At 65.2% G+C, this 57,671-nt stretch carries 39 protein-coding genes and 1 pseudogene (2 of these 40 running past the window's edge); 12 read left to right on the top strand and 28 right to left on the bottom strand.

The features are described from left to right. The 13 genes and pseudogenes from B5X73_RS12240 to B5X73_RS12180 form a co-directional block, all read right to left on the bottom strand. Window positions 1–2,098 (bottom strand): annotated as a pseudogene (locus B5X73_RS12240) (TonB-dependent receptor); it reaches 703 nt to the left of the window's first position. A gap of 259 nt (window positions 2,099–2,357) precedes the next feature. Beyond that, window positions 2,358–4,295 (bottom strand): glycoside hydrolase family 127 protein, encoded by a 1,938-nt coding sequence (locus tag B5X73_RS12235; protein ID WP_079521914.1) that lies wholly within the window; start codon window positions 4,293–4,295, stop codon window positions 2,358–2,360. Window positions 4,296–4,412: 117 nt separating this feature from the next. Beyond that, window positions 4,413–6,863 (bottom strand): Tat pathway signal protein, encoded by a 2,451-nt coding sequence (locus tag B5X73_RS12230; RefSeq protein ID WP_139382769.1) that lies wholly within the window; start codon window positions 6,861–6,863, stop codon window positions 4,413–4,415. Then, complete coding sequence (locus tag B5X73_RS12225) at window positions 6,856–8,439, bottom strand: APC family permease (RefSeq protein WP_079521913.1); 1,584 nt, start codon at window positions 8,437–8,439, stop codon at window positions 6,856–6,858. Before B5X73_RS12225 ends, B5X73_RS12230 begins: the two co-directional genes overlap by 8 nt. Window position 8,440: 1 nt before the next feature. Then, entirely contained in the window at window positions 8,441–10,198 is a 1,758-nt protein-coding gene (locus B5X73_RS12220) for a DUF885 domain-containing protein (protein ID WP_079521912.1), read from the bottom strand. A gap of 12 nt (window positions 10,199–10,210) precedes the next feature. Next, window positions 10,211–11,992 carry a DUF885 domain-containing protein gene (locus tag B5X73_RS12215; RefSeq protein WP_079521911.1) on the bottom strand — a complete coding sequence of 594 codons (1,782 nt, stop codon included), beginning with the start codon at window positions 11,990–11,992 and terminating at the stop codon, window positions 10,211–10,213. 95 nt (window positions 11,993–12,087) lie between these two features. After that, window positions 12,088–13,290, bottom strand: coding sequence for a M24 family metallopeptidase (locus tag B5X73_RS12210; RefSeq protein WP_079521910.1), 1,203 nt, complete (start codon window positions 13,288–13,290; stop codon window positions 12,088–12,090). Further along, window positions 13,287–14,882: an aldehyde dehydrogenase family protein gene (locus B5X73_RS12205; protein WP_079521909.1), complete on the bottom strand. Its 1,596-nt coding sequence runs from the start codon at window positions 14,880–14,882 to the stop codon at window positions 13,287–13,289. The genes B5X73_RS12210 and B5X73_RS12205 overlap by 4 nt, the downstream gene beginning before the upstream one ends. 3 nt (window positions 14,883–14,885) lie before the next feature. Continuing rightward, window positions 14,886–15,791 carry a dihydrodipicolinate synthase family protein gene (locus B5X73_RS12200; protein WP_036113440.1) on the bottom strand — a complete coding sequence of 302 codons (906 nt, stop codon included), beginning with the start codon at window positions 15,789–15,791 and terminating at the stop codon, window positions 14,886–14,888. After that, a complete protein-coding gene (locus tag B5X73_RS12195; protein WP_079521908.1) occupies window positions 15,788–17,086 on the bottom strand; it encodes an NAD(P)/FAD-dependent oxidoreductase in 1,299 nt (432 codons plus the stop codon). Before B5X73_RS12195 ends, B5X73_RS12200 begins: the two co-directional genes overlap by 4 nt. Then, entirely contained in the window at window positions 17,083–17,328 is a 246-nt protein-coding gene (locus B5X73_RS12190; protein ID WP_079521907.1) for a (2Fe-2S)-binding protein, read from the bottom strand. Before B5X73_RS12190 ends, B5X73_RS12195 begins: the two co-directional genes overlap by 4 nt. After that, window positions 17,325–18,422, bottom strand: a complete 1,098-nt coding sequence (locus B5X73_RS12185) for an NAD(P)/FAD-dependent oxidoreductase (RefSeq protein WP_079521906.1) — start codon at window positions 18,420–18,422, stop codon at window positions 17,325–17,327. Before B5X73_RS12185 ends, B5X73_RS12190 begins: the two co-directional genes overlap by 4 nt. Beyond that, window positions 18,419–19,360 (bottom strand): 4-hydroxyproline epimerase, encoded by a 942-nt coding sequence (locus B5X73_RS12180; protein ID WP_079521905.1) that lies wholly within the window; start codon window positions 19,358–19,360, stop codon window positions 18,419–18,421. The genes B5X73_RS12185 and B5X73_RS12180 overlap by 4 nt, the downstream gene beginning before the upstream one ends. A 214-nt stretch (window positions 19,361–19,574) precedes the next feature. Here B5X73_RS12180 and B5X73_RS12175 point away from each other — a divergent pair, with 214 nt between their 5' ends. Further along, the gene (locus tag B5X73_RS12175) at window positions 19,575–20,297 is read left to right on the top strand and encodes an AraC family transcriptional regulator (protein ID WP_036113425.1); all 723 of its coding nucleotides are present in this window, start codon (window positions 19,575–19,577) and stop codon (window positions 20,295–20,297) included. 36 nt (window positions 20,298–20,333) lie between these two features. Here the strand turns inward: B5X73_RS12175 and B5X73_RS12170 are convergent, their stop codons facing one another. Together B5X73_RS12170 and B5X73_RS12165 are read right to left on the bottom strand one after the other, a co-directional pair. Then, the gene (locus B5X73_RS12170) at window positions 20,334–20,681 is read right to left on the bottom strand and encodes a hypothetical protein (protein ID WP_051943685.1); all 348 of its coding nucleotides are present in this window, start codon (window positions 20,679–20,681) and stop codon (window positions 20,334–20,336) included. Further along, entirely contained in the window at window positions 20,678–21,310 is a 633-nt protein-coding gene (locus B5X73_RS12165; RefSeq protein WP_079521904.1) for a phosphatase PAP2 family protein, read from the bottom strand. Before B5X73_RS12165 ends, B5X73_RS12170 begins: the two co-directional genes overlap by 4 nt. Window positions 21,311–21,390: 80 nt before the next feature. Between B5X73_RS12165 and B5X73_RS12160 the strand changes: the two genes are divergently transcribed. The 4 genes from B5X73_RS12160 (at window position 21,391) to B5X73_RS12145 (ending at window position 25,737) form a co-directional block, all read left to right on the top strand. Next, on the top strand, window positions 21,391–21,828 hold the full coding sequence (locus B5X73_RS12160; protein WP_036113418.1) for a low molecular weight protein-tyrosine-phosphatase: 438 nt from the start codon (window positions 21,391–21,393) through the stop codon (window positions 21,826–21,828). 146 nt (window positions 21,829–21,974) lie between these two features. Further along, a complete protein-coding gene (locus B5X73_RS12155; RefSeq protein ID WP_176167829.1) occupies window positions 21,975–22,661 on the top strand; it encodes a YjbF family lipoprotein in 687 nt (228 codons plus the stop codon). Then, a complete protein-coding gene (locus B5X73_RS12150; RefSeq protein WP_139382768.1) occupies window positions 22,658–23,440 on the top strand; it encodes a capsule biosynthesis GfcC family protein in 783 nt (260 codons plus the stop codon). The genes B5X73_RS12155 and B5X73_RS12150 overlap by 4 nt, the downstream gene beginning before the upstream one ends. Window positions 23,441–23,535: 95 nt before the next feature. After that, window positions 23,536–25,737 carry a YjbH domain-containing protein gene (locus B5X73_RS12145; RefSeq protein WP_343124643.1) on the top strand — a complete coding sequence of 734 codons (2,202 nt, stop codon included), beginning with the start codon at window positions 23,536–23,538 and terminating at the stop codon, window positions 25,735–25,737. Between the two features lie 81 nt (window positions 25,738–25,818). On the opposite strand, the gene B5X73_RS12140 is transcribed toward B5X73_RS12145, so the two are convergent. The 3 genes from B5X73_RS12140 to B5X73_RS21035 form a co-directional block, all read right to left on the bottom strand. Continuing rightward, a complete protein-coding gene (locus B5X73_RS12140; RefSeq protein ID WP_079521901.1) occupies window positions 25,819–27,159 on the bottom strand; it encodes a UDP-glucose dehydrogenase family protein in 1,341 nt (446 codons plus the stop codon). Between the two features lie 47 nt (window positions 27,160–27,206). Continuing rightward, the gene (locus tag B5X73_RS12135; RefSeq protein ID WP_036113405.1) at window positions 27,207–28,319 is read right to left on the bottom strand and encodes a polysaccharide biosynthesis/export family protein; all 1,113 of its coding nucleotides are present in this window, start codon (window positions 28,317–28,319) and stop codon (window positions 27,207–27,209) included. Window positions 28,320–28,448: 129 nt separating this feature from the next. Next, entirely contained in the window at window positions 28,449–28,781 is a 333-nt protein-coding gene (locus B5X73_RS21035) for a hypothetical protein (RefSeq protein WP_176167828.1), read from the bottom strand. A 395-nt stretch (window positions 28,782–29,176) separates the two neighbouring features. Between B5X73_RS21035 and B5X73_RS12125 the strand changes: the two genes are divergently transcribed. Genes B5X73_RS12125 through B5X73_RS12115 form a run of 3 tightly spaced genes read left to right on the top strand, consistent with a single transcriptional unit; the run spans window position 29,177 to window position 32,819 of the window. Continuing rightward, a complete protein-coding gene (locus tag B5X73_RS12125) occupies window positions 29,177–30,622 on the top strand; it encodes an undecaprenyl-phosphate glucose phosphotransferase (RefSeq protein WP_079521899.1) in 1,446 nt (481 codons plus the stop codon). A 35-nt stretch (window positions 30,623–30,657) separates the two neighbouring features. Continuing rightward, complete coding sequence (gene galE / locus B5X73_RS12120; RefSeq protein ID WP_079521898.1) at window positions 30,658–31,638, top strand: UDP-glucose 4-epimerase GalE; 981 nt, start codon at window positions 30,658–30,660, stop codon at window positions 31,636–31,638. After that, a complete protein-coding gene (locus tag B5X73_RS12115; protein ID WP_079521897.1) occupies window positions 31,638–32,819 on the top strand; it encodes an acyltransferase family protein in 1,182 nt (393 codons plus the stop codon). Before galE ends, B5X73_RS12115 begins: the two co-directional genes overlap by 1 nt. Before the next feature lie 2 nt (window positions 32,820–32,821). Here the strand turns inward: B5X73_RS12115 and B5X73_RS12110 are convergent, their stop codons facing one another. The 9 genes from B5X73_RS12110 to B5X73_RS12070 are packed head-to-tail and all read right to left on the bottom strand — an operon-like array spanning window position 32,822 to window position 43,922. Next, window positions 32,822–34,327 carry a right-handed parallel beta-helix repeat-containing protein gene (locus tag B5X73_RS12110; RefSeq protein ID WP_079521896.1) on the bottom strand — a complete coding sequence of 502 codons (1,506 nt, stop codon included), beginning with the start codon at window positions 34,325–34,327 and terminating at the stop codon, window positions 32,822–32,824. Window positions 34,328–34,343: 16 nt separating this feature from the next. Then, the gene (locus tag B5X73_RS12105) at window positions 34,344–35,165 is read right to left on the bottom strand and encodes a glycosyltransferase family 2 protein (RefSeq protein ID WP_043693903.1); all 822 of its coding nucleotides are present in this window, start codon (window positions 35,163–35,165) and stop codon (window positions 34,344–34,346) included. Further along, on the bottom strand, window positions 35,162–35,644 hold the full coding sequence (locus B5X73_RS12100) for a serine O-acetyltransferase (RefSeq protein WP_079521895.1): 483 nt from the start codon (window positions 35,642–35,644) through the stop codon (window positions 35,162–35,164). The genes B5X73_RS12105 and B5X73_RS12100 overlap by 4 nt, the downstream gene beginning before the upstream one ends. After that, window positions 35,637–36,869 (bottom strand): O-antigen ligase family protein, encoded by a 1,233-nt coding sequence (locus tag B5X73_RS12095; protein ID WP_079521894.1) that lies wholly within the window; start codon window positions 36,867–36,869, stop codon window positions 35,637–35,639. The genes B5X73_RS12100 and B5X73_RS12095 overlap by 8 nt, the downstream gene beginning before the upstream one ends. A gap of 5 nt (window positions 36,870–36,874) precedes the next feature. Next, the gene (locus tag B5X73_RS12090) at window positions 36,875–37,792 is read right to left on the bottom strand and encodes a glycosyltransferase family 2 protein (protein ID WP_051943676.1); all 918 of its coding nucleotides are present in this window, start codon (window positions 37,790–37,792) and stop codon (window positions 36,875–36,877) included. Beyond that, window positions 37,789–39,213 carry a lipopolysaccharide biosynthesis protein gene (locus B5X73_RS12085; protein ID WP_079521893.1) on the bottom strand — a complete coding sequence of 475 codons (1,425 nt, stop codon included), beginning with the start codon at window positions 39,211–39,213 and terminating at the stop codon, window positions 37,789–37,791. Before B5X73_RS12085 ends, B5X73_RS12090 begins: the two co-directional genes overlap by 4 nt. 2 nt (window positions 39,214–39,215) lie before the next feature. After that, window positions 39,216–40,457: a glycosyltransferase gene (locus B5X73_RS12080; protein WP_079521892.1), complete on the bottom strand. Its 1,242-nt coding sequence runs from the start codon at window positions 40,455–40,457 to the stop codon at window positions 39,216–39,218. Window positions 40,458–40,459: 2 nt separating this feature from the next. Continuing rightward, window positions 40,460–41,692: a colanic acid biosynthesis pyruvyl transferase WcaK gene (gene wcaK / locus B5X73_RS12075; RefSeq protein WP_043693909.1), complete on the bottom strand. Its 1,233-nt coding sequence runs from the start codon at window positions 41,690–41,692 to the stop codon at window positions 40,460–40,462. A 40-nt stretch (window positions 41,693–41,732) separates the two neighbouring features. After that, window positions 41,733–43,922 carry a polysaccharide biosynthesis tyrosine autokinase gene (locus B5X73_RS12070; RefSeq protein WP_079521891.1) on the bottom strand — a complete coding sequence of 730 codons (2,190 nt, stop codon included), beginning with the start codon at window positions 43,920–43,922 and terminating at the stop codon, window positions 41,733–41,735. A gap of 906 nt (window positions 43,923–44,828) precedes the next feature. Here B5X73_RS12070 and B5X73_RS12065 point away from each other — a divergent pair. Then, window positions 44,829–53,132, top strand: a complete 8,304-nt coding sequence (locus B5X73_RS12065; RefSeq protein ID WP_254857283.1) for a glycoside hydrolase family 94 protein — start codon at window positions 44,829–44,831, stop codon at window positions 53,130–53,132. Between the two features lie 209 nt (window positions 53,133–53,341). Here the strand turns inward: B5X73_RS12065 and B5X73_RS12060 are convergent, their stop codons facing one another. After that, window positions 53,342–54,127 carry a TMEM175 family protein gene (locus B5X73_RS12060; protein WP_176167827.1) on the bottom strand — a complete coding sequence of 262 codons (786 nt, stop codon included), beginning with the start codon at window positions 54,125–54,127 and terminating at the stop codon, window positions 53,342–53,344. Between B5X73_RS12060 and B5X73_RS12055 the strand changes: the two genes are divergently transcribed. The 3 genes from B5X73_RS12055 to B5X73_RS12045 all read left to right on the top strand — a co-directional run. Beyond that, window positions 54,122–54,565 carry a DUF2231 domain-containing protein gene (locus B5X73_RS12055; RefSeq protein ID WP_079521888.1) on the top strand — a complete coding sequence of 148 codons (444 nt, stop codon included), beginning with the start codon at window positions 54,122–54,124 and terminating at the stop codon, window positions 54,563–54,565. The two genes, B5X73_RS12060 and B5X73_RS12055, sit on opposite strands and share 6 nt — an antisense overlap. Then, window positions 54,558–55,871: a PQQ-dependent sugar dehydrogenase gene (locus B5X73_RS12050; protein ID WP_079521887.1), complete on the top strand. Its 1,314-nt coding sequence runs from the start codon at window positions 54,558–54,560 to the stop codon at window positions 55,869–55,871. Before B5X73_RS12055 ends, B5X73_RS12050 begins: the two co-directional genes overlap by 8 nt. 169 nt (window positions 55,872–56,040) lie before the next feature. Next, window positions 56,041–57,671: the 5' portion of a phosphocholine-specific phospholipase C gene (locus tag B5X73_RS12045; RefSeq protein ID WP_079521886.1), read on the top strand. 976 nt of this gene lie beyond the right edge of the window; the window shows 1,631 of its 2,607 coding nt (coding positions 1–1,631); it begins with the start codon at window positions 56,041–56,043; its stop codon lies beyond the right edge, outside the window.

Below are 57,671 nucleotides of genomic sequence, written 5' to 3'. Positions count from 1 at the left end.
TCCACGCTGAAGGACAGGCCGTCGAGCCAGTGCGGATCGTAGACGAAGCCGACGTCGTACGAGCGACCGGTCTCCGGCTTGAGCTGATAGCCGGCGAGCACCGAGCCCGACGCCTTGCCTGAAACCTGGCCATCGGCCTGGCGGTACGAGCCGTCGGTCGGCACGTTGGCGCAGGCCGCCTCATGGCCGCCGGTATAGCCGTTGCAGGGGTCGTTGGCGGTTGCCGCGTCGCCGGCCACCCCCGCGTAGAGTTCACTGGTGTTGGGCGCACGGAACACCTGCGAGACCGTGCCGCGCAGCAGCAGGTCGTCGACCGGACGCCATTCGAGCGAGACCTTGCTGTTGGTCTTGCTGCCGACGGTGCTGTAATCGGACCAGCGCGAGCCCACGGTCAGATTCAGAGAGCGGATGCCGGGCAGGTCCGAAAGCAGAGGTACGAGGGCTTCGGCATAGGCTTCCTTGACGTTGAAACTGCCTGCCAGCGTGGACGCGCAGTACTCGATGACGCCGCAAAGCCCGTTTTCGTCGCCGGTCCAGAGGGAGTCGGCCGAGGTGGACGTGCTCTCCTTGCGGTACGAGAGGCCCGTCGCGAGGCTCACCGTACCGGCGGGCAGGTCGAAGAGATCGCCGTTCGCGTTGGCCTCGAACTGCTTCACGGTGTACACGCTGTTGACCGTCGGGTTGACGATCATCGACTGCAGCGTGGCGAGGCTGGACGCCGAATTGAGGTTGAAGATGTCCAGCGGCGTGCAGCCGGCGATGGCATTGCCCGCGGTACCGCAGCGCACGGTGCCGTCGCTATCGAGAAACGACGGGCCGACCGCCTGATTGAATGCGTCGTAATCGAGGAAGCCGTTGTTGCGCGAGATCTGACGCACGCGGCCATAGTTGATATCCGCGTCCCACTGCCAGCTGCTGTTGCCGAACGAGCCGCGCAGGCCGGGATTGAGCTGCAGGTTGTACGTGTTGTACTGGTAACTCCGGTTGCCGAGGACCGTGGCCCGCGAGTTGAGGTCGTTGTACGAGGTGCCGGTGGTACGGTCGGTACCGAAGTTCACGCCGAACGGGTTGTAGTAGCTGTCGGCCGAGACGAGAAAGTTGTCCCCGTTGGCGAAGATCGGAATCGGCGCGATCACCGACGAGGACCTGGTCTTGCTGAAATAACCGTTGACGTATGCCTGCACCGAGGGCGTGATCTGGTATTTGCCCAGTACGAAAGCATTCGTGCGTTTCTGCGGAGTCTGCAGCAAGTTATAGGGTCGTAGTTGTACGAATCGCTGCCGCCATAGCAGTGGAAGTCGCCCCGGCCGGTCGCGCCGGTCACACCCGGGTTGAGGGTGACGCGTGAGCAACCGGACGACGCGGCCAGGGCATCGGAAGCGGCGGAGCCGTCGTTGAAGTTGATCGAGCCGCCCGGCGTGGCCGACGAGCCTTGCTTCACCGACGCGCCGTCGATCAGGTAGAGCGCGTCCTTCGAATAGTCGCGCGCCGCGGCCGAGACCGCGTCGATGTCGCTGTAGGAGAGGCCGGCGATGATGCTGTAGTTGCTGCCGGTGTGGCCGGCGGTCAGCGAGAAGTTGCGCCGGTTGCCGTCGCTCTGCCGGCTGGTTCCGAAGTCGCTGGAGATCTGCACCCCATCGTAATGATCGCGCAGGATGAAGTTGACCACGCCGCCGATGGCATCCGAGCCGTAAACGGCCGAGGCGCCATCGCTGAGCACCTCCACGCGCTCGATCATGCTGGCGGGAATGGCGTTGACGTCGTTATAAGCGAGACGTACGCCGTTGACGAGGATCAGCGTGCGCTTGTCGCCGAGGCCGCGTAGCGAAACGGTGGACGCGCCCGTACCGCCGCCGTTGTTCGTGTTCGGGTTGGTCGCGTTGCCGGCGATCGAAGGGAGTTCCTGCACGAGATCGCCGAGGGTCGGCTTGCCGGTGGCTTCGATCGCCGCACGGTCCAGCGTGACCACGGGGTTGGCGGTTTCGGTATCGACGCGGCGGATCCGCGAACCGGTGACGGTCACGGCATCCAGTGTTTTGGCGTCGGAGCTCGTGGCGCCGGTGGTGTCCTGGGCAAACGTGGCGCCGCTGCTTCCCAGCAGGGCGAGACAAAGCGCGGCATGAAGCTTCGTGCCGGCGAAGCGCCTGGAGGAGGTCGGACAACACGAGCGGTCGTACCTGGTGCGATGACGTGAATACATGGCTTCCCTCGTTGGCGGTGGCGATAGGGTGCAAAACTCCGTCGGCCGGTCGGCAGACCGGTCGCTGGGCAGGTGGAGCGTTTCCCTGCGCGCGCTAGCGCGTCGCACCGGGCCCGGTGCGTTTCCTCGTCGAACGGCGTGTGGCCGTTCCCCCGGTTCAGCCAGCGTCGGTGGCGGACCCTTCGGTCTGCCAGTACACGGCGTAGCGTTCACCCTGGATCGTGTTGAGCGGTGCGACATCGACCACGCCATGGCGTGTGGTGGCGCGGTAGGTCAGCGGCTTGTCCTCGGGGACAAGCCATGCAAGCGGGTCCGCCTCGTCCGGCGCGATCTGCGGGGCGGGTTGCGGCTTCGGCTCGGGTGAGGGGCCCGCGTCGTAGCGGCCGTATTGCTGGTCGTGCGTGAGGCCTTTCGCGCCGAGGCGCGCGGCGAGCACGATCGGCCCGTATGTGATTGCCTGCAGATGGTCGTCACCCGGCAGCGGCACACTGCGCAGGGTCATGGGCAGCGTCAGCGACACACGATCGCCGGACTGCCAGGTACGCTTGATGGTGAGGTAGCTGCCGGGCGAGGCGAAGGTGTCGAGGGCTTCGCCGTTCACTTCGACGCGCGCCCCGGGCGCGATCCACGAAGGGATGCGAAGGTTCAGCGCGATCTCGCGGGGCTGCGTCAGCGTGAAGCGGAGGCGCGTGGCGGCTTCTCGCGGAAAATCGGTCTCCTGGCGGAGCGTGAGACCCATCTCCGGCCACTCGAGTTCGGACGCGATGAACAGGTTGACGTGCAGCGCATCGTCGTCGCGGAAGTAGATCGCGTCGTTGAAGCGCGCGAACTCCTCGGCACCGCTTCCCGTACAACACCAGAACGAGTCGGTGGGGGAGTTGTAGAACTTGGCGCCGCCGGGGCGCAGCGAGTAGTAGTAGAGCTTCATGCCCTGCGCGTCCTGCGTGCCCAGGCGCGCGTTGTACAGGTTGCGCTCGTAGTAGTCGAAGGCGCGCGGGTCGCCGTTCCAGGCGTAGACGTGGCGCGTCAGCTTGAGCAGGTTGTACGCGACACAGCACTCGGCGGCATACAGTCCCAGCTGGCCCCTGAGGTCACCCGGACCGGTGTTCCAGAACTCGTCGTTGCTGGATCCGCCTGTCGCGTAGGTGCGGTTCTGCGTGACGGTCTCCCAGAAGAACTCGGCGATACGACGGTAGCGTGGTTCACCGGTCAGTTCGTAACGACGCGCCGCTCCGATGATCTTGGGGATCTGCGTGTTGCTGTGCAGTCCCTTGAGCTCGTCGCGATGCGAGGCGAGCGGTTCGAACAGAGAGGCCTGGTCGAAGCGGTGCGCGGCATCGAGATAGCGGCTGTTTCCGGTGATGGCGTAGAGATCCACCATCGACTCGTTCATGCCGCCGTATTCGGTTTTCAGAATGTGCGCCATGTCGGCGTCGGAAAAACCGTTGAGCCAGCGCACGGTCCAGTTGCCGATGCCGGTGGCCACGGCGAGCGCCTGCTTGTTGCCGGCCAGCCGGTACATGTCGAGCATGCCGGCCTGGATCTTATGGAGGGTGTAGAACGGCGCCCATACCTTTTCGCCGGCGCTGAGGCGATCGAAGAACGATTCGGGGAAGGCGCTGAGGTACCCGTTCGGGCGCTGGCAGCTGGCCAGGATGGCGACCAGTTCGTCGCCGCGCGCCTTCATCGTGGCGTCGCCCTGCGCGGCCCAGGCCAGCGCCGCGGCGGAGAGGTAGTGGCCACCGGTAAAGTGGCCGCGCAGTTCGCAGTCGGGTTTTTCCCAGCCGCCGAACGGTCTGGCCGAGGATGGCTGGCCCGCCTGCACACGGAAACTGTGCGCGAGCCGGTCGACCGGCAGACTATGCAGATACTCGAGGTTGATCGCCGCGGCACGGCTGAAGTCGCTTTCGAGTAAACGGACCTGATTCAGGGCGAAGGGTTGCATCCGGCATACCGGCTTTTCGCGTGCCGCGCTGGCGGCGACGCTGGCCGGGTCGGCGGTGTCGAAGGCGCGCACGCGGGGTACGGCGAGGGCGCTTGCGAAGGCCAGTGCCCCCGTCTTCAGAAACCGCCTGCGTTTGTCGGAACCCTGCATGCCACCCCCGATGCTTATGGAACGCACCCCCCGATGCGCTGTTTCATCGTGCCGTCACATGGACGGACCGTCTTGTGTCATTTGCGGTGCGTCGATGCGGAATCCCGCACACCGATGTCATGAGAACTGAAGTGTGACCACGAGACGCTGCCCGGCACGCCCTCGCAGGCGAATCTCGTCGCCACGACGATCGGCGGCCGCCACCGCTTTGCCGTCGACGTGCGCGTTGCCGGCGGTGCGTCCTTCGGGTGCGCGCAGCGTGAGCCAGATCTCGCGCGGCGTGCCGCTGGCGGGGAGCGTGACCGACGCCGTCAGGCCATGCTTTTCTCGCCGGATCGCCAGGCCGCAACGTCCCCAGCGCGTCGGCGCATCGGCGATCGACAGCGGCTTCTCCTCCACCAGCCACGCCGAGGGAAGCGCACGACCGAGCAACAGGACGTCGCCCGCGCTGTCGTCGAACACGAAGGCCCAGCGCAGCAGCAACGGAATCGTCATCTGGGCGGGTATGCAGAACAGCGGCATGCCTCCGGTGATATCGGTGACCTCACCGGCGGTCCAGCTGCCCGGCGTGTGCGCGTGATAACGATGCGCGTAGAGGAACAGCAGATATTCGTCCACCCGGCCAAGGCGCAGCAGCTGTTGCGCGTAGCCATAGGAAATGAAGCCGAGGATGTCGCGACTTTTCGGATCGACCGGGCCGATGTTCGCGACCACGCCGAGACTGGTCGCACCATGGCCTCGCATCGCGTCGATCACGAGATGGGCGAGATCGTCGGGCAGGACATCCGCCTGCAGCAGTTCCGCATAAGCGCGATGCGGCCATTGCTGTTCGCTGGGGTGCTCTTCGGCCAGCGCTTCGCGGAACGTCCGGGTGACGCCCGGCAGCGGCCCGACGTAGGGAGGCTTGAGGTCGTGGCGTACGCTGACGCGGACGCTTTCGGTCACACGTTGGCGAAGCGTATCGGCTCGCCGGGTCCACAACGACGCGTTCGCCGCGTCGTCGGGTGCGATGCGCTGCCAGATGGCCGCGATGTCCGCGAGACCGCGCGCGGCGAGGGCGCTGTTGGCGAAGTAGGGTTTCCACCAGAGCGAAGGATCGGGGAACAGGCAGGCGTCCGACTCGTTCCATCCATGGATCAGGCCGTAGCCGGGTGCGCTCGCGGCGAGCTGCAGGGATGCGTCATGCAGTTCGATGAGGATGGCCGCGGTCGCTTCGATCTTGCGTCGATGTTTGCGGCACAGCGCGACGTCGCCGGTGTAGGCCACGTAACGTGCGATCAGCGACAGGGTCAGCCCGAACTGCGCCGTCTCGGCGCCGCGCATGTTGATCATGCCGTCGTCCTGGACGAAGTCGCTGAAGTAGCTGTCGAACACCGCGGTGGCCTGGGCAAATCGGCCCCATTCGAGATTGGCGTAAAGCGAACTGGTGAAGGTGTCCTGGAAGCCGTCGTATTCGTTGCCGTAGTAGTCGCGATCGACGGCGCCGTATTTGGGGTAGGTGCCTTCCGGTCGCACCACCAGTTCGCGCGCGAAGGCAAAGCGCGCCATGTCGGCCCAGCCCGGTGCGGGGATCTCGGCCTGGGACGCGTCGGCCAGCTCGGCATGCCAGCGGTCGTGAAAGCGCAGCAGGGCAGCGTAAAACGCCTCCGCTCCGGGCGGTTCGCGCCGGGGCGGGTAAGCCGGGTAGCTGTGCCCGTAGACAACTTTCGTGATCGCGCCGCGCTCGACCAGCGCGGTACGGTGCCAGGTCTGTACGACGAAACGATCGCTGGCATCGACATCGGCGAAGACGATCACGTCGTACCAGCGATGCTGATCGAGCGGTACGACCTTGTGTACCGCGGGGAGCCAGCCGCCGAGGAGCCCCTCGCGGCGACGGGCGACCTTCTTCGGGTCATGCAGATCGGCGAAGACCTGATCGGCGTGGTACCCGCGCGTGCTGCCGGAGGTGTAGACCGGCATCGTATCCAGGCACTGCCGCGTGCCGACGAAGGTCGTCCACGGGAGACGGCCGTAGTAGTTTTCGGGGTCCAGTACCGAGGCCGGGGGTGGGGCGGCGAGGCGTACTTTTGCTTCGTCGGGCTGGCCGGAGGCCAGCAGGCGGTCGGCGAGCAGATCCGGGCCGGCGACCGCGATGTCGGCAAGCGCGAGGCCGAGATAGGGCTTCGGTGCTTCGTCCCAGGTCGCCTCGGTGCGCTTGTGCAGAACGACCGCTTGTTTGCCGTCGGTGATTACGAGCGCACCATCGGGATGGGTAAGGTCCTCTTCGACGTGCCAAGCCCGGTCGTCGATCGAGAAACCGCCCAGGTGGGCGAAGCCTTTGCGAGGGACCTCATCGAGCGGGACGCGGGGAGCATGGCCAGCAGGGCTGGCTCCTGCATGAGCGGGTTGAGGACTCGCTGGCGATGGCGTGCCTGCTGTTGTAGGAGCCAGCCCCGCTGGCGATGCCAGGTCGCCCCGAAACAGCCCCTCAGCCGAAACCGTCCCAACCCCCACCGCGGCACTCGCCGCAGCGAGAGTCCGCATGAAATCCCGCCGACCCATCGCCGCGCGTTCGCTCTCAATCATCGTCATCATCCAAAGCCAGCGCGGACGCAGGTAACCCTGTCGCTGCGCCCCAGTAATAAATGCCCAGCGACGCGACAAACACCGTGACGGAATCCCACGGATGCGCCACGACGCCGTTTCCGCCGAAGGTCCCGAACGCGGACACCAGCATGATCACGAGATAGAACCCGATCAGCCAAAGCGCCGAGCGCACCTGCTGTGCGAGCACGTCACGCGTCGCGCCCACGGCGCGTTTCACCACGACATAGACAACGAACGCGGCGACCTGCAGTCCGAGCAACCACGACACCGTGCCCCAGCCGGACCAGTAGACGATCAAGCCGGCCACCGCGAACGACACCGGTCCGATCACCGCGAAACCGCGGACACGAAACGGCCGGTCGAGCTCAGGCGCGCTCCGGCGAAGCGCGGCGACCGTGACGGGGGCCACGGCATAACTCAGCACCAGCGCGGCGGACACCACCTGGATCAGCGCCTCCCACGACGGAAAGGGCAACGTCCAGAAGATCGACAGGGCCAGCGTCAGCCATAGCGCAGGACGCGGAATGCCCGACTTGAGGTCGATCCGCGTAAGCGAGGGCAGAAAGCCGCCACTGCGCGCCCAGCCGTAGACGATGCGCGGTGTGGCGTTCATGTAGATGTTGCCGGTGCCGCTGGGCGAAATCACCGCGTCGCAGACCACCAGCGTCGCCAGCCAGCCGAAACCGAGCGCGAGCGCGATGTCGTGATAGGGAAGGGCGAACGCCTTGTCCATACCGCTCCAGCCTCCCGACAGGAGGTCGGTCGGGATGCCACCGAGGAAGGCCAGCTGCAGCAGCACGTAGATCACTGTCGACAGCAGCACCGACAGGATCAACGCGATCGGAATCGTCCGTTGCGGCTCGCGCACCTCGCTGGCCACGGACACGATCGGCGTCAGGCCGAGGTAGGCGAAGATGATGCCGCCCGCCGACACGGCGGCTTCGACACCGGACAGCCCGTTCGGCATGAGGCCGTGAATGCTCAGGTTGCCCGGATGAAAGTGGGTCAGCAACATCACGATGACCAGCACGGGTACCACGAACTTGAAGACGCTGATGATGTTGTTGGCTTTTGCGAAGGTCTTCACGCTGTAGTAGTTCAGTGCGAAGAAGAGCAGCAACAGGGCCAGCTGCACGAACCAGCCGAGGACGCTCGCATGGGTGCTGCCGGGCACGTTCAGCGCGGGAAGCCACGCGGCGGCATACTGCCGGCATGCGACGGTCTCGATGGCGATCAGACTGGAAAACGCGATCAGGGTGATGAAACCCATCAGGGAGCCGAGCAGCGCGCCGTGCGAGTACTCCGGGTAACGCACCGCGCCGCCGGCTCGCGGCAGTGCCGCACCGAGTTCGCAGTAGACCAGACCGAGCAGCAAGACGGCCGCTCCGCCGATCAGCCAGGAAAGGATACCGGCGGGTCCCGCCAGTGCGGCCACATGCCCCGCCGCGAAGAGCCAGCCCGAGCCGAAGATCGCGCCCAGTCCGATGAAGGTGAGATCGACCAGTGTCAGTCGCTTCTGAAAATGGCCTTTTGCGTCGCGGGGTGTATCGCTCATGTCAGTGCGCCCCCTCGGCATACGGTGATTTGCCGCCGCCCGCGATAAACGCGTCGATACGCTGGTTCAGCACCGGCAGCGGCACGGAACCGGTGGACAGCACCGTGTCGTGGAACGCGCGGATGTCGAAGTGTTCGCCCAGCGCCTTCGTCGCACGCTCGCGTCCGTCACGGATCGCCATCTCGCCTAGGTAGTACGAAAGCGCCTGCGCTGGCCAGGCGATGTAGCGATCCACCTCGGTGTCGATCTCGTGCTCCGCCAGCGCGGTGTTGTCGCGCAGGTACTGGCGTGCCTGCTCACGCGTCCAGTGCAGATGATGGATGCCGGTGTCGACGACCAGACGGGCGGCACGCCACGCCTGATAGCTGAGATAGCCGAAGCGTTCGTACGGAGTGTGATAGATGCCCATCTCCTGACCGAGATACTCGCAATAAAGCGCCCAGCCCTCGCCGTATGCCGAGATGTAGCTGAAACGGCGGTAGTCGGGCAGGCCGGTGGTCTCGGCGGCGAGAGGCATCTGCAAGGCGTGCCCCGGTGAGGATTCGTGCAGGGTCAGCGCGGGCAGGGAGTAAAGCGGGCGAGCGGGCAGGTTATACGTGTTGACCAGATAGATGCCCGGCCCGCCGCGGCCACCCGTGTAGATCGGTGCGAGATCGTCGGGCACGGGTTTGATCGCAAAGCGGCGGCGCGGCAGCAGCCCGATGTAATCGCCGACCACGGCGTCCACTTCCTTGGCGATCCACGCGGCATCCTTCAGTAGTTCGTCGGGCGTCTTCGCGTAAAAGCGCGGGTCCGTGCGCAGGAATTGCAGGAAGTCGGGAAAACTTCCCTTGAAGTCGACCTCTTTCATCACCGCCAGCATCTGGCCGTGGATGTCCGCCATTTCCTTCAGACCCAGCGCGTGGATATCGTCGGGACTTCGGTCCAGCGTGGTGTACTCGAGGATCTGCGAACGGTAAAACGCCTTGCCGTCGGGCAGGTCCTCGGCCGCGAGACCGTCGCGCGCCTTCGGGTAATACTCATTCTTCATGAAGGCCAGCAGCTTCGCGTACGCCGGGCGGACCTGCGCGGCGATCGCCTTCTTCGCTTCGTCGCGCAGACGTGCCTGCTCGGCGGCGGGAATCGTCGCCGGCATTTTCAGGAATGGCGTGTAGAAGAGATTGGCGTCGCCCTCCGCGTCCGCCACCGTGCGTATGCCGTCGTACTGACTGCTCACCACGAGCTTCGGCTGGCTGAAGCCACGTGCCAGGCCCAGCCGCATATCCGCGATCTGCTCGTCGAAATACCGCGGTACATCGCGCAGGCGCCCAAGATAGTTCCGGTACGCATCCGCGTCGGTGAACGTGGCGCGCGCGCTGAAGCCGAGGTTGCTCCAGAACGCCGAGTCCGCGTTGAACGGCATCTGCCACGTCCTGAAGCGCTGGTCGGCCAGCAGGACGTCGACCTGCTGGCGGAAGACTGCGTAGTTGACCGGGTCTTCGCCTTTCAGCTGCGAGGGATCGATCGCCTGGAGCTGTTCCACGACCTTCGTCCAGTAGCCCTCGCGTGCGGCCTGGGTGGCGGCGTCGACTTTGGGAAGGCGGTCGGCCGGTCTGGCTGGGCCGTCTTCGTCATCCGCGCCGGCGAACTGGGCCTGGCGCCACGCGTACTCGCGGCTGGCTATCTCATGGAACCGTTGAGTCGCGTCGTCGGCGAGCACAGGGGCGGCGAAAGTGACGATGCCGAGCAGGCAGGCAAGACGGGCGGATGGACAGGCCATGAGACTCTCCGATCAGTGCGAGGTGGGCTTTGCGGCCTTCTGTGCGGCGATCCATGCATCGGTGCGCGCATCCAGCAATTCCAGCGGCATGGCGCCGCCCGAGAGCATTTCATCGTGGAAGGCGCGGATGTCGAAGGCGGTGCCGAGGGCTTTCTCGGCCCGCTGACGAAGTTCCAGGAACTTGAGCTGGCCGAGCTTGTAACCGAGGGCCTGGCCCGGCCATGCGATGTAACGGTCGGTCTCGGCCTGCATGCTCGGCTCGTCCTCGGCCGGATGGGCGTGGAAGAAGTCGATCATCTGCTTGCGCGTCCAGTGCAGCGCATGCACGCCGCTGTCGAGTACGAGACGGTCGGCGCGCAGCAGATCGCCGCTCAGACGGCCGTAGTCGTTGTACGGGTCCTTGTAGAAGCCGGCCTCTTTGGCGAGGCGCTCCGCATAAAGTGCCCATCCTTCGATGTACGCGTTGTACCCGGCCTGCTGACGGAACGGCGGTAGTGGCAGGCTCTGCGCGATCGAGATCTGCAGATGATGGCCCGGTACGCCTTCGTGATACGCGGTGTCTTCGATGGTGTAGAGCGTGCGCTGGGCGAAGTCGCCCGTGTTGACGAAGACCACGCCTGGACGCTTGCCGTCGGGCGTACCCTGATGGTATTCGGCGCCGGCGGCGTCTTTCTCGCGGTAGGCCTCCACGGCCTGCACGTACAGGGCCGTGGTCGGCAGGTGGCCGAAGAGTTTCGGCAGTTCGGGCTGCATACCGGCGATGTACTTGCGGTAGCCGTCGAGAATCTGCTCGCGCGAGGTGGCGTAGCGTTTCGGGTCCTTTGCGACGGCGGCGCGGAAGGCGGGCAGGTCGGCGTAGCCGAGCTGTTTCGCGATAGCGGTCATCTCGCCTTCGATCCGCTTTACCTCATCCAGACCGATCTGATGGATGCGCTTCGGGTCGAGGTCGGTGGTGGTCTGCGTGTGGATGGCATAGCGATACCTTGCGTCACCGTCGGGCAGGGACCAGATCCCTTCCTGCGTACGGCCGTGCGGGGCGTAGTCGTTGGCGACGAAGTCCGCCAGTCTGCGATACGCGGGGCGCACCTCGTTGTCCACAGTGGCGAGGATCGCCTTTTTCAGCCGCGCCTTGTCCTTCGCCGGCACGCTGTCCGGGATATGCGCGGCCGGCTGGCCGAAGACATTGGCTTCGCCCGCCGGATCGGCGATCTGCCGCGCCTGCACGGCGACCTTTTCGAGCAGATAACGCGGCTGCATGAGCCCATCGGCCATGCCTGCGCGCGATGCGGCGATCAGCTGGTCGACGATGCCTGGGATCGCCCTGAGCCGGGCGAGGTAGTCCTCGTAGTGGCGTGTACTGTCGAACGGGATGGTCGGAACGAAGCCGGGAAGCTGAAGCTGCACGCCACCGATCTGATCCAGCACCATCTCGTGATTCTTGAGGCGGATGGCTTCGAGGCGGTCTTTCAGCTCGCGCACGGCCATGGCCTGACTGAGGCGACGCTGCTCGTCGAGCTGGGACACGTCCACGGCTTCGAACCGGCGCAGAAAATCGGCGGTGGCCTTGCCGTCGACGGCGACGTGAGCGAGCGAATAATCGGTCCAGCGGTCGTTATAGCGGTAATCGCCGATGGTCGTGGCGAGTTCCGGGCTTTCCTTCAGCTGATATTCCCAGCGCTCGGCGACGAGCGCGTCGAAGGCCCTGGCAGGCGCGTCGGCCGCTTGAGCGGCGGCGTACGGCGCGGCCAGCAGGCACGCGAGGACGAGGCCGCGGACGGCTGGAAAACGGGTCATGCGATTCCCCTCTGGAACGTATCACCCGATGCTCGCGCGAGCGTCACCGGGCGGCTAGAAGACATTGCCCGGTGACGATGCGGCATTGTGCACAATCAGGCAAACGGTTGCTCGATCGAAGGCGACGGCTCGGTGAACCACGCGCCACCGTCGTCGGTGACGTAGAAATGGTCCTCGAGGCGGATGCCGAACCGGCCGGGAACGACGATCATGGGTTCGTCGCTGCAGCAGTTTCCCGGTACGAGAGGTGCCGTGTTGCCACGGACGAGGTACGGCGCCTCGTGGATGGCCATTCCGCAGCCGTGGCCCGTACGATGCGGCAGACCCGGCAGGCGATAGTCCGGCCCCAGACCGCCGGCCTCGATCACACGCCGCGCGGCGGCGTCGATGTCCGCACAAGGCACGCCGGGGCGCACCGCGTCGAAAGCCGCCTGTTGTGCCGCGCGTTCCAGGTTCCAGATGCGCGACTGCTCGGCGTCCGGTGTGCCGAAGACGTAGGTACGTGTGATGTCCGACTGGTAGCCGGCCACGCTGCAACCCGTGTCGATCAGGACGACCTGGTCTTTCTCGAGGTACTGCTCGCCCGGCACACCATGGGGATACGACGTGGCCACACCGAACTGCACGATGCAGAACGTGGAACCGTTGTCCGCGCCCAGCGCGCGATGGGCGCCGTCGATAAAGCGCTTCACGTCACCGGCGGCGATGCCCTCGTGCAGCATGCCGGCGGCGAGCGCCTGCACTTTCAGCGTCATCGCGCAGGCTTGCTTCATCAGGGCGAGTTCCGTCGCCGACTTGCGTGCCCGGCACCCGTCGATCACCGGTGTCGCATCGACGATATCGCGGGTCCCCAGTGTGTGCGCGAGCCCCGTGAACACGTTGAACGGCGCCGCGGGGTCCAGGGCCAGCGTACTCGCGCCGCGTGAGGCCATGCACGCGGCGACCAGCGCGCAGGGGTCCTCGTGCTCTTCCCAGAACGCCATCGTCATCGGATGGGCCAGTTCGGCGCGCAGCGAACCTTCCTCGAACGCGGGGCAGATCAATACCGGCTCGCCCCGTCGCGGAAGCAGCATCGCGACGAGCCGCTCGGTGGCGCCCCAGGGAATCCCGGTGAAATAACGCAGCGACGTGCCGGCCGTGACCAGCAGCGCACCTGCGCCAGCGGCATCGAGCAGGCGTTGCGCGCGCTCCAGGCGAGTAAGGTACTCGTCCCGGCCGATGCGTGGCGCAAGTTGCGTCCACGGTGTGCAGGCCTCGCGGGCCTGCTCCGGGGTCAGGTGTCCGATCTGCGTGCTCATGCGGCGTTACCCACGTCCGCATCGGTCCAGCGGCCGTTGATCCGTCGCTGCACGCCGCCAGGATTGCGGTCGCGCAGTTCCGGCGGAAGCAGGGCATCGGGCACGTTGTCGTAGCTGTGCAGCGCCGTGAAGCGGTGAATCGCCGACGGCATGCCCACGGCGGTGAAGCCGGCATGGCTCGTCGAGGGGAACGGGCCACCGTGATTCATGGCGGGGCTGACCGCCACGCCGGTCGGCATGCGATTGGCGATGAGGCGACCGACGCGCTCGCGCAGATGCCGGGCGATGGATTGCCACGACGCATCGTCGCTGCCATCCGTCGCGCGGTACATCGTTCCGGTGAGGTTGCCCTCGAAGGCTCGCGCGATGGCGGCGAAGTCGTCATCGCCGTCGGCACGGACGAGCAGACTGACCGGACCGAAAGCCTCCGTCTGCAAAGCGCCTTTATCGGCGACGAAGGCCGCGGCATCGACGCTGAGCAGGGTCGGCTGGAAATGGTAACCCGCGTCGTCGCCGGTGGCGCCACCGGCTAGCACGGTGGCGCCCGCTTTCCTCAACGCGCCCACGGCGCGCATCAGGCCCTCCTGCACACCGCGCGAAAACAGGACGCGGGGCATCGCCGCGGCGAACTGCGCCGTCGCGCTGGCGACGAACGCGTCGCCATCCTCACCGGTGGGCACGATGACGATGCCCGGGTTAGTGCAGAACTGGCCGCTGCCCATCGTGCAGGACGTGAAGAAGGCCGTGGCGAGTGCTTCGGCATCCTCCGCAAGCGCACCCGGCAGCAGGAACACCGGGTTGACGCTGGACATCTCGGCGTAGATGGGGACACCCGCGCCATCGGCGGCGGACTTCAGCGCGAGGCCACCGGCGCGGCTGCCGGTGAAACCGATCGCACCCAGCCGTGCGTCCGAAGCGAGGGCCGCGCCGATCGCGTTATCGAAGTGATACAGCATCTGCACCGACGCGGCCGGCAGGCCCGAGGCCAGGACCGCCTCGTGCGCCAGCTCGGCGAGCCGTCGCGAGGTCGCCGGGTGCGACGGATGCGCCTTGGCGATCACGGGATTGCGTGCCGCGATGGCCGAGGCGAAGTCGCTGCCCGCGATCGCGTTGAAGGCGAAAGGAAAATTGTTCGGTCCGAAGACCAGTACCGGCTTGCCCAGCGGTGCGCGATGCGCTCGCAGACCACTGGCCGTGTCGATGACCGGATCGCTCCAGCTGTTTTCACGCACCGCGCGTGCCGCCTGACGCAGCTGTCCGCTGGCACGCGGGAGTTCGACCGAGCGCAGTCGCGGCTCGGCGGGCAGGGCCGTTTCCGCGGCGGCCAGGGACACGAGCGTTTCGGCATCGGCGTCGATCGCCGCCGCGTAGCGCTCGAGGAAATCGGCGATGCGCTCGGGCGGCACGGCGGCCAGTTCACCGGCGACAGCGGTGGCGGCGGCAAGCGCCGCCTCCACGTCGTCCGCGCCGCTGACGGGAAACGACGGCCCGATGGCTTCACCACGCGTGGGATCTTCCGCGTGGAACGAGCCGGTGGGCGCGTCGGCGGCGCGCCACTGGCCACCGATCAGAACCTGCGGCTGCTCGGCCATGGATCAGACTCCCGGCCGGGTGGCGATTGCGTGGTCGATCACCTTCATCGCCGCGTCGCGCTCGGCGCCCGCCACCGGCAGGCGCGGCGCGCGCACGGTTTCGCTGCCCATGCCGACGCGCGACTGCACCAGCTTGATCAGCTGTACGAAGGTCGGAACGGTATCGAGACGGAGAAGCGGGAGGAACCAGGCATACAGGGATTCCGCGGCCTTGGCACCGCCATCGCGGGCCAGCTCGAACAGCTTCACCGATTCGGCCGGATACGCATTGACCAGGCCGGCGATCCAGCCGACCGCACCCATGCTGACGCCTTCGACCAGCGCATCGTCCATGCCGACAAGCAGTTCGAGACGATCGCCGGCGAGCGCACGGATGGCGGCGAAGCGCCGCACATCGGCGGAAGATTCCTTGACGGCCTGCAGGTTGGGGAACTGACCCGCCAGCTCGGCGATCTGCGCCGGCGTGAAGTCGGTCTTGTACGCCACCGGGTTGTTGTACAGCATGCAAGGGAGGTCGGTCGCGGCGATCACGGCCTTCACGTGCGCGCTCATCTCCCGCCAGTCCGTGGAGTAGACGTATGGCGGCAACACCATGAGGGCCGAACAACCGATGGCCCTGGCGTCTTGCGCCAGCCGTACGGCTTCGTCGGTGGAGAGCGAGGCGATACCCGGAATGACGGGGGCGCGGCCGTCGAGCGCCTTGACCAGCGTCCGCAGGATGGCCGTCTTCTCGTCGTAGCTCAGCGTGGCGGCTTCGCCGAGCGAGCCCAGCGGCACGATGCCCTTGCAGCCGGCGTCGATCATCTGCAGCGCATGTTTGGCGAGGAACTCGTGGTCGACCTGGCCATCGGCCTTGAATGGCGTGGTGATGGCGGGAAGGACGCCGTGCCAGAAAGTTGCGTTGCTCATGCTTGGATGCCTCTCGATGCAGGAAGGGAACTGGGAAAATCCGGCTCGCCCAGGGTGGACAGGCGGGCAGGGAAAAAGGGCGGGCGCGCATCGGTGCGCGCACCCAGACCGAGCTCGGTCATGGCCGCGCCGCATACGCGGCCCTGGCAGGCGCCCATGCCGCAGCGCGTGGCGAGCTTGGCGCTGCGAGGGTCCCCATGGGCGCGGACGGCACCGAAGGACACGTCTTCGCAGCGACATATCAGGGTGTCGTCGCGGGCGAGCTCACGGACGCGCGGTGACAACGCGAAATGCTCGCGCAACAGGGTCGCGAAGGCCCGCGCGTGATCGCGTCGACGCAGGAGCGCATCGGGTATCGCGACGCCGGCAGCGGCGAGCCCGGCGATCCGGCCTTCGAGACGCGCGCAGTCGCGGCCACCGATACCGCAGCTCTCGCCCGCGGCGAACGTATCGTCGAGGCTGGTGCGCTGATGGGTATCGACATCGACCTGAGGATGAAGCGTGTCGGCGCGCGTCGCGCAGCCGATCTGGCGGGCGAGCGTCAGATCCGGGACAAGACCGAAGCCCACCGCGAGTACGTCGCAGTCGACGCGTTGCACATGCCCGGCGCGCTCGATCAGTGCGGCCGACACGGCGTGCTCGCCGACGGCCTCGGTCACGACGCTGCCGTGGCGGTAGTCGATACCGCGAAGCGACACCTGCAAGGCGGCGGCCTGTGCGAGCTTCGCCGGCCAGCGCCAGAGGCTGCGGGCGAAGCGGTGAAGCTCACCGGTCGACGCCTGCTCATGAATGCCGGTGACGATGGCGCCGTGCTTTCGTGCCGTCGCCGCGGCGGCAAGAAGCAGCGGTCCGCTACCGGCGATCAGTACGCGTCGTCCACGCAGGGCCCAGCCTTGCTTGACCAGGGCCTGCAAACCACCCGCCCCGACCACACCCGGCAGCGTCCAGCCCGGAAAAGGCATGAGTAATTCGCGTGCGCCCGTCGCGATGATCAGCGAACGGTACGGCAGCAGGTAACCGCGTCGCGGATCCTGCAGCAGAAGATGGCTGGCTTCCGTGGCGATGACCTGCGTCTCGGCCAGCCAGGTCACACCACGCGATGACAAGGCCTCACGGATGCTGCGATCGGCCATGGCGGGATAGCCGTGTCGTACGTCGTGACGCCATACCTGGCCGCCGGGCTTCGGCTGGCTGTCGATCAGCACGACGCGCCGCCCGTGTCTGGCTGCGGCGGCCGCGGCGGCAAGACCCGCGGGACCCGCACCGACGATGGCGATGTCGAAGGGGTCGCTCATTCGCTGTCTACCGTCATGCCATCGCGGACCGTGACCTGGCAGGCGCGCTGTTGCGCGACGCCGTCGATACGCACGCGGCATTCGAAGCAGATACCCATGCCGCACAGGGCGGCACGTTGTTGACCGCTGACGGAGCGGCGGAACGGCAGGTCGAGGCTGAGCAGGGCGGCGGCGACAGTGATGCTGGCCGGTACGCGCCTGATGACGCCGTCCACGATGAGACGTGCTTCCCGCGCCGTCATAAAGCCACCCGCGCTGGATCGTAAGGCGCGGCGTCGATGGCCGTCGGTCGGCCGAGCAGCTGATCGATGAGCAAGCGTGCGCTGCCAAGCGACGTGGTGACGCCCAGCCCCTCATGACCGGCCGCGACCCAGGTGTCGGCCATGCCAGGTACGCGGCCCAGGTACGGTAAGCCGTCGGTGCTGACGGGACGGAAGCCCGTCCACACGCGCAGCGCATCGAGCTCGCGCAACCATGGAAGGAACCGGAAGCTTCGCTGCAGCATCATCCGGACCATATCCATCGAGACGTCCGCATCCGCCGCGTCGTATTCGCGGGAGGAACCGATGAGGATCTGCCCGGTCGGGCGCGGCTGCACGTTGAACGCCACGCTTGCCGCATCGGCACCGTGAGCGCTGTCCGCATAGCCCAGTTCGAGCAACTGGTGATTGACTCGCTGCCCGTAGCGTTCGGTAATCACCAGGTGACCTTTCCGCGCGCGGATCGGCAGTCCTGGCAGCAGTCTCGGCAAGGCGCACCCGGTGGCGACAAGTACCGGACCGTGCAGCTTGCCGCCGTCCTGCAGTACGACACCACCCGGTTGCAGCCGGAACGCGTATTGCCGGTGCAGCGTGGCTCCACGTTCGAGCGCGAGGTCGACCAGATGCCGCGCGACGGCCGGTGGATAGACCACCGCTTCCCGCGAAATCAGCAGCCCGCCGCGCAGGCCGGCGGCGAGCATCGGCTCGAGTTCGTACAGACCGGCGGCGTCCACGGCTTCGGCGACGACGCCCGCGTCGGTCAGACGTGCCAGCTTGTCGGGAATGCGTGCCAGTTCATCGTCGTTACTGGCCACCCACAATGTGCCGCAGCGGCTGAACTCCGCGGCGGGCAGTTCGGCGAAGGCTTCCCACAGACCGAGCGAATATCGCGACAGTGCGAATTCCGCCGGGTCGTCGTCCATGGCCACGAGGTGACCCATGGCGGCCGCGGTGGCGCCGCCCCCGATGGTTGCGGGCTCCACGATCGCGACCTTGAGGCCCTCGGCGGTGGCCTGCTCGGCGCAGGCGGCACCGACGATGCCGGCACCGATGACGATCAGATCGTACGTGCTCACGCGGCGCCGATGCCCCAGGCCAGCGGGTCGGCCTCGTCGATCAGGATGGTGCCCTGCATGGTCACGTGCGCGCTGCCCGTGATACGCGGAAGAACGCCGCGCTCGCCGTGCTTGTAAGTCGCCTCGAACAGGCTGCCGAGGATGCCGGCCTGGCGCCACACCTGACCCGGATCGAGCTTGCCATCGGCGGCCAGGCACGCGACCTTGGCGCTGGTGCCTGTGCCGCAGGGCGAACGGTCGTAGGCCATGCCGGGGCAGAGGACGAAGTTGCGTCCGTCGCCGCCGCTCTCCTCGTCCGGCCCGTTCAGCTCGATATGGTCGATTTCTTCGTCGTTCGCGCCGGTGATGCCGTCGCGTTCCAGACCGGCGCGGATCGCTTCCGTGTACGCGGTCAGCGCCCGCTGGTTGGCCAGCGTGAGGGGCAGGGGAGACTGGCTCGTGATGAAAAACCAGTTGCCGCCCCATGCGACATCGCCCGTGACCGGGCCATGGCCTTCGACGTCCACCGATACGTTACGGCGATACCGGTAGCTCTCGACGTTGTCGATCGACACGCGTCCGTCGTCCAGCAGCTCGATACCGACGACGCCGACCGGCGTCTCGAGACGATGCCGGCCGGGGGCGATGCGGCCGAGATGCTGCAGTGTGCGGATGAGGCCGATGGTGCCGTGGCCGCACATACCGAGGTAGCCGACGTTGTTGAAAAAGATCACCGCTGCGCACGACGACGGGTCGGTCGGTTCCAGCAGGAGCGCGCCGACCATCGTGTCCGAGCCGCGCGGCTCGCACGCGATCGCCTGCCGCCAGGCGTCGTACCGTTCGCGCATGAGCTGACGGCGACCGGCCAGTGGGCCGTCACCCAGATCGGGAAAGCCGGAGAGGACGACCCGGGTAGGTTCGCCGCCGGTGTGTGAGTCGATGAATTCGATGTGATGCATGGCTTCCATGCTCACCGGGGCGGCCTGTCCGCGTATAGAAAGCTTTACCGATGACGGATGCGGAATTTGGCATAACGCCCGATCCGCCGCCGGCGACGGGGTGGAAACGCCGCGAGGCTTGCAATTCCCGGTTCTATCGGCTTTATGATGCGTTGCGGCATCTTTTCATTGCCGTGACAGGTCGCCGTTGCCGCCCCGGAGGAGCCCCAGGCCCATGAAGATTTCCGCCGATGAGCTCGAACCGCTGTTCGACGCGTTGCCCGACGTCGTGTTCTTCGTCAAGGACACCGAAGGGCGGTACACGCATGCCAATCTGACCCTCGTGAGACGTCTGGGGCTGAAGCGTCGGGGCGACATCATCGGCCGGGGAGTCACGGAATTGTTTCCGGCGATGATGGGCGGGTCGTATGCGGCTCAGGACCGGCGCGTGCTGGCGGGCGAAGTCATCGAGAACCAGCTGGAGGTGCACATCTTCAGCAACCGCGCGCCGGGGTGGTGTCTCACCTGTAAGCGCCCGCTGGTGTCGTCGCGTGGCGACATCCGCGGGGTGATCGGCATCTCACGCGATCTCGGTCTGCCGGACGGCAAGCATCCTACTTACGAACGGTTGCGACGCGTTCTTGCGTACATGCAGGAGCACCACGGCGAGGGGGTGCGCATCCCCACCCTGGCTGAGCTGGCAGGGTTGTCGGTCGCGCAGCTCGAGCGGCACTTCCGCCGCGTCTTCCAGCTGACACCGCAGCAGGTGCTGACCAAGCTGCGTATCGAAGCGGCCATGCGTCTCCTTGGCGGTGACGATAACGTGGCGTCGATCGGCATGGCCTGCGGCTTCGTCGATCAGAGCGCGTTTGCGCGCCAGTTCAAGGCGACTGTCGGTATGACGCCAAGCGACTACCGTGCGATGCAGGCGGCCGTGGGAAGCGCAACGCAACGTTGACGTGGGCATGGGCGCGCGTTTCCCCGTCGATACGCGTCATGGCGTCGACGTGGGGGTGGCGTCGGGGTGCGCATCCAGCCAGTCCAGTACGAAGGCCTCGAGCGTGACGCGCGGTGGCGGAAGGAGCTCCGCCTCACGCGTGAACTCCATCGCGGCCTTCAGGAAGGCCTGCTTCGCTCGCGCCGTCGCCTGCCGGGCCGCCGCCTGCCTTTGCCGCAGCTGGACGATGTGAGCCGAGGGCTGTCCCGGCCTGGCGAACTTCTGGTACCGCCGCAGTTCGTCGGCGGCCAGGGCGGTGTCACCGGCCGACTGAATCATGGCGGCGCGCGCCTCCACCAGCCGGGGCAGCCAGAGGCTGTTCTCAAAGGGCCTCGGTGCGGTCATGGAGAGTCCAGGCGAATACGGCGGGTGAAAACGTCGCTGTGGCCGCTGAGCCAGAGCGCGACGTCCTTGAGGACATGTTGAGAGGGAAACACGCGGCCATAGCACAGTACGAAGATGGCCACCGCGCCCAGCGCGAGGATGAGGATGCGCCGCCGTGCGTCGGAGCGCGACTCGTGGAGGGTCGGTTCAACGCCGCGTACGAACCAGGCCATGACTGCGGTTCCCAGCAGCGCGCCCAGCCAGACTTCCGAGGGACTGTGCACCTTCAGTACCAGTCGCGAGACGGCCACGCCTGCCCCGATCAGGCAACCCGCGGCGATCGCTGTGCGTCGTATGCGGACGTTGCCGTCCCGCGCGAGCAGGGCGCCCAGCGAGGGCCATACCAGTATCGCCAGCGTCGTATGACCGCTGAAGCCGGTGTAGTTGAGTCCGGGCGGTCCGATACCCCAGGCCATGAACAGCAGCTTGGAGAGGCAGACGATGCCGCCCGCCGTCGCGACGGCGAAGCCCCAGCGCCGGACATCCCGCCACTGGGCTGCCGGCACCAGCAGGCAGATACCGGTCCATGCAATCAGGGGAAGCAGTAGTGCGCTGTCGCCGAAACTGGTGATGGCTTGCCACAGGGTCATGCCATGCACTCGTGTGTCGCTATCATGTCGGTTGCGCTCATCGCTTATGTCTGTCTACGACCCGGAGTATCGCAGCACCTATGTTCGAACGGATACTGATTGTCTGTGTCGGCAACATCTGCCGCAGTCCCACCGCGGAATACCTGCTACGGCATCGCCTCGGTGGCGATCATCGCGCCCAGGTGAGCAGCGCTGGCCTCGGCGCACTCGTTGGCCACGCGATGGATGCGACCTCGCTGGAGCTGTTGCGTGAACACGGCGTGGATGGCGCGGCTCACCGCGCCCGGCAGGCCGATAACGCACTGCTGCGCCAATCCGATCTGATCCTTGCCATGGAGAAGCGACACATCGCGGAAATCGGTCGGATGGCGCCTGAAGTAAGCGGGAAGGTCTTTCTGCTGGATCGCTGGGGCGCGGGAGCCGACATTCCCGACCCCTACCGCCAACAACGCCCGGCCTTCGAACATGTATACAAACTGATCGATGGTGCCGTCAGCGGATGGTTGAAGTACTTATAGGCGCGCGTCGTGACGTCAGTCAGTTTTCAGTCCGCATCGGTCATGTAGTGTTCGTAGGGTAGATCCACTGTCAGTGTTGTCCTCGCATCGCCCCGTTTGCCACGACGCCGGGGCTCGACATTTACTTAACGGACCCATCACTGATTTTGGCTTGGCCTGAGACACAACGCGCCCGCGTCGCGCTAAGTTTTCTGTTCCCCGGTGGGTTCGCACTGGTGCTGGCGTTGCTCGCCGGTTGCTCGACGGTGTCGCTTGGCAGTGTCGAGAGTGTGCGTCTCGCGTTTCAGGGAGACAAAGTGGATGCCACCCCCGAGTCGGTGGGGGCCTCGCCGTATTTTCAGTTGCAGGCGAATTCTCCCGCCGGCCAGGCGATTCTGATCCTGGCGAAGACGGAGCAGGGCGAGCTCGGCTGGTACGGCGGCAACCACGATATCGTGTTCACGCGAGACGGCGTGATCGCCCGTACCGTCGGCCTTCCCCAGAACCTGGATGCGTCGGCCTTCCCGGGCGAAAACCCCTTTCATCAGGGCCTGCAGCGGCTCAGCGGGCCAGTCAGCTATAGCCGTCGGATGGACTGGTCGCCGGATTACCGGTATGGCGTCATCCTTCGGGCGCAGCTCGAGCCGAAAGGGCTGGAAGATGTCGAAATCCTGGGCAAGGTGCATCGTCTGAGACGTGTGGACGAGTCGCTGACCGCGCAGGGCGTGCACTTCGACAATCGCTACTGGGTCGACCCGGCGGACGGTTTCATCTGGAAGAGCCGCCAGTACGTGGCCCCGGATTACCCGCTGGAGCTGATCCAGCTGCGACCGTATCGCGAGCCCGCCGCGTGAGGGGCGTCGCGCTGTTTTCGCTGCTCGTGGCCATGGCCGGGCCGTCGTTCGCGCAGAGCGGAGTGACCGTGACCGTCGATGGCGCCGTGGCCCGACCGGGTTCGGACGTCTATCCGGCTGGAGCCCGCCTGTCGGCCCCGGCACTGGCGGCAGGCGTCTCTCCGGATGCCTATCTGCTCGGCGCCGCGTGGCTTCAGCCCGCCCTGCAGCGCGATCAGCTGCGCCTGCGCGCGGGTCTGGAGTATGAGCTGGGTGCCATCCGTCGTCAGGCCATGGCGAAGGGTCAGGAGGATCTGTCGATCGGCGCGGCCGCTTTCCAGCGCTGGTTCGCCAGGTTGCCGGTGACGGGTCGCCGGACCCTGTCCGCTCTGGATCCGTTCCGCCTCGAGGTCACGCCGGCCGACAACTGGCCGGTGCATGACGGCGATCGCCTTTTCTACCCGACGCGTCCGCAGGACATCCGGGTGGTCGGCGCGGTGAATGAACCCTGCCGTTTGCCCCAGGTCGGCTTCCGTGACGCCCGCGACTACCTGAAGGATTGTCCCGTTTCAAAAGCTGCCGATCCCAATATGATTTTCGTCGTGCAGCCCGACGGCGCGGTATTCCAGCAGAACATCGCCTTGTGGAATCGCGATGCGCCACGGGTATTGGCGCCGGGGGCCTGGATCTACGTGCCGTTCGATAACAAGGCCATCGCCGGCGCCGCCGACGATGACTTCAACCATGACATTGCCGCGTTTCTTGCCACGCAGTTGTTGAACGACGAGGGCGCGCGCTAATGCGGGCGCCTCGACGTCGACGGCGCGTCACGCGGCGGGTCGCGCTGCATGGCTGCTGCGCCGGCCTTGCCCTCTGGGCGGGCGGAGCGACGTGCGTGCTCGCGCAGGAAACCTATACGCAGAGCGACTTCGGTGGCGTGGGCCTCCTGCAGTCGCCCACGGCACGCATGGCGCAGGAAGGCGAGTTCAGCTTCGTCCTGAGCCGTACGACGCCCTATACGAATTACAACGTATCCATGCAGCCGCTACCCTGGCTGGAAGGGTCGTTCCGCTATACCAACGTAAGTAACCGGCCGTATGGACCGGCTTACCTCAGCGGTAGCCAGACGTACAAGGACAAGTCGATCGACGCCAAGATCCGCCTGTGGGAGGAAAGCCGCTGGCTCCCTGCCGTGGCGGTCGGTGCGCGCGACATCGGCGGTACCGGCCTGTTCTCGAGTGAATACATCGTCACCAGCAAGCGGGCAGGGCCATTCGATTTCAGCCTGGGTCTGGCCTGGGGCTACATCGGCAACCGCGGCGATATCGCCAACCCGCTGAATATCATCAGCGACAAGTTCAGCACGCGGCCGAGCAGCGGTTCCGGTGCGACGGGTGCGCTGAGCATCAACAAGTTCCTGCGCGGACGTCCGGGTTTCTTCGGAGGCGTCGAGTACCGATCGCCGTGGGACTGGCTGGTCCTCAAGGCCGAACTCGATGGCAACGACTACAAACATCAGCCGCAGAGCAACAATCAGCCGCAGCGGTGGCCGATCAACCTGGGCGCCGTATTCCGGGTCAACCGCAATGTCGACCTGACGCTCGGCTACGAGCGCGGCAAGGTGGCGACCGCCGCGATCAACCTGCACAGCAATCTGGCGACGCATGTCGATCCGCCCAAACTGAACGATCCGAAGCCGGAGGCCGTGGCGTTCGAGAGAACACCCGTGGCGGCTCCTCCGGAAGCGCCTGGTGACAGGGCGATGAGGGGAGCGGCCGATTCGGCATCTCCGGAAGCGACGCCGCCACCCTCGGGAGCCGTGTCACCGGGCGCTGAAGGCGGGGGCAACCTTACGGCGGACTCGTCGGCTCGTTCGCGACGTCCCCCCGATCAGGTCGACTGGCGCGAAGTGGCCAGGACCCTCAACGACAACGCAGGCATCAACGTCAGCAGCATCGGTCGTCGCGGCTCGGAGCTGGTCATTCATGGCCAGCAGGATCGCTTTTTCTATAACGCCGAGGGCGTCGGCCGCGCGACGCGCATCATCGATAACCGCGTCGACGGCAGCATCGACTGGCTGACCGTAAGGTCCGAACGCAATGGCCTGGCCACGGTGGACACCAGCGTCCATCGTCCTAAGTTCATCGAGCTGCTGGACAACCGGATCGACCTGCAGACGTTCCGTCGCAGCGTGGAGCAGGACCCGGTGACCGCGCAGGAAGAGGAGGTGCTCTACCGGGCGCCGCTCAAGCGCTTCTCCGGCGGCACCTCGCTCGGCTATCAGCAGAATCTCGGTGGTCCCGACGCTTTCGTTCTGTACCAGATCTACGGCGCCGCGTCGGGCACGTTCAACATCACGCGCAATCTGTGGGTGGACGGGGTGCTGGCGGTCAACATCGCCAACAACTACGACAAGTTCAAGTACGACGCGCCCAGCAATCTGCCACGGGTCCGCACCAATGTCCGGCAGTATCTGACCAGCTCGGATATCACCATGCCGAACTTCCAGGTCACGGGCACGCACAAGCTGGGCGAGGACCTTTACGGCCTGGCGTACGCGGGCATGCTCGAAAGCATGTACGGCGGCGCCGGTGGCGAAGTCTTGTACCGTCCGTTCGGTCAGCACTGGGCCTTCGGAGCGGACCTCAACTGGGTCAAGTCACGCGGTTTCGATCAGGATTTCTCCTTCCGCCGCTACCACGTGATTACGGGGCAGGCGACCGGGTACCTCGATACCGGATTCCATAACGTGACGCTCGCCGTGAGCGTGGGCCGTTACCTTGCCGGCGACTGGGGTACGACGGTCGACGTGTCACGCCAGTTCGCCAATGGGGCACGCATGGGCGCGTACGCCACGATTACCAACAAGTCGGGCAGCGCGGGCTACGGCGAAGGCAGCTTCGACAAGGGCATCTATGTGTCCATTCCGTTCGACATGCTGCTGCCGCGGTCGTCGCGCAGCCGGGCCACGTTGCTGTGGGAGCCCTTGCAGCGCGATGGCGGAGCGCGTCTCAACAAGCGCTACACGCTTTACACGATGACCAACGATCTCGACAGCGATCTGTTCGACAAGAACCTCAACAAGATCGGCGACTGACCGTTATTTCAGCTGCAAAAAAAAGCCGCGCCCCTTTCAGGGCGCGGCTTTCTTATGTCGCTGAAGCCCTGCTTCAGCGCTTTAGCGTTGTAGCGAACGCCCGCGGCCGATGCCGTAATAAGCGATACCCGCTTCTTCGACCATCACCGGGTCGTAGAGATTGCGCCCATCGAAGATCGCCGGCGTCTTCAGTGCCGCCCTGATCCGTGCGAAGTCCGGACTACGGAAGGCTTTCCACTCGGTGACCAGCGCCAACACATCGGCCCCATTGAGTGCGTCGTATGCGCTGTCGCACAGCACGAGATCGTCGCCGCGATCGCCGTAGATACGCGTGGTTTCCTCCCTGGCCTCAGGGTCGAAGGCGCGGACTTTTGCGCCCGCTTCCCACAGGGCCTCGATCAGGCGGCGGCTCGGCGCTTCGCGCATGTCATCGGTATTGGGTTTGAACGCCAGACCCCACAAGGCGACGGTCTTGCCTTTGACGTCACCGTCGAAGTGACGCTGGATCTGCGCGAACAGCCGGGTTTTCTGGTCGGCATTCACCGCTTCGACCATGCTGAGCAGGCGCGCGTCGTAACCGTGACCGCGAGCGATCCGCTCCAGTGCCTGTACATCCTTGGGGAAGCAGGAGCCGCCATAACCGGCACCGGGATAGATGAAGTGGTAGCCGATACGCGGATCCGCGCCGATGCCCTGGCGGACCAGTTCGACGTCGGCACCGACACGCTCGGCGATGTTCGCGATTTCGTTCATGAAGCTGATCTTGGTCGCGAGCATCGCGTTGGCCGCATACTTGGTCAGCTCCGCGGAGCGCTCATCCATCACTACCATGCGGTCATGGTTGCGGTTGAACGGCGCGTACAGCTTGCGCAGGCGCGCCACGGCGCGCTCGCTGGACGAGCCGACCACGATGCGGTCCGGGCGCAGGCAGTCTTCGACCGCATCGCCTTCCTTCAGGAACTCCGGGTTGGAGACCACGTCGAAGTCGACCTTCGCATCGCGCTCTCTGAGGACTTCGGCGATCGTGGTCCTCACGCGGTCAGCCGTACCCACGGGTACGGTGGATTTGTTCACGACCACCGCGTAGCCATCGATATGCTTGCCGATGGTGCGGGCAACGCTCAATACGTACTTCATATCGGCGCTGCCATCTTCATCGGGTGGCGTACCCACCGCGATGAAAATCAGCTCGCCGTGCGCGATAGCCGGTTCCGGATCGGTCGTGAAATCGAGCTGCCCGGAAGCATAGTTACGCTTGACGATCGGCTCGAGGCCGGGCTCGTAGATCGGAATGACGCCGTTGCGAAGCCCTTCCACCTTGGCCTCGTCGACATCCACGCACACCACGTGATTGCCCATTTCCGCAAGGCAAGCACCGGTGACCAGTCCCACGTACCCCGTGCCGAAAATAGTGACCTTCATCGATGTCGCCTGTTAGCTCGTAAAAGTGAAGCGGAACGCGATCAGAGCTAGAGCTGGCTGTCGCGATCCAGGTTGTATTGCGTCGTGGCGGCATTGCTGATCAGGCCCGAGAGCGGCAGCAGCTGGCTGATGAAGCGGTTCCAGCGCGTAATTCCAGCGGGCCCGACGAAAATGACGTCGCCCGGTTTGACTGAGAACTGCGACGCGACGGCGAAGGAAGCCGGGGAGGTGTTGTCCAGCTGGAAAATCGTCGCCGGCGCCTTCTCCATGTCTTCGACGCCACGGATGACATAGACCGACTTGCCGTTCGCGCTGGTCTGGCTGAGACCGCCCGTACGGCCCAGGGCCTGGGTGAGGGTGAGATCGCTGGTCTTGAAGGAAATCGCCTGCGGCCTCAGCACTTCACCGATCACGTATGCCTCGTGACGGTCGTTATAAGGCAGGTAAACGCTGTCGCCGCCCTTCAGGTAGATGTCCTTGCCGCCGTCGCGCGAGCGCGACAGCGCGTCCAGGTCGATGTGGTATTCCCGGTTGTCACGCCGGAGCACGACATCCGACAGGTCGGCCAGCTGGGCATTGACGCCTGCCGTCCCGACCGCCTGGGCGAGCGTGAGCGGTGTCACGGTGATGTTCTGTGGATCGGTCCTGACGAAGGCCCCGCCCAGTGTGACCCGCTGGCTGGCGTAGCTGATGATGCTGATGTCGACCTGGGGCTTCTCGATGTACTTCGTCAGGCGGTCAGTGATGGCCTGGCGAAGTTCTTCCACCGTCATCCCACCGGCGTTGATCAACCCGACATAAGGATAAAAGAGCGTGCCGTCGGGCCGCACGAGTCGTCCATTGGCACCCGTCTGCTGCTGTGAACCGGCGGGGGAGGTGAGTTCCGGGTGCTCCCAGATCGTGATGTACAGCGAATCTCCCGGACCGATGCGATAGGGATCCGGCTGGTAGGAGATGAGACTGGGGTCGACGCCCCGCCCGGTGGCGGTGGCGCGGTCCATCGCGATCAGCTTGGGCGTAATCGGAACGAGCTGGTAGCGGCTTCCGGTCGCGCTTTCCTTGTCGTTCAACTCACCGGTCTTCATGTGCTGGCCGGGTGCCAGGACGCATGCATTCAATAGCAGGCACCCGGCCAGACCGAGAATCGGCAGGAACTTCATCGTGTACGGGATCCTTCAGTCGGAGCGCCAGGCGGCGATTGCTTAACGCCCCACTTAAACCGATCGAGCATTAATGGCTCGGGAACGTGAATGGACATTTAGACGTCCAGAACCTGAGTCGATGCCCGCTCAGCGCGTGCCTCCCGTGCCGCCGGTGCCTCCGGTTCCACCCGTGCCACCCGTACCGCCGGTGCCACCCGTACCGTCATTTCCGGTGCCGCTGGTGTTGTTGGCCGTCGCTCCGGTAGCAGCCGCCATCGCTGCGGTGCCTGGTCCGACACGGGCCGGTGCGAGCGACCCCTTCGATGCCTGACGTGCCTGGTTCGGATTGGCCACGCGGGGCTGTTGGCCGTTGTTTTGCGGGTTCCCGGGCGTGCCGGGCTGGGTTGTGGCACGTTGACTCTGGGCCCAGATCGGAGCCGCAACGGCAAGAATCGCGCAAGCAAAAAGCAGACGTCTCATGGTCGTCATCTCCAGTGGGTGAATCGATGCGTACACGCGTTGCAGACATTCATGAACGCGGTTTATTCGCGCAAACGCGGGATCCATTCACTGCCATATCGATGTTAAGTGCAAGGCAATCAGCTGAACGACAGAATGAGACGATTCTTTTTGTGACGCGAGCCGCAAATTAGGATATGTTGGATTGCCGCCAATTTTCTGGCGGTGCAGCATGAGTTGTCGAAAGACTCACACTGAGAAGTGTTGAATGACGGATTCCGGCGGAATGCCGGAGTCCATCTGAAACGTGTTGGGCCGTTGGAAGTCCTCGGACAGGGCAACCCGGTTCCACAGGGGGCACGTACCTGGGCAGTCCGCTAATCACGGCATTGTCGCGTCGGAAGAAGGTACCTGTCATGCAACTGACCAAATTCAATGCGTTAGTGGATCTTGAGCTCCGTGCGAGCGATCCCATCTGCGCAGTATCGGCCGGTTTCCTGGCCTATTACGTCCGATTCGACACGGTAGCGATGAACAGCGTCTATTCAGTGGCGCTCGTTATACTGTTGTTGTCGACGCTCAGCGCATCGGCCGCATTCCGAGTTTATGACCAGCCCATCGGTGAGCGACCCGTCGGTCAATATTGCCGCATCGCAGCATCGTGGTCTGTCGCCTTCGCTGCGCTCATCGCGCTCGGCTATCTGCTCAAGGTCAGCGATTTGTACTCGCGTGGCTGGGTATCGCTGACGTTTATACTGGGCCTGTCATTCATGGCGCTGGTGCGAGTCGTCGCCCATCGCGCCACGCACCGTCTTCGCGAACGCGGCGTGGGCATCAGTCGGTGCCTGTTGATCGGTGCGACCGATTCCGGACTGCACATGATCGATCAGGTCGAGTCCAACCCGGCACTCGGCATGAAGATCACCGCGTATGTCCGCACCAGTTACGACAACGGCGTGCCAAGTGGCGTGCCACTGGCGGGTGCGTTGCTCGACCTGGACAAAGTGCTGGCCTCGGGCGAGTGGGACCAGGTTCTCGTCGCGCTGCCGGTCAGCGCCAACCGCGCGATCAACTACGTGCTCGATCGTATGGACCAGCACGTCATGACGGTGAAGTTCGTACCGGACATGCTGGGTCGCCAGCTGATCAACCATCGCATGGAGGACGTGGCGGGCGTGCCGCTCGTCACGTTGCGTGAGAGCCCGCTGTTGGGCAACGCCTGGTTGCTCAAGGACATCGAGGATCGCCTGATCGCCGGCGCGATCCTGCTGATGATCTCGCCGCTGATGGTCGCGCTTGCGATCGGCGTCAAGCTGTCCAGTCCCGGTCCCGTCCTGTATCGCCAGCGTCGTGTTGGCCTGGACGGCAAAGAGTTCGAAATGCTGAAGTTCCGCTCGATGCCTGTGGACATGGAGAAGAACAAGGCCGTGCAGTGGGGCAATGCGTCGGCCAAGACGGTCACCCGCTTCGGCCGCTTCATTCGCGGCACCAGCCTGGACGAGCTCCCGCAGTTCCTCAACGTGCTCCGCGGCGACATGTCCATCGTGGGTCCGCGCCCCGAGCGTCCGATGTTCGTCGAGAAGTTCAAGGGCGAGATCGCGGGCTACATGCACAAGCACATGGTCAAGGCCGGTATCACCGGCTGGGCGCAGATCAACGGCTGGCGTGGCGACACCGATCTGGTCAAGCGCATCGAGCACGACCTTTATTACATCAACCACTGGTCGGTCGCGTTCGATCTTCGCATCATCTTCCTCACGATCTTCAAGGGGTTTGTGCATAGCGAAGGCGGCAGCGCCTCCCCGTCACCCGGAAACGCGGCGCTGCCGACACCCTCAGCCGCGGTCGAAGAGTCGCGCTGAACCAGCACTCCATCCACGAAAACCGGGAATATCGCTTGAAGCTTCTGATCTGTGGCGGTGCGGGCTATGTGGGCTCGCACATGGTGCGTTACCTGCTAGCCAACCAGCATGAGGTGGTGGTCTACGACAATCTGTCGACAGGCCACCGTCAGGCGGTCCCCAGGGGCGTGACGTTCGCCCATGGCGATATCGGCGATGCGGCGCGGCTGGCTCGCGTCTTCGCGACGCATCGTTTCGATGCGGTGATCCACTTCTGCGCGCGGTCGCTGGTGGGCGAGTCGGTGGTCGATCCGTACGCCTACTACCGGAACAACGTGGCCAATACGCTGGTCCTTCTTTCCGCCATGAACGAGGCGGGTGTCCAGCGGTTGGTGTTCTCGTCGACGGCGGCGGTATTCGGCAATCCCCACGCGGAGCACATCGACGAGGGTCACTCCACGGCGCCGATCAATCCGTACGGCCAGAGCAAGCTGATGATCGAGCACGTGCTCGAGGATGCGGCCCGCGCGTACGGACTGAGGTCGGTCGCGTTGCGCTATTTCAACGCGGCCGGTGCGGATCCCGACGGTTCCATCGGCGAGGCGCACGATCCCGAGACCCATCTGATTCCCAACGTCCTGAAGGCGGTGCTGGGGCAGGGCGCGGCGCTGAAGGTGTTCGGCGACGACTACGACACCCGCGACGGGACCTGCGTCCGTGACTACGTTCACGTCAACGACCTGGCGTCGGCTCACTTGCTCGCCATCGACTACCTTGCCACCCATGAAGGCGCATTCCGCTTCAACCTGGGCAATGGCGAAGGCTTCAGCGTACGGGAGGTCATCGCCGCGGCCGAGCGCGTAACCGGCAAGCCGGTGCCGCACGAGATCGCGCCACGTCGCGCCGGCGATCCGGCGACCCTGGTCGCATCCAGTGAACTGGCGCGGCTCGAGCTAGGGTGGGAGCCACGCATTACGCGCCTCGACGACATCCTCGCCAGCGCGTGGCGCTGGCATCTCGACCCCGGCTTCGGCTGATGCAGGCGCGGCCCAGGGTACAGCTCGATTTCATCGATGCCCTGCGTGGTGTCGCCATTATCGGTGTGCTGCTGAGCCATGCGCAGCGCAATGTCGAGATGTACCAGGCCATGGGGCACCAGGCGAGCATGTCGGGATGGCTGAGTCGCTATGCCGCCCAGGGCGCGCGTGGAGTGCAGCTGTTCTTCGTGGTCAGCGCGCTCACGTTGTTCCTGTCCGCCGGTAAGCGTGGCGGCGAGTCGCATGAGTGGCTGAACTTCTACATCCGCCGTTTTTTCCGTATCGCACCGATGTTTTACATCGCGTTTGGCGTTTACTGTCTGGCACCGGTGGTCATGAAAGGTCAGGCGCTGCCGCCGCCGGGAACGCTGCTGGGTACGCTCGGCTTCATTAACGGATGGAACCCCGCGTGGCTTCTGGGCGCGAACGATGTGGTCCCCGGCGGCTGGTCGATCGGCGTGGAGATGTCGTTCTACATCGTCTTCCCGCTGGTATTTCTTGCGCTTCGCGATTTCCCCAAAGCCTTCGCCGCACTTTGCGTCATCCTGCTCATCGATGTTCTGACCTGGCCCGCGCTCGTCGCCCATCCGCCGATCGCCGATGGCGAGCTTTGGGAGCGCTTTGTCTTTGTCTGGCTACCCAACCAGCTGCCGATCTTCCTGTGCGGCATCTGCGCGTACTTTATCCTGTTCGGACAGACCGGCGCACTGACGCGCTTCTTCCACGAGGGGGATCGGCGTGCCAACGCGGCGCTGTTCGCGCTGGGCGTCCTCACACTTCTGGTCGTCCCGCAGCTGACCGACGATCCGCGGGCCGTCTTTCTGTACGGCCTGGCTTTCGGCCTGATCACGCTGTGCCTCTACCGTCAGCCGTATCGCTGGCTGGTGACCGTGCCGATGAGGCATATAGGCAAGATCAGCTTCAGCGGTTACCTGGTGCATTTCTTCATGCTGCAGGTGGCCCGCAAGCTGCTGGCGAGGGTGCATGCCGGCGATCACCTGAGTCCGGACATGTATTTCGGCGCCACGGTCGTCGTCGCTCTGGCGGGGACGGTGGTGCTCGCCACCATCACCTATCACCTCGTGGAGGTGCCGGGTCAGGCGCTCGGAAAGCGCCTGATTCAGCGGCTGGCGGCCCGCCGCGCACCCGCGCCGGACCGGACCACCATACAGCGGACCTGAACCTAGGCGGTCAGCTTGCCGATCAGCTCCAGCGCGTTGGGTACCGGCTTGCCGTTGGCAAAGCAGGCCTTGACCAGCGCGTTGACCTGAGCGAGCGAGGGCCGGTGCTCCCGGAAGCGCGCGAGCATACCCGTGTCGGCACGCGCGGTGCGGAGCTGGCTGGCCGACGCCGTGACATCCCTGTCCGCAAAGACGGCGTTGTCGCCGAGCTTCGTCTGGGTGGCTTTGCTCATGTCGATGCCCGGGGCTTGCGGCGACACCACGATGTTGTCGTGGATCGCCGTGTCGTCGGGCACCCCTTTCCAGCTGGTCGCCTTGAAGACGGTAACTTCGGCGCCGGCGATCGGCTTTTCGGGAATGATGATGATGTTGTTGTAGATCTGGCTGCCCGCCACGGGGCCCGAGATCCTCAGCGACGCGCTGTCGGTCTTGCGCAGGGCATCGTTGATGCTGACGTTGAAACGCACGATCGTACCGGTGTTGCCGACGTCGGACGCGTTGCGGCCATCGTTGCAGACCAGCGCCATGCCACCGATATTGTCGTGGCTGTAGTTGTACTGGATCACCGTGCCACGGCAGTTGAAGTCCGCGTCGTACGCCTGGCCGTCGGCATACGCCTTATGGTCGCTGACTTCGTTGTACTGGATCAGCGTGTTGTCGCTGTCGAACGGCCAGATGCCCGCGGCCGCTTCACCACGGGGAAGGGCGCCACACCGACTCACCGTGTTGCGCTCGACCAGCGCGCCATCGCAGCCTTTCACCAGAATGCAGTCGCCGGGGACGCCGCTGATGCGGTTACCGCGCACCACCACACCGGTGGCCAGCCCGGCCTTGCGGCTGCCGGCGCCGAGGAACAGGATGCCGTCCCGTGCCGTGCGCTCGATCGTGTTGTCGGTGATGGACAGGTCCTGGTAGCGCGTGGGCTTGTCTTTCGTCTTTGCCTGGACGAGGATCGCGCTGCCACCGCCGTCCTTCTTGACCGGCGTGCCGTTCACATCGTGGATGTGCAGACCTTGCAGGACGATACCGTGGGCGATGCCGAAGTCCTCGTGATAGAGGTGCACCGCAGTGCGCCGCGGTGCCATCTGCGGTCCCTTGTTCGAAATCTCCAGATTGCGCACCGTCCAGTATTCGACATTCTGAAGGCGCACGGTCGACGGGGCGCTACCGTCCGCATGCAGATGCGGCAGCGCTCCCTCGCCATAGGCATCGACGACGACGGGTGCGTTCGCGCTACCGGAGCCCCTCGGCAGGAAGGCCCCCGGGTAGTCACTCCCACGCCTGAACAGGATGCGGTCGCCCGGCCCGAAGCGGGTTTTGTTCAGTCGGTCGAGACTACGCCAGGCCTGCGTGGCGCTGCTCCCGTCGTGTCCGTCGTTACCCCCGCCGCCATCCACGTAGTAAGTCTTACCGGTGCCCGCGCCAGCGGCGCGAAGCGAGGTCAGGGGCAGAACGGCGATCGCGCCTGCGGCCCATACGGACTGACGAAGAAAACTGCGACGGTGCATGGTGACGTCTCCGGTATCAGCGGCGCTCGCTCAGCGAGTATCGGTACACGCCGCCATGCTTTTTCAGCATGTAGGCGAAGCCGGCGAGGTGCTTGATGGTGAGGCGGGAGAACTTGCGTGTTCGACGCTTGTAGTCGTGCACGACGGAGATCTTCCGGCTGTAGTAGTTGCGCAGGCCCAGCTTGCGGGTGCGCACGCAGAACTCGGCGTCTTCCGGACCGAAGAAGATCCGGTCGTCATAACCCATCAGCAAGGCGGCGACCTTCTTGGTGAACGTCTGGTTGGCGCCGAGGACGTAGTCGACTTCGAGCGGATCGTTGCTGTCGTCGAAGGTGGTGTCCACCATGAGGTGGCGGTCCAGTTCGCGCTGCACGAAGCCGAGCTTACGGGTGGCCGCAATACGCGCCGCGATGGGCTGATAGAAACGGGGGAAGCGGCGGGTGGAGTCCTGCCGGGTGCGGTCCACATTCAGCAGTTCGAAACCGACCACGCCCGCATCGGGATGCGACTGGAAGAATTCATCGACGATGGTGCCCGGATCGCCGGTCAGGAAGATCGTGTCGTTATCCAGCGTCATGCAGTATTTGCCGCGCGCGAGGAACAGCCCCCGGTTACGTGCGGGGCCGACGCCGTAATTGCTGTCGAGCGGAAAATAACGGATCTGGGGCAGCGTGGCCACGAATTCGGCGCTGCCATCGCGTGAGCCGTTGTCCACGACGATCACTTCGTCGCGGCTGAAATCCACCTTGTCCATCAGGGAGTGGAGGCAGCGCTCCAGGTTCCCGAGTTCGTTCCAGGTGATGATGATGATCGACAGGCGCACATCGGCCTCGCTCATGACGGTGCTCCAACGTTGGGCGGGGTGAAGGACGATGGGGTGATGACCGCGTTGGCCTTCACCACGTAGTTGTCGGGGATGACCACGGGCCCGAAGATGCAGGCCCCCGTGCCGATGGTCACGTTGTTGCCGATGGTGGGCGTACCGTCGCCGGGGAAGCGGTTGCCAAGGCACACGCGCGCGTAGATCGTGCAGTTGGACCCGATCGTGCTCTTGCCGTTGATGATGATGCCGAACGCGTGGTAGATCACCAGACCCGGACCGATCGTCGCGGTGGTCGGCACATAGCACTTGGACATGAATTCCGCGATCTTCTCGAAGACGCGGAACGGCGTGTGCAGCACCGTGCCCCGGGTGCCGGAGATCAGGCGATAGGTCAGGATCACCCAGAACGACTGGTCGAGCATCCACCAGACCAGGCCACGGTAGCCGGGCAGCGACTTCAGGCGGCGTACGTCGGCGCGAAAATCATCAAGCATGGTTCGAATCCGGAGCGGGCAGGGTGTCGCGATGCTTCAGTACGTTGGCGCGGATCTTCATTCGCTCCTTCGCTTCCTCACGCAGGCGAATCTTGCGCAGGTCGTGGCGGGCGTAGAACATGCCGACGAAAAACCAGAAGTAGGCCTCGTAACCGCTGAACTCGATGAAGGCCAGCATCAGGTAGCACAGCAGGAAGAACTTGATGTTGCGCTGCTGGCCCTCCGTACGCGTGAACAGGATCTGTGCCGCCATCAGCAGGAAGAGCAGCAACGACTGCACGCCGCCTTCCAGAAGGAACTGGAGGTAGATGTTGTGAACGTTGTTCTCGACGAAGGTGAGGCCGGACAGCTGCTCCATCACCGGCACGCCGTTGCCGACGCCGTAACCGAGAATGTTCTGGTGCAGGGCGGTGCCCGCGGTGGTCCACAGCGCCAGGCGGCCGACGTTCTTGTGCGCGAGCTGGGTCTCGGCGTTGAGGTTGAAGCGGTCCAGCACGGGGATGTCGATCACCGACGACAGCACCAGGCCGACGAGCAGCACGCCCATCGCGATGCCGAAGAAGTTGAAGAAGTAATAGTGGCGGGATTTGCGTGCACGCCAGCAGGCGATGCCGATCGACACGGCGGCACCCACCAGCCCCGCTCGCGACAGCATCATGCCGCTGGTCAGCAGCGCGATGCCCGCCGCGATCGGATAAACACGGGTGCCAAGCAACAGAATGGAAAGCAGGGCAAGCAGGCTTGCCTCGATGTTGCGGCCACCGGTCGACATGTACAGGATGCTCGACGCGCCCTCGGTACGCGCATAGACCGCGCCCAGGCTGCCGGCGTAGACCAGATCGCGAAGGACGACGAAGGTCAGGCAGCAGCCCAGCATCCAGATGAAGATCTTGCGCAGCTCGATATCCTGCAGCTTGCGCCCGAAGACCACGCCGAGGAAATACGACGCCGCCACGAACAGGATCAGCGTGGAACGGACGCCGCCGCCATAGGTCGCGGAGGCGGCGATAGCCGTCGCCGTCATCGTGGCGATAAACGCCGTGGCCGGGTTGAGCTTGAGGTAGCGTGCCGCCGGGATGTACAGCACCGGCATGAGCAGCAACAGGAGGTGGTAGACGTTGACGTGCGATTTGCTGGTGGTGCTGTGCCCCAGCGGAATCTGCACGAACAGCATCGCCAGCAATACGATGGCGGCGCCGCGCGTCTTGTTGATCGCCAATGCCATGCCGGTCAGCCGATCGCCACGCCGAAGAACTTGTGCAGCAACACTTTCAGCGTCGACTTGTAGCCGCCGACGGAGATGTTCCGGGCGATGTCGCCCAGGGGCGGTCGCTGCTTGTTCATGACGTACTGGATGTTCCGGTGGTTACGCCGTTGATCGGCGCTCATCAGCCGGGTGTGCTTGGCGATGAAACGCTCGCTGCCCTCGGCGCGCTTGGTCGAGTTGCGAATTCGGGCGCGCGACCGGTCATCGTCGACGAACGACAGCAGCTGACGTGTGCGCAGCGCGGGACCGAAACGCTCGGCCAGGCGGATCCACATATCGTAGTCCTGCCATGAGGGCATCGCTTCGTCGAAACCGCCGAGTTCGCGCATGCGCGACAACTCGGTCAGAACCTGGTTGCCGGCGAGATTGGCGTAGAGCAGGGCGGACAGCGTGATCGGCTCGACCTTACCCAGTTCCGCCTGGCTGTACTGACGATCGCGCAGCGCCGCGATCTGGGCGTCGCTCTGGAAATAGCGGAACCGGCTGCAGACGAACGACACCTTGTTGCGCCGGTACAGGTCGACCAGGCATTCGATCCGCTGCGGATGAAACAGGTCGTCGTCGTCCAGTCCGGTGACATAGGTGCCGGAAGCCTGCTCCATGCACCGGTTACGCGCGCGGCAGGCGCCCTGCGGCGTCTCGTTGCGAAGATAGGTGAACTTGCCGGGGTAGCGCTGAATGTAGTCGGCGACGACCTCGGCCGTATCGTCGGTTGAGGCCTCGTCACAAATCAGAATCTCGATCTCGGGGTAGCTCTGGGCCAGCACCGAGTCGACGGCCCGGCGAAGCAGCGCCGAACGATTGCGGGTAGGAATGTAAACGCTCACCAGCGCCATGGCGTCATCGCTCCTCGTCTGCATTGCATCGGTCGTCGTACTCATGCGCTCACCGCCTGGATCTGTTTGTCCAGCAAGGTGTGCCGGCTACGCCAGATCACCCACACCAGCGGCGGCGTGGCGATGGCGAAGCGCACCGCGCTGGCCATCCAGCCATCGCCCGGGTAAACCAAGACCGCGAGCATGAGAAACGCATAGGGTACGAAGCTCTCGATCGTCCACGCGTTGAAGAACTCGCGTGCGGTGATCCGGATCAGTTTCGACGAGAAGAAGTAATACGAAAACACGGTGGCCAGGATCTGGCTGATGGCCAGCGCCACCGCCATGATTTCCAGCGACCGGGACGCCGCGCCGGCGAGGCTCACCGCCAGCGTGATGCCGCAGATCTTCAGGTTCCAGCCGAACTCGATGTCCGACCGGCCCTGGCTCTGGCTCAGGGCGCCGATCAGGGAGCCAAGCGGGCGCAGCATGCCGAACAGCAGCATCAGCGGAATGAGCTGGGCCACGCCGTCGTAGCGATGGCCGTACAGGATCGACACCGCCGGTGGCGCGAACACGGCAAGCATGATGAAGACCACCGCGCTGAAGATCGCGACACCGCGCAGGCCGACGAGGTAGATGCGACGCAGCGCTTCGGGATCGTGCTGCAAGGTCGCCAGTCGCGGCAACGCCAGACGCCCCGCTACCGGCATGATCAGCTTGGTCGGCTGCAGGACCAGTTCCTTTGCCAGCGAATACACGCCGAGCGACGCCAGGCCGAGAAACTTGCCCAGGATGATCTGGTCGGCCTGACTGCGCAGCTGGTTGATCACCTGCGACCCGAGCTGGAAGGCGCCATAGCGGAACGCCTCCCGCATGATGCCCCGGTCGAACCCGCGACCCGGGTGCCAGTCAGGCTCCGACACGGCCAGGAAGCAGCCCAGCCGGACGAGGCTGTTGACGATCATGGCGTACACGGCGGCTTCGATGGACGCATGGAAGACCAGCACCATGACCAGCAGCGTGGCCAGACCCGAGAGGCGTCCGATCACTTCGATGCGGGCCAGTCTCGGCAGCTGGAAGGCCTTGATCAGGCTGGCCTGATACTGCGCGGCCACCCCCAGCAGCACGAAGTTGATCGTCGACAGACGCATCAGCTGGCCGAGGACCTCGGACTGATAGAAGTACGCCACGGCGTAGGACACGAAGAAGAGCACGGCGGCGGAGACAAGGCCGAGGCCCACGCTGATCATGAAAAGCGAGGTGCGCTCTTCACGGTTGATGTTCTGGCGGTGGATGAGGTAGCTGCTCAGGCCCATGTCCTGCAGCAACGTGGCGATCGCATTGACCACGTTGACGATCGCCAGCGCACCGAGCATGCGTGCGTCGACGTGATGAGCCAGCACCGCGATCTGCAACAGCTGGCTGGCGGCGCTGATGACGGTGGACCCGGCGGTCCAGATGGCGTCGCGTTTGGCGGAAGCCATCGTCAGTCCTCCAGGGCCAGCTGCGCGGCGAGCTGGTCGTGCAGACGGCTCTGGTTGAACCGGGCTTCCACCGTTTCACGTGCGTGGCGCGCGATGGCCGGGAGGTCGTAGTCGCCGTTCTGAATGCGCGCCAGCTTGTCTGCCAGCGCTCCGGCATCGCGCTCGGGAACCAGCCACCCAGAATAGCCGTCTTCGATCAGTTCGGGAATCCCGCTATGCACGGTCGACAGACAAGGCACGCCACTGGCCATGGCTTCCATCAGCGAGACAGGGATGCCCTCCTGATCGCCGTCGGTCGCGGTGACGCTGGGCAGGGCGAAGATGTCCGCATCGCGCAACGCGGTCTGTACGAAGCTCTTGTCGCGCCGGCCCAGGATATGAATGTGGTCGCCCATGCCTTCATCGGCGACGAAGCGCTCCAGGGTCGCCTGAAGGGGGCCGTCGCCGATCACGTTCAGTTCGACAGGTACGCCGCGACGGGCCAGCTCGGCCACGGCCTGGCACAGGTAGAGCACGCCCTTTTTCTCGACGAGACGGGCGACGCTGACCACGCGCAGCGGGCGGGTTCCGGCCGACGACACATCGCCCGGCGACACGTAACGGAAGCTGTTCAGATCCACGCCCATCCGGTGTACCTGGATCTTTTCCGGCGCGCAGCCCATCGCCTCGAGCTTGTGACTCCAGCGCGTGCTGATTGGCATCATGCGTTCGCCCTGCACGAACAGGCGACGGTAATCGTCGGCATGGCGGGCAAGCACGCTGTGCTGTGAAAGGTCGAAGCCGTGAAACACCGTGTGAATCGGACCCTCGATCAGACCGAGGGCGCGCAGGTTGGCTGCCAGGACGCCGGTAGGACCGAAGTGGGCGATGATCGCCTTTGCCTTCAGCGGCTCCCTGATCCGGCGCACGGCACCGGCCAGCACGAGGCTCTTCGCCGCGTGACCGTAGAGTCGTACGGAAAGTGCCTTGCGCACGCGCGCGCTCGGCAGTCCGGGAAGCACCTGACGCAGGCGGCGCAGCAGGATCTGCCAGTGCTTCGACGCGCTGGCGGAATGATCGAAGATGAACGTCGTCCGTTCCATCAACCCCCGCGTGGCGACGATGTCACCGGGTGCGGGCTGCGGTCCCCGGCTGATCGCCAGGATGCGCACGTCGAAGCCGCGGTCGAGCAGGCCGACGATCTGGTCGATGACGAAGGTTTCCGAATACTTGGGAAACTCCGGGAGGACGAACAGGATCGGCATGGTCAGGCTCCGATCCCCAGCGTCGCCAGTACCGACTCACGGGCGAACGCCTTCTCGCGGGCGACGGCCGTGGCGACGCGTGGCCGCAAGGTCTCGTCCTGCAGCAACGCGAGCACCTTCGTGCGCAGGCTGCCGTCGAGCAGGGCTTTGACGGGAATGGCCAGGTCGTCCACACCGAGACGCTTCATGATGCCTTCGGACTTGTGCTCGTAATTGAGCGCCACGGACGGCGTACCGAAGTTCATCGACATGATCGCGCTGTGCAGCCGCGTGCCGATGGTGAGCACGCAGGTGGCGAGGCGGCGACCGATCTCGACATCGTTGAGCTCGTTCATCTCGACATGGAAGGACTCCGGATGGCGCAGGCGCGCGCGCACCTTGAGGGCGACCATGCGGTCGTCCTTGGGGTAGCCGTCGATCGCCGTGCAGGTGGAGTAGGCGACGACGCGGTAGCCCGCTTCGATTACGGCATCCAGCAGCTCAGCGAACGCCGTCTCGTACTCGGCCTGCGTCACGCCCAGACGCTTGTCGAACGGGGCCAGCTCACGGAAGGTCACGGCCACCGTCGGCTGCGCGGTATTGACGGGCTCGTTGACCCCCGGATTGACCAGCCACGCGGTATCCGACGTCCAGCGCACCTTGTCCTGCGGGATGCGCCCCTCGGTCATATAGCGCGCGCTGACTTCCTCACGCAGGGCGACCGCGTTGACCCGGGTCATGACGTCTTCGGAGATCTGCCGGAAGAACGGCTGCTGAAAGGGCCCGACGCTGTGGCCGATCATGTAGACCGGACGGCCCGCCAGCAGGGCGCAGATGGACTGGTCGTACTGCGTGGGACCGTACAAGTCCACGAAGAACGAACCGCCGACCTGAATGACCAGATCGTACCCTTTCATCCACTCGATGGTCTCGCGATGGCGCTGGGGCAGCTTCACCCAGCGTGCCCACCAGCGTCCCATGAGATGCCCGTGCAGGATGCGCGGAACAAGCCGGCGCAGCACCTTCGGCCGCAGGCCACCGAAGCGCTTTTTCGCGGCTTCGTTGTAGTAGGCATTCAACGTGTCGGGCAACAACCGACGCCCGATAAGGTATTCGGAGCTGGTCGGGAAGCGGCTGGTCACATCGACCTTGCTCCCCGGCAGCGCCTCCGCCAGACATTCCAGAAGGCCGCGCAGAATGGCGCCGTCGCCCCGGTTGCCGCACGTGTGATTTCCGACGATCAGGATGCGCGACATAGTGCTCTTTTCATGCTGGGCCCCGTGGTAGCGGGGCGGTTCAAGCCGGATCGGCCTTGTATTTGTAGTACGCGTATTCGGAGTAGCCCGCCGTGCGCTTTTCCACCGCGTTGAAGATGGCACCCTTCAGCTCGACACCGTTCTGTTCGAAACGTTGCTTGGCCAGTGCCAGCTCGCGCTGCTTGTTGAGACCGAAACGCGCCACGAGCAGGCTGGTCCCGACGTGATGGCCAATCACCGCCGCATCGGTCACCGCCAGGATGGGCGGCGTATCGATGATGATGAGGTCGTAGGCGGGCACCACCGCCTCGATGAAGCGCGTGAAGTGCTGATGCATCAGCAGTTCGGACGGATTGGGCGGCACCTGGCCGCGGCTGATGAAGTCGACGTTCTCCGTCGGACCCTTCTGCACCACTTCCGCCAGTTCGGCCTTGCCGACCAGCAGATCGGACAGTCCGCGTCCCGTCTTGACGCCGAGCAACTGGTGCAGCGTGCCGCGGCGCATGTCACCGTCGACCAGCAGCACGCGCTGCCCCGCCTGGGCAATGACGGCCGCGAGGTTCGCCGAGACGAAGGTTTTACCGGCGAACGGACTGGAGCCGGTGATCATCAGAATGTTGTTCTTCGCTTCCAGCCGGGCGAAGTGCAGGCTGGTGCGCAGGCTGCGGATGGATTCGATCGCCAGATCGGCCGGGTCGCTGATGGCGAGCAGGGGGCCACGCGCGCCGTGCTTGTGCCGGGTGCGGATGGAACGCGCGCTCTGGCCGGAGCTGAGCGGCACCGACGCATAGACGGGCAGGCCGAGGTCTTCGATCAGCGCAGGGTCTTCGATGCCACGATTGAGGATCTGCTTGAGGAAGACAAAGGCCAGGGCGAGGAAGGCACCGAGGAACGTCGCGATGATGACGATCAGCGCCTTGCGCGGCTGCACGGGAACGTTGGGATCCACCGCCGCCTTGTCGACGATACGCACGTTGCCGACGGTGCCCGCGCGGGCGATGTCGAGCTGCTGCGCCTGATTGAGCAGGCTGGTGTACGTATTGCTGCTGACCTGGACGTCCCGGTTGAGCTTGAGCAGTTGCTGCTGGGTGTCGGGCAGGGCGCCGACCTCCTTCTGCATCTTGTCCTTCTGTGCCTGCAGCTGGCCCATCTGCTGCTGCAACGCCTTGTAGGCAGGGTGGTCATGCGTAAAGCGGCGATCGATGTCCGCTTCCTGCATGTGCAACTGCTGGATGTTGTTCTCAACACCGACGATCTGATCGAGCAGGCCCTTGGTCTGCATGCTCAGATCGACGGAGTGGGACTGTGTCTGGAAGGCATTCATCGCTGCCTGGGCCTTGTCCAGGTCCTGCCGCACCTTGGGCAGCTGGTCCTTGACGAACTGCAGCTGGCTGGCGGCTTCGGCGGAGTTCCGCTCGACGTTCTGCCGCACATAAGCGGTGGTGACGTGTTCCAGCACCTTCCGCGCCAGCTCCGGATCGGCGTTGTTATAGGTCAGCCCGATGATCCCGGAGTCGTTGCCCTGTTCGAGGGCGACGACATCGGTCTGCAGCTTGGTCGTGGTGGTCAGCGCGGGCTGCACGACGACGTCGAAGCGCGTCCCCGGGTTGGCTACCAGCTGGCGGATCTGCACCGTCACGCCCTTGCCGTTGATCAGCTGACCGACGGCGCCCTGCGCCACACGCTTGCCATCGTCGTCGTACAGGCTGAACTGGTGATTGTCTTCGGCGCGGAGCTCGAACTTGCCGCCCATGGTCGGATCGGGCAGATCGAGCTTGAAGATGTCGACGACCTCGCCGCCCCAGCCATAGCGACTGAGTCCGAAGCGAGGCTTGCCCAGCTGGCCGGGTTTATGCCCGCGGGAGAGGTAGTCACCGATCACCGGCATGCGCTGCGGTAACGCCTGCACGTTCAGTCGCATGTCGTCGACCGTCTGTCCGACGACCAGCCGCGACGTAATCAGCGCGATCTCGGTGACGGCCTGCGATGCGGTCGTGCCGAGCGATTGCGAAAGGTCGCTCAGCCCCGGAAGGCTCGGCGTCTTCTGCTCGACCTGCACCACGGCGGTGGCCTGATAGATAGGCGTCGCCAGCAGCGTATACAGCACACCGATCACGAAGAAACCCCCCGTGATTGCAACGATCAGCCACTTGTGATCGAGCAGCGTACCGAACAACGCGTTGAGATCGATGGTGTCGTCATCATGTGCCTGCTCAATCTTCGTCGTCATGCGGCCGCGTGTTTCCTGGAGATGAATTGGACGTCTAAGCGTTTATACCGGAGCGAGAATGAATGGGCCGAAAAGCAGACGGCCAGCCAACGTCCTGTATTTCCAGCGTTTTACGCACACATCTCCATGCACCGGCACACAGCTGGCGCATGACACACCCCCTTGGATGCGTAGGATGAAACCTCAGGCGGGCGTCGACGGGCGGCCGTTGGGGATGCCGATGTCGACGCCATTCGTTGAAAGAACGATGTCCTTCGCCTTCTTCGATGCCAATCGCGTACCACTGATCCGCGCCGAAGGACTTTCAGCTTAGACGGGGTCGCGTAGGCCTCAAAGTGAAAACCGCCAGTTTTGCGACCTGCGTCAAGGAACCATCGCTTATGGGGACGCTAGAACGCAAATACGTTATTAATTCGTTATATGCGTCCTGATGTATCTACACACACCACTAATGAATGGTTCATTCCGCAGTCACTAATTGCTGCACTGCATGGTCACCACTCTGATTTGTGCGTCGTGTATACGCGCTTATTCGGCAAGGTCGCTTCCGCATCGCAGCAACGCACACATGGCGATCTCCGCCCTAATGATGGCGCTCGGCCCGTCAGCGGCGCACACTCGGCGGCTAAGGGCGGTCCACCGGCCGCATCGGGAGCAGCTCATGCATGTCGTCGCGATGTTAACGGCGGGTCTATAGACCTTTTCCGGCGTAAGCGCGTCCGGGAAACCGCGGGCGCGGAACGCGAGCCGGCCTTACGAGCCGAACTCTTCAATGCCGAACAACTCGAGGCTTACGGCGCGCAACTCGCCGCCAGGCATCGTCTGGCTGCGCGCCGGCTTCCCGAATGGCTGCTTCCCCGTCTTGCCGACAACGAACGGGTGATCCTTGGGGCGTGTCGCGGCCTCATGGTGGCCGCACGTCGCGGGGAGAGCGCGACGCCCGCCGGCGAGTGGCTGCTGGACAACCTCTACCTGATCGAAGAGCACATCCGCAGCGCGAACAAGGATTTTCCCAAAGGGTACAGTCGCGAACTCGTCCAGCTCGATGGCGGCGCATCCCATGGTCTTCCCCGCGTCTACGACATCGCACTGGAAGTCATATCCCACGGCGATGGACGCGTCGACGCCGCTGGCCTGGCGCGTTTCCTCGATGCCTACCAGACCGTCGCGCCGCTCACTCTGGGCGAACTCTGGGCGGTGCCGATCATGCTGCGGCTCGCGCTGATCGAAAATCTGCGTCGCATCGCTGTCCGCGTCACCCAGGACCGCTCGCGTCGGCGACGCGCCACGCGCTGGGCGGATGCCATGACGCGCATGGCGGCCGACGATCCGAAGAATGTGGTGCTGGTGGTCGCCGACATGGCGCGCTCCGCCCCGGTGATGAGTGCACCGTTCGTGGCCGAGCTGGTGCGCCGGTTACAGGGGCAGGGGCCGGCACTGGCCATGCCGCTGGGCTGGGTCGAGCAGCGGCTCGCGGAATCGGGCCGCAGCATCGACTACCTCGTGCAAGCCGAATCGCAGCAGCAGGCGATGCACCAGGTGTCGGTCGGCAACAGCATCGGCAGCCTCCGCTCGCTGGCGACGGTGGACTGGCGCGACTTCGTCGAGCACGCGAGTCTGGTCGAGGCATCGCTTCGCGACGATCCCTCCGGCGTCTATCCCGCGATGGATTTCACCAGCCGGGATCGCTATCGCCATGCGGTGGAGCGCCTGGCGCGTTCGACACGTCGCAGCGAAGTGGATACCGCCCGTGCGGTGCACGCCGCATGCCTGGCGCAGGCGGCTGATGCCCACGATACGACCCGGCGGCACGTCGGTTTCTATCTGGTCGGCGCGGGGGCAACTGAGTTCGAGCGTGCGCTCGGCGCAAGCCGGGGCTGGAAAACACGGTGCGCTCGCGCCTTCACACGCGCACCGTTCGCGGTGTCGTTCACCGTGTTTCTCCTGCTCACTGCCGCGCTCACCGTTGGCCTGGTGGCGACGGCGGCGGTCGTTTCGGCGTCAGCCTGGTTGTGGATGCTGCTCGGCGCAGGGTGTCTGCTCGTTGCAAGCCAGCTCAGCCTGAGCCTTCTGAACCTCGGCGCGTCGCTGATCGCATCGCCCGATTACCTGCCTCGTATGGACTATGCGTCCGGCATGCCCGCGGCAGCGCGAACCATGGTCACCGTGCCGACCCTGCTCGGCAGTGTGGAGGACGTCGACGAGGTCGTCGATGCACTCGAGGTGCGTTTCCTCGCCAATCGCGACGATGCGCTGCATTTCGCCTTGCTCACCGACTTTCTGGATGCCGATCGGCCCGCGCTCCCGGACGATGAGGCGATCCTCGCGTACGCGGGACGTCGCGTGTCGGCACTGAATGCCCGGTATCCATCGGTGGCAGCGGACCGTTTCTATCTGTTTCATCGCCCCCGGGAATGGAGCGCGACGGAACGACGCTGGATGGGCGCCGACCGCAAACGCGGCAAGCTCGCCGCACTGAACCGGCTGTTGCGCGGCGAAGGCGCGGAACGCTTCGCGCTCATCGTCGGACGAATCGCGGATCTTCCCCCCGTCCGTTACGTCATCACGCTGGACACCGATACGCAGCTCCCGCGCGACGCCGCTCATCTGATGGTGGCGGCGATGGATCATCCGCTGAACCGCCCGGTGTTCGACGACGCGTCGAACACCGTGGTGTCGGGTTACGGCATTCTGCAGCCGCGCGTGGGTATCGCACTGCCGGCGCAGGCGCGCTCGGTCTATGCACGCCTGTACGGTGCGGATGCCGGTGTCGATCCGTATACGCGTGCCGTGTCCGATGTCTACCAGGACGTCTTCCACGAAGGCTCGTTCACGGGCAAGGGCATCTACGACATCGATGCCTTCGAGCGTGCACTGGCCGGGCGCCTCAAGGACGAACGCGTACTCAGTCACGATCTGATCGAGGGCTGTTTCGCGCGCTCGGGGCTGCTCAGCGACGTCCTCGTCTTCGAGGAGATTCCGGGGCGCTACGCGGATGACAGCGTGCGAAGGCACCGCTGGACCCGTGGCGACTGGCAGCTCTTGCCCTGGCTGATGCCGACGGTGCCCAGCGTTCATGGATGGGTTCGCAACGATCTGAGCAGCCTGTCGCGCTGGAAGATCTTCGACAACCTGCGCCGCAGCCTCGTGTCGCCGGCCGCCCTGGCCTTGCTGGTGGGCGGCTGGCTGTGGATCGGCCCCGTCGCTACGTGGACTATCGCAGTCCTGTCGATGCTGTTCGTGCCGGTTCTGCTCCACGTGCTGATGGACGTGATTCGCAAGCCACACGATGTGACCTGGCCGGTGCACGGCCGCGTCGCCCTGGACGCGGCGGGACAGCATGTGGCACGCCTGGGCCTGGCCGTCGCATGGCTGCCGCACGAAGCTCGCCTGAGCGTGGATGCGATCGCGAGAACGCTCTGGCGGGTGCTGGTGAGTCGGACGCATCTCCTCGAATGGCGATCGTCCGGCGAAGTGGAGCGACAGGGTCGCGGCACGCATACGATTCCGTGGCGCGCACTGTGGGCCGGTCCGGCCGTGGCGTTCGGCGTGACGGCGGCGCTCGTGGCCGTACGGCCGGCCGCGTTGCCCGTCGCGTTCCCGTTGCTCCTGCTCTGGCTGGCCTCGCCACCGTTCGCCTGGTGGGTCAGCCGCGCGCAGAGCGCGCAAGTCTATGCGCCTACGGACGCGGACCGGACGTTCCTGCGCCATCTCGCCCGCCGCACATGGGCTTTCTTTGAAACGTACATGGGCCCCGACGATCGCTGGCTGCCACCGGATAACGTGCAGATGATGCCGGCGCCCCGCGTCGCGAGGCGCACGTCGCCGACCAATATGGGCCTGGGGCTGCTTTCCGCCCTGTCCGCATACGATTTCGGTTATCTCGGGGCGGGCGCGCTGGTCGGACGTCTTGGCCACACGCTTGGCACGATGCGCGATCTCGAGCGATATCGCGGCCACTTCTACAACTGGTACGACACGGAGCACGGTACGCCGCTGCATCCGCTTTACGTGTCGAGCGTCGACAGCGGAAATCTTTCCGGCCATCTGCTTACGTTGCAGCGGGGGCTGCTGGCGATCGCGGACGCACCGGTTTTTTCGGTGGCGTCGATCGCCGGCCTGGCCGATAGCGTCGGAATCCTCGCGGAAGAGGCCGGCGGCGCGTGGCGAGCCGACCTTGACGACTGGTCGGGTCAGCTCGTTCAGGCGATGGGCAGCCCCCCCACGACGCCGACCGATGTGCTCGTCTTCGCCACCGCGCAGCGACACCGGCTGGACGGGCTCGTGGGTCGCCATGCGAACGAGGGCACGGAAGAGACGCGTTTCTGGCTGTCCCGGATCGCCGCGCAGTGCGACGATCTCCTGGACGAAGCCCAGGCATGGCATACCGACATCGTCGGTGACCGCATCGCGTCGCTGGCGGAGATCGCGGCCGACGCGAACGACCTGGCGCGCGGCGCGCGCGCAGCCACACGCCTGGACGCGATTACCTCGGCGGCGGCGCTGGCCGGCGACCTGGCCGTCATGGATCACGCCTTCCTCTATGACGAGAACCGCCGCCTGCTGTCGATCGGCTTCGATGTGGAACGCCGCGTGCTGGACAACTCGTTCTACGATCTGCTGGCCTCCGAAGCGCGACTCACGACGTTCGTCGCCATCGCGCAGGAGCAGATACCGCAGGAGAGCTGGTTCTCGCTGGGCCGCCTGCTGACGAATGCCGGCGGTCTGCCGGTGCTGCTGTCCTGGACAGGCTCGATGTTCGAGTACCTGATGCCCATGCTGGTCATGCCGACCTACGAAGGCAGCCTGCTCGAGCAGACCTGTCGTGCCGCGGTCGCGCGCCAGATCGAATACGGCAAGCAGCGCAACCTTCCGTGGGGAGTGTCCGAATCCGGATACAACGCCGTCGACGCGCAGCTCACCTACCAGTACCGGGCCTTCGGCGTGCCGGGTCTGGGTCTCAAACGTGGACTGGGTGACGACCTCGTCGTTGCCCCCTATGCGTCCGTGCTGGCCCTGATGGTCGCGCCGGCGGCAGCCACCGGCAATCTGCAGCGGCTGACCGCGGATGGCGTAGCCGGTCGGTTCGGCCTCTACGAAGCCGTCGATTACACGCCATCGCGCCTGCCGCCGGGACAGCACTCGGCGATCGTGCGGGAGTTCATGGCCCATCATCAGGGCATGTCGTTGCTGTCGATCGGGCATGTGCTGCTCGGACAGCCCATGCGCAAGCGCTTCGAAGCCGATCCGCGGGTCATGGCGACGAGCCTGTTGTTGCAGGAACGTGTGCCGCGCTCGGCATCGGAGTACCTGCACGCCGTCGGGCTGGGCGAGGGCGCGCCCGCACCCGCGACACCGGAAGCCCGGCTGCGCCTGTTTACCGATCCGGACCGTCCGCGGCCGGCGGTGCAACTGCTGTCCAATGGCCGTTATCACGTCATGGTCAGCAGCGCCGGTGGTGGGTACAGTCGACGCGACAGCATGGCGCTGACCCGTTGGCGCGAGGACATCACCCGCGACCGTCATGGCATGTTCTGTTACGTGCGCGATCCCGACTCGGGTGACGTGTGGTCGACGGCCTACCAGCCGGTCGCACGACAGACCGACCACTTCGAGGCCATTCTGGCCGAGTCGCGCGCGGAGTTCCGCGTACGTCAACGTGGCTTCGAGACCCATACGGAGATCGTCGTCTCGCCTGAGGACGATATGGAACTGCGGCGTACCCGCGTCACCAATCGCGGCCGCACGCGTCGTACGATCGAACTGACCAGCTATGCCGAAGTCGTGCTGGCCGATCCACGCGGTGACGCGGCCCATCCGGCCTTCAGCAAACTCTTCGTCACGACCGAGATCGTGCCCAGCCTGCAGGCACTCATCTGCACACGGCGTCCGCGCTCGGCGGATGAAGTCCCGCCATGGATGTGCCATCTGGTCGCGGTACACGATGCGGATGTCGATGCGATCTCGTATGAGACCGACCGCGCCCGCTTCATCGGGCGAGGCCGGACCACGGCTCAACCGGCCGCGCTGGACGCTGTCTGCGACACGTTGTCGGGAAGTCACGGCGCGGTGCTCGATCCGATCGTCGCCATCCGGGTACGGGTGACGCTCGATCCCGACCAGACGGCGACGCTCGACTTCGTCACCGGCGTCGCGGATGTGCGCGAGGGCTGCGTACGCCTGATCGAGAAGTATCGCGACCGGCACCTGTCCGACCGCGTCTTCGACCTCGCATGGACACGCAGCCAGGTGTTGCTGCGTCAGGCCAACTCGACGCTTGCCGACGCCCAGTTGTACGAGCACATGGCGACATCGATCCTCTATCCGAACCTTGCCCTGCGCGCCGAGCCGGGCCTGATCGCGGCAAACCGGCGCGGCCAGTCGGGGCTGTGGGGGCAAGCCGTGTCGGGCGACCTGCCGATCGTCCTGCTGCGCATCGCGGATATCGCGCGTCTGGATATCGCCCGCGATCTGATCCGCGCGGCCGCCTACTGGCGCCTCCGCGGTCTCATGGTCGACCTGGTGATCTGGAACGAGGACAGCACGGGGTACCGACAGACGTTGCACGACGCGCTGACCGGCCTGCTGGCCTCGGGCGCCGAAGCCAACCTTCTCGACCGCCCCGGCGGCGTCTACATCCGCGCGGCACAGCCCTTGTCCTTCGAGGATCGACTGGTGATGGAAGCCAGCGCCTCCATCGTGGTGGTGGACAGCCTGGGTTCCCTGCAGGAGCAGATGGAGCGTCACCGGCTGGGCGCTCACCCGGTCGCCGCGGAGCCGGCCAGCTGGCCGCGTCGTCCGGTCATCGAGCCGGTCGCCGCTTCGGCGCCGAAGGGCGCTTTCTCGGCCGACGGTACCGAGTACGTGATAACGCTGGCTCCCGGTGCGGTCACGCCCGCGCCCTGGTGCAATGTGCTTGCCAATCCGGACTTCGGCACGGTGATCTCCGAAAGCGGCAGCGCGTATACCTGGGCAGAGAACGCGCACGGTTGCCGACTGACGCCGTGGCAGAACGACCCGGTAGAGGACGCCTGCGGCGAGGCGATGTACCTGCGCGATGAAGCCACCGGTCATACGTGGTCGCCGACGCCGCTACCCATGCGTGGGGCGGGTGAATACACCACGCGGCACGGCTTCGGTTACACCGTGTTCGACCACGCGGAGGACACGGTTTCGTCGAGCCTGGCGGTGTTCGTCGCCATCGACGCGTCGGTGAAATTCCAGGTCCTGACTCTCACCAACGACGGTGACGAGTCACGGCGCCTGTCGATCACAGGTTACGTCGAATGGCTGCTGGGGGACGTGCGCGAGAGCAGCGCGATGCACGTGGTCACCGAGATCGATTCGATGACCGGCGCGCTGTTCGCACGGAATGCCTACAACAGCGACTGTCCGGGACGCGTCGCCTTCTTCGATGTCGAAGATCCCGACCGCGACGTGGGTGGCGACAGGACCGCCTTTCTCGGGCGCAATGGCCACGCGGGCGCGCCGCTGGGCATGCGCCGTCCGGGCTGGCATAACCGCGTCGGAGCGGGACTGGACCCCTGCGGCGTATTGCGCAGTTTCGTCGTCCTGGCGCCGGGCGAATCCCGTGACGTGATCTTCCGGCTCGGCATGGGCGCCAGCGAACCCGAGGCGCGTGCGCTGGTTCAGCGCTTCAGGCAGACCGGTTCGGCGACCGCCGCCCTTGCCGCCGTACGGCGCCACTGGAGCGACACCCTCGGCGCGGTCCAGGTCGCTACGCCCGACGGGTCGATCGACGTCTTCGCCAATGGCTGGCTGCTCTACCAGACCATCGCCAGTCGCCTCTGGGCCCGCAGCGGTTACTACCAGTCCGGCGGGGCCATCGGTTTCCGCGACCAGTTGCAGGACTCGATGGCGACGCAGCACGCGGCGCCGGCCATGGCCCGGGCGCAGTTGCTGATGTGCGCGGCGCATCAGTTCGTCGAGGGTGACGTGATGCACTGGTGGCATCCGCCCGGCGGTCGCGGCGTGCGTACGGGATGTTCGGACGATTACCTCTGGCTCCCTCTGGCCACCAGCCGCTACGTGCAGGCCAGCGGCGATACCGGGGTACTCGACGAGTCCGTCGAGTACATCGAAGGCCGTCCGCTGCGCCCTGGGGAAGAGTCCTATTACGATCAGCCCCGGCCTTCGGGCCAGCGGGCGTCGCTCTATGACCACTGCGTCCGGGCGCTCGAACACGCCGCGCCGCGTGGCGTCCACGGCCTGCCGCTGATGGGCAGCGGCGACTGGAACGACGGTATGAACAAGGTAGGCGAGGCCGGGCGGGGCGAAAGCGTCTGGCTCGGCTTCTTCCTCGTCCATGTGCTGCGCGAGTTCGCACAGGTGGCTCGTCAGCGCGGCGACGTGTCGTTCGCCGGGCAATGCGTCGCCGGGGCCGACACGCTGGCCGCATCCCTCGAAGCGAGCGCCTGGGACGGCGACTGGTACCGGCGCGCCTGGTTCGACGATGGCACCCCGCTGGGCTCCGCAGGCAACGACGAATGCCGGATCGATGCGATCGCACAGAGCTGGTCGGTCCTTTCGGACGTGGGCGGCGACGACCGGCGAGCACGTGCGATGGCGTCGCTGGACCGGCATCTGGTGCTCGACGATCCGGGCATGATCCGCCTGCTCGATCCGCCGTTCGACACGTCGGCCATGGATCCCGGTTACATCAAGGGCTACGTGCCCGGCGTGCGGGAAAACGGCGGCCAGTACACCCACGCCGCGGTCTGGGCCGCCATGGCCTTCGCGCACATGGGCAACCATGAGCGGGCGTGGGAACTGACGAGGATGATCCATCCTGCCAGTCACACCGGGGACGCCGCCGCGATCGGGCGCTACAAGATCGAACCGTACGTCATCGCCGCGGACGTCTATTCCGTCGCGCCGCACACGGGACGGGGCGGGTGGAGCTGGTACACCGGATCGGCGGGCTGGATGTACCGGCTGATCGTGGAGTCGTTACTGGGTATCCATCTCGACGGTGGCCGGTTGCGGATCGTGCCTCGCGTTCCGGCGGCCTGGCCGGGCTATACCGTGCGCTACCGCCACGGACGAGCGACCTACGTCATCGACCTGCGTCGTGCATACGAGGGTGAACCGGCGAGCCTCTTGCTGGACGGGGTGGCCTGTGGCGCAACCCTGGCCCTGAAAGATGACGGAGTCGAGCATCGGGTGCAGGTGATCTATGCGGGAGGGTAACGGTGGCGTAACGCGGCTACGCGCAGCGTCAGTGCAGCCGGGCGTACCGGCGGATCGGGAGATCACGCTCATGTCTCAGGAATCGAACGATCCGTCGCCCGCGCCCCAGCTGCGGGAAGACCGGATAGCCGCCTATAACGTGGCCGCCGCCACGCATCCCGAGGCCTGCGTCGTGCGCCGCGTGGATGCGTCCGGCGCTTGCGTGCCGGTCAAGGCGCCGCCGTCGGTCTCCGGGAACGCATCCGGGCAAACAACATTACCGCCAAAGGCGTAAGCAGCAGCGGGAGGTTGCTGCGCCCCGGCCACCAGAAGGCGAGAACGCCGGCCAGCACAGCCATGCACGGCATGGCCAGACTGCGTCGACGCAGCATGGCCACGGTTTCCGCGTCCACCGACGGGTCCAGATAAGGCGCACGCAGTGCCTTGCGGATCAACCGGTACTGCAACAGACCGGCGACGAGCAGGCTCGTGGCGTAGAAGATCTCCGGCACGCGCTCCACCGGATGGGCGCTCATCAATGCCGTTGAAAACGGTGTAAAGGCGATCGCCATCAGCAGGAACAGGTTGGGCCACACGATCGCGGGATCGTAACGGCGAAGCAGCCCGAACACCCGGTGATGCGCGGCCCACAACGCGCCGACGACGATGAAGCTGAGGAAGAAACCCGCCAGCTGCGGAATCAGGTCGACCAGAGCCTGCAGCCAGGCCTGGTCCGTACGCGACTCGGGATGAGGCACGTGGACCTCGATGATCAGCAAGGTGATGGCGATGGCGAACACCGCGTCCGAAAAAAAGGTCAGCCGCTCGAGCTGCTGATCCTGGCCGTGCTCCGACATGCCGAACTCCCCCTGTGATTTCTTGCGGATGATCGCCTGCCACGGGTCTTCAGGGGAAGGGGGTGCCAGGAGCAGACGCGGCTTAGACATCGCCCGGATCAGCATGCGGAACGGAGGCTTCGTCCGCTCCACCAGTCCAGGGAGATCGTCACCATGCATTCTCATGTCCTGCCACGTCGTAACGTGGTGGCCAATGCCATTTATGGCCTGCTCAATCCGATACCGTTCGGATGCTTCGTGGCCGCGCTGATTTTCGATATCGTCTACGCCCGCACCGGCGTGATCCTCTGGATGAAGGGGGCCGCCTGGCTGATCGTATTCGGCCTGCTGTTCGCGATCGTGCCGCGGCTGGTCAACCTGACCCAGGTCTGGATCACCTCCCGTCATGCCGCCGTGCGCGGTGAGCGACTCGACTTCTGGCTCAACCTCATGGCCATCGTCGCCGCGATCTTCAACGCCTTCGTGCACAGCCGTGACGCGTATGCGGTCATCCCGGAAGGGGTATGGCTCTCCGCCGTCACCGTTCTGTTGCTCGCTATCGGGCACATCGTGGTCGCGGTGCGGGCATCCGACCGGGGAGTGCTGGCCCATGACTAAGTACATCTGCCGCAACGCGCTGGCGCTGGCCTGTGTCGTCGCCCTCGGCGCGTGCAGCGAGAAGGCTTCCTTCGAGCCGCCCCAGCAGTCGGGCACCGATCCGACCTTGCCCAAGGCACAAAACTTTCTCGTGCCACCCATGCAGGTACCGGACAAGGCGGGCTGGAAGCAGGGGCAGGCGCCGAGGGTAGCGGCCGGCCTGAAGATCGAACGCATCGCCGACGGCCTCATGCACCCGCGGCAGCTGTACACGCTTCCGAACGGCGATGTGCTGGTCGTGGAGTCCAACGGTCCCGGCAGCGAGCCCGTAACCACACCCAAGCAGCTGATCGCCGGCATGGTGAAGAACCAGTCGGGCAAAGGCGGGAAGGGTGGCAATCGCATCACGCTGCTGCGCAAGAGCGCGTCGGGACCGTGGGAGAAGCACGTATTTCTCGAAGGGCTGAATTCGCCCTTCGGCGTGCAGCTGATCGGCAGCACGCTTTACGTCGCCAACACCGATGGCATCGTCAGCTATCCCTACCAGGAAGGGCAGACGCGGATCACCGTGCCGGCGACGAACTTCACCGATCTGCCGAACACCATCAACCATCACTGGACCAAGGCGCTGCAGGCCAACCCGGACGGCACAAAGCTGTATGTCGGCGTCGGCTCCAACAGCAACATCACCGAGAACGGCCTCGATATAGAATACCGGCGTGCCGATGTGCTCGAGGTCGATGTCGCCACCGGGGCGAGTCGCATCTATGCCGCGGGCCTGCGCAATCCCACCGGTTTGCAGTGGGACCCCGTGAGCAACTCGCTCTGGGCCATCGTCAACGAGCGCGATGAAATCGGCGCCGACCTCGTGCCCGACTATCTCACCTCGGTGAAGGAAGGCGGTTTCTACGGCTGGCCCTACAGCTATTACGGCCAGCACGTCGATACGCGGGTCAAACCGCAGCGGCCCGATCTCGTGGCCAAGGCGATCAGGCCGGACTACGCCATCGGCTCGCACGTGGCGCCGCTCGGGTTGCTTCTGACCCAGAGCAACGGTCTGCCTGCGAAGTACCACAACGGCGCTTTCATCAGCGAGCACGGCAGCTGGGATCGTTCGCCGTTGAGCGGATACGAAGTGGTCTTCGTCGCGTTCAGGGATGGCAAACCGGAAGGTAAGCCGGAGACCGTCGTAAGTGGCTTCTACTCCAGTGACGAGAAGCAGCTGTATGGCGCGCCTGTGGGCGTCGTGCAGGACAAGGACGGTGCGTTGCTGATCGCCGATGATGTCGGTGACACGGTCTGGCGTGTGACGGACGCGGCACGCTGAAGAAACGGTCGGGGCGATACAAGACGGGTCGGGTCATGCGCGTTGAGCCGGCCTGGCTGTGCGCCGCGTCGCATTCCGGGGTGGTCACGCGGGGCTGACGCGCTACTGCAACATGGATAGTGACAATCGGGTACCGGCCAACACCGGCCGGACGACGTGAGGCCAGGGCATGCCCCCTATCGACGATATCAAGCGACGCCGCTTCCTCAAGATGGGTGCGGGCACCGCGGGCGTCGCAGCGCTTTCAAGCTGGCCCGGTCTGATCGAGAAAGCGCTGGCGCTCGAACCGCACAATCCCACCGGTACGCCGGGTCTGGCCGACATCGAGCACATCATCGTGTTCATGCAGGAGAACCGGTCGTTCGACCATTACTTCGGCATGCTGCCGGGCGTGCGCGGCTACGGCGATCCGCGACCCGTTCCGCTGCCCAGTGGCAACTACGCCTGGTACCAGCCGGAAGGCCTCGATGCGGCAAGCCGCGGTTTCAGCGATCACGTGGCCCATGCGGAGTGGACGCAGCCGAAGGGCTGGTATGACACCGATCGCGCGGCGCAGTCGACGAATTACGTGCTGCCGTTTCGCCTGAACGCGCCAGGCAACGTGCAGTACCAGTACATGGCCGATCTGGATCACAGCTGGAAGGCTTCGCAGCAGACCTGGTCCAACTGGGACACGTGGGTGCCGCTGAAGAGCCGGCAGGCGATGGGCTTTCTCAACGCCGACGACCTGCCGTTCTACTACCAGCTGGCCAACGCGTTCACCGTATGCGACGCCTATCATTGCTCGATCTTCGCGGCGACCGATCCGAACCGGTTCTGCCTGTGGTCGGGCACCGTGCCGCCGCCGATGAATTTTCCGGACAACTACGGCAGCTGCGGTTACGTCGCGGACATCGCCTGCGACATCAACAAGGACATCACCCCGGCGATGCTCGGCCAGTCGCCTGAGGCGAGGAACGCGGCGGTAGCCGCCGGTATCGCGGACTGGAAGACCTATCCGGAGACGCTGACCGAGAACGGCATCACCTGGAAGATCTACCAGGAGTACGACAACTACGGCGATAACTACCTCCAGTACTACAAGAATTTCCGGGTCGATAACACCGGCAAGCCGATCGATACCTCTGACGATCCGACGTTCCAGACCTTGTATCGCCGTGGGCGCGTCTTTGCGGAGCCCGGTGGCAAGACCGGCGACGCGCTGGTCGCGCAGTTCGCGAAGGACGTCGCCGCCGGCATGGAGCCGGACGATCCCGCACCCGGTGAGGTGAAAGCGGGCCTGCCGCGCGTCTCGTGGATCGTGGCGCCGTCCGCGTTCTGCGAGCATCCCAGCTCATCGCCGGGCGACGGCGAGTCGTTCACCGCCAGGTTGCTGGATGTACTGGTCAACGACCACCCGGAGGTCTTCCGCAAGACGGTGTTCCTGTTGATGTACGACGAGAACGACGGCTACTTCGACCACGTGCCGCCACCGGTTCCGGCGACCAGCGATGCCTATGGCGAGATGACCCTGGAGGATGCCGGAGCCGCGGAAACCATGGATGCGATTCCGGTAGGACTCGGCCCGCGCGTGCCGATGGTGATCGTGTCGCCGTGGACCGCCGGTGGCAAGGTGCATTCGCAGCTGAGCGACCATACCTCCGTGATCCGCCTGCTCGAAGGGTGGTCGGCGGCGAAGGGTCTTTCGAATCAGGGTCGCGGAAAGGATGCGGTGCGTTGCGATGCCATTTCGCCGTGGCGACGTGCGGTCTGCGGCGATCTCACGGAAGCTTTCGACTTCCGGCCGTCGCTACCACGCCG

Origin of the sequence: Luteibacter sp. 22Crub2.1 (genome assembly GCF_900167995.1) — a bacterium.
Taxonomy (GTDB): Bacteria; Pseudomonadota; Gammaproteobacteria; order Xanthomonadales; family Rhodanobacteraceae; genus Luteibacter; species Luteibacter mycovicinus.
This window is presented reverse-complemented; position numbering and strand designations above follow the sequence as displayed.

What these genes read in the sequence shown, in the direction of transcription:
- B5X73_RS12235 (WP_079521914.1), bottom strand. Translation starts at nt 4,295, where the DNA reads ATGCAGGGTTCCGACAAACGCAGGCGGTTTCTGAAGACGGGGGCACTG.
- B5X73_RS12230 (WP_139382769.1), bottom strand. Translation starts at nt 6,863, where the DNA reads ATGATTGAGAGCGAACGCGCGGCGATGGGTCGGCGGGATTTCATGCGG.
- B5X73_RS12225 (WP_079521913.1), bottom strand. Translation starts at nt 8,439, where the DNA reads ATGAGCGATACACCCCGCGACGCAAAAGGCCATTTTCAGAAGCGACTG.
- B5X73_RS12220 (WP_079521912.1), bottom strand. Translation starts at nt 10,198, where the DNA reads ATGGCCTGTCCATCCGCCCGTCTTGCCTGCCTGCTCGGCATCGTCACT.
- B5X73_RS12215 (WP_079521911.1), bottom strand. Translation starts at nt 11,992, where the DNA reads ATGACCCGTTTTCCAGCCGTCCGCGGCCTCGTCCTCGCGTGCCTGCTG.
- B5X73_RS12210 (WP_079521910.1), bottom strand. Translation starts at nt 13,290, where the DNA reads ATGAGCACGCAGATCGGACACCTGACCCCGGAGCAGGCCCGCGAGGCC.
- B5X73_RS12205 (WP_079521909.1), bottom strand. Translation starts at nt 14,882, where the DNA reads ATGGCCGAGCAGCCGCAGGTTCTGATCGGTGGCCAGTGGCGCGCCGCC.
- B5X73_RS12200 (WP_036113440.1), bottom strand. Translation starts at nt 15,791, where the DNA reads ATGAGCAACGCAACTTTCTGGCACGGCGTCCTTCCCGCCATCACCACG.
- B5X73_RS12195 (WP_079521908.1), bottom strand. Translation starts at nt 17,086, where the DNA reads ATGAGCGACCCCTTCGACATCGCCATCGTCGGTGCGGGTCCCGCGGGT.
- B5X73_RS12190 (WP_079521907.1), bottom strand. Translation starts at nt 17,328, where the DNA reads ATGACGGCGCGGGAAGCACGTCTCATCGTGGACGGCGTCATCAGGCGC.
- B5X73_RS12180 (WP_079521905.1), bottom strand. Translation starts at nt 19,360, where the DNA reads ATGCATCACATCGAATTCATCGACTCACACACCGGCGGCGAACCTACC.
- B5X73_RS12175 (WP_036113425.1), top strand. Translation starts at nt 19,575, where the DNA reads ATGAAGATTTCCGCCGATGAGCTCGAACCGCTGTTCGACGCGTTGCCC.
- B5X73_RS12170 (WP_051943685.1), bottom strand. Translation starts at nt 20,681, where the DNA reads ATGACCGCACCGAGGCCCTTTGAGAACAGCCTCTGGCTGCCCCGGCTG.
- B5X73_RS12165 (WP_079521904.1), bottom strand. Translation starts at nt 21,310, where the DNA reads ATGACCCTGTGGCAAGCCATCACCAGTTTCGGCGACAGCGCACTACTG.
- B5X73_RS12160 (WP_036113418.1), top strand. Translation starts at nt 21,391, where the DNA reads ATGTTCGAACGGATACTGATTGTCTGTGTCGGCAACATCTGCCGCAGT.
- B5X73_RS12140 (WP_079521901.1), bottom strand. Translation starts at nt 27,159, where the DNA reads ATGAAGGTCACTATTTTCGGCACGGGGTACGTGGGACTGGTCACCGGT.
- B5X73_RS12135 (WP_036113405.1), bottom strand. Translation starts at nt 28,319, where the DNA reads ATGAAGTTCCTGCCGATTCTCGGTCTGGCCGGGTGCCTGCTATTGAAT.
- B5X73_RS21035 (WP_176167828.1), bottom strand. Translation starts at nt 28,781, where the DNA reads ATGAGACGTCTGCTTTTTGCTTGCGCGATTCTTGCCGTTGCGGCTCCG.
- B5X73_RS12125 (WP_079521899.1), top strand. Translation starts at nt 29,177, where the DNA reads ATGCAACTGACCAAATTCAATGCGTTAGTGGATCTTGAGCTCCGTGCG.
- B5X73_RS12115 (WP_079521897.1), top strand. Translation starts at nt 31,638, where the DNA reads ATGCAGGCGCGGCCCAGGGTACAGCTCGATTTCATCGATGCCCTGCGT.
- B5X73_RS12110 (WP_079521896.1), bottom strand. Translation starts at nt 34,327, where the DNA reads ATGCACCGTCGCAGTTTTCTTCGTCAGTCCGTATGGGCCGCAGGCGCG.
- B5X73_RS12105 (WP_043693903.1), bottom strand. Translation starts at nt 35,165, where the DNA reads ATGAGCGAGGCCGATGTGCGCCTGTCGATCATCATCATCACCTGGAAC.
- B5X73_RS12100 (WP_079521895.1), bottom strand. Translation starts at nt 35,644, where the DNA reads ATGCTTGATGATTTTCGCGCCGACGTACGCCGCCTGAAGTCGCTGCCC.
- B5X73_RS12095 (WP_079521894.1), bottom strand. Translation starts at nt 36,869, where the DNA reads ATGGCATTGGCGATCAACAAGACGCGCGGCGCCGCCATCGTATTGCTG.
- B5X73_RS12090 (WP_051943676.1), bottom strand. Translation starts at nt 37,792, where the DNA reads ATGAGTACGACGACCGATGCAATGCAGACGAGGAGCGATGACGCCATG.
- B5X73_RS12085 (WP_079521893.1), bottom strand. Translation starts at nt 39,213, where the DNA reads ATGGCTTCCGCCAAACGCGACGCCATCTGGACCGCCGGGTCCACCGTC.
- B5X73_RS12080 (WP_079521892.1), bottom strand. Translation starts at nt 40,457, where the DNA reads ATGCCGATCCTGTTCGTCCTCCCGGAGTTTCCCAAGTATTCGGAAACC.
- wcaK (WP_043693909.1), bottom strand. Translation starts at nt 41,692, where the DNA reads ATGTCGCGCATCCTGATCGTCGGAAATCACACGTGCGGCAACCGGGGC.
- B5X73_RS12070 (WP_079521891.1), bottom strand. Translation starts at nt 43,922, where the DNA reads ATGACGACGAAGATTGAGCAGGCACATGATGACGACACCATCGATCTC.
- B5X73_RS12065 (WP_254857283.1), top strand. Translation starts at nt 44,829, where the DNA reads ATGGTGGCCGCACGTCGCGGGGAGAGCGCGACGCCCGCCGGCGAGTGG.
- B5X73_RS12055 (WP_079521888.1), top strand. Translation starts at nt 54,122, where the DNA reads ATGCATTCTCATGTCCTGCCACGTCGTAACGTGGTGGCCAATGCCATT.
- B5X73_RS12060 (WP_176167827.1), bottom strand. Translation starts at nt 54,127, where the DNA reads ATGCATGGTGACGATCTCCCTGGACTGGTGGAGCGGACGAAGCCTCCG.
- B5X73_RS12050 (WP_079521887.1), top strand. Translation starts at nt 54,558, where the DNA reads ATGACTAAGTACATCTGCCGCAACGCGCTGGCGCTGGCCTGTGTCGTC.